The organism is Microbacterium sp. LMI13-1-1.1 (assembly GCF_040815625.1).
Classification (GTDB): Bacteria; Actinomycetota; Actinomycetes; order Actinomycetales; family Microbacteriaceae; genus Microbacterium; species Microbacterium forte.
In genome coordinates this window covers 1-55,102 of record NZ_JBFPNL010000006.1, presented here as the reverse complement: position 1 = coordinate 55,102, position 55,102 = coordinate 1, and the positions used below count along the sequence as shown (strand labels likewise).

Sequence of the window (55,102 nt, the reverse complement as noted above, 5' to 3'; positions counted from 1 at the left end):
ACGAGTTCGGCGAGTGCGCCCCCGGGGTCACCGGCCCCCATCTGGCCGGAGCGCCGGGCGCATTGCACTCGTTGACGTTGAGACCGAAGTGCGTCTCGGCGAACGAGCACGAACGGATGAAGAGGGAGGCCTGAGAGAAATCCTCGGCCGCTTCCGCAGTCATCGTTCAGAATCCAGGATGCTGCTGCTGAGCCCGAGCGTTCAGGATCGCCAGCTGGTTGTTGGCCTCCCACTCGATGTGGGAGGGCACCGGCCCTGCACCGCAGTCGCCGCAGAACTTGGGTCCGAGCATGGTGGTGTGCTGATTCGGACACCCCCACCAACCAGGACCGGCTGTCCACACCGGCACGTTCGCCGGCGGTTCAGGTTCGGGCTGCTGCCCAGGAACGACGATCCTCATGGGGGTCTCCTTCATTTCGGCGCTGAAACGATCGGTCCCCCCTGAGGGGATTCTCCTCCCGCCTGCGTCCGTGGACAAGAGCGATCTAGGGCGCCGCCGGGGCGGGATCCCCGCGCGTGAGAGGTCGCACCGAGACCCTCTATCCGAACCGGCATATCGGGTGTACTGTCACCTGCAATCGCAGCCGCTGGGGACGCATCGACGCCATCCCCGGCGCGCCCAGAAGGGACGACGACGATGGTCGAAGAGGACCCCGCCTCCACCAGCTTGAAGACGCATCGCTACCTGCGCCTATCCCTCGTCTTCGTCGTGTTCGCGCTGTTGACGAGCGTTTTGATCCAGACCGTCGTCACCGCCTGGGACCCGTTGACCCTCGGGTGGAATCTGCTCCCATCGATCAGCCACTACTTCTACACCCCGGCCCGGAACGTCTTCGTGGGATCGCTGATCGCGGCATCCCTGGCCCTCCTGGCCCTGTCCGGTCGGCATCGGGCCGCCACACTGCTCGACGTATCGGCCATCTTCGCTCCGCTGATCGCGCTCATCCCCACCGGCATCGCGCCCGATCAGATCGTGGACGGGCTGACCTGCCGACAGACCGAAGACTGCGTTCCCGTGGAGTACCTCGGGGATCTACGGGTCGGCGTCGCCACCTACGTCATCGTGGTGATCGCGATGGTGATCACGCTGACCGCGATCCGCACGAAGAAGGAGATCCGCACGCAGTCCGCTCGCCTCGTGTCGACCATCGCCGTGGTCACCGCGGTCGTGCTCGCGGCTCTCGCCTTCATACCGGCGTTGAACGCGGACTTCCCGTTCAACTTCTGGCCGTTCCCGCAGAGCATCCACTTCGCCGCGACCCTGCTGTTCTTCGGCACGTTCGCGGCTGTGCCGATCATGCATTCGTTCGGGTCGGTGGATGACAACGAGACGGCCCCCACCCCGCGCCAGCAGGCGATCTACCGGTGGATCACCTGGCTGATGGTCGCGAATCTGGTGATGCTGTTCGCGGGCTTCATCCTCCGCCGATTCCTCGGCGACTTCCCGATCGTGCTCATCGGCGAGGCCATCGCTCTCTGCCTCTTCGCCTGGTTCTGGTGGGTGCAGACGTTCCAGCGCTGGAACGATCCTGATGCGCCCTACCTCACCTGACCACGACCGTTTGCGGCGCCGGCGGGAGCCGGCGCATCGAGCGCCCGCAGCAGCCGCTGCACCGACTCCCGCAGCTCGGCGCGATGCGGCTCGGGGAAGCTGGTCGTGTACTCGACGCCCTCGGGGATCCAGAGCAGCGCGTACATCGCCTCGCGCCAGTCCGAGCCGCCGAAGGGCCAGCGCGTGCGATGATCCCCCTCGGGAGTCGCGCCCTCCGACCACGGCCCGAACATGTCCTGCATCTCGGGGAACGGCAGCTGCATCACGGCATCCGCCTCGATCTTCTGCGGCGACCACGACGCGGCGATGAGCACCCGCTCGTCGATCTCCTCGGTCGAGATCTCGCGTCGTCTGAACAGCACCCTGGTGTGCTCGACCGAGACGATCCGGTCGACGCGGAAGGTCCGCCAGTCATCGCGGTCGAGATCCCAGCACAGCAGGAACCACTTGCGGCCCGAGGGAGCGAGCGCGTGCGGCTCGACCCGACGCACGCTCTCGGCACCCGCTCCGTCGACGTAGCGCATCCGCAGACGCTCGTGGTCTCGGGTCGCGAGAGCGATCTCCCCCAGCACGACGGGCGAGACCACCGGGGCATCGCCGATGCGCGGTGGCTGCACGGCGGCGGCGAGCGCATTGACCCGCTGACGCAGCGCCGACGGCAGCACCTGCTCGAGCTTCGCAAGCGCCGTCAGCGTCACCTCGGCACCGCCCACCAGCTGCTGCGTCGCGGCGACGCGAAGACCGATCGCCATCGTCACCGCCTCGTCATCGGTGAGCAGCAGCGGGGGCACGGCGCTGCCGGCCTCGAGACGGTACCCGCCGGCGGCTCCGGGCGTCGACTCCACGCGGTATCCGAGCTCTCGCAGCCGATCGACGTCGCGGCGCACCGTGCGCTCGGTGACGCCGAGCCTGCTCGCCAGTTCCGTGCCGGGCCAGTGCCTGTGCGTCTGCAGCAGATTGAGCAGGGCGAGGGCTCTGGAGGTGGTGTCGGACATGTCTCAAGATTGACAGAAATTGCGGACAGTATCTGTCCTGGTTGCCTTCTAGCCTGCAGGCATGTCGAACGAATCCATCATCGAAACCGAAGGCCTCACCAAGGTCTTCACCGTCAAGAAGACGTCGGTCGAAGCGGTCACCGACCTCTCCTTCACTGCGGCGCGCGGCGAGCTCGTCGCGTTCCTCGGCCCGAACGGCGCGGGCAAGTCGACGAGCCTGCGGATGCTGACGACGCTCATCCCGCCGACGTCGGGGACCGCCCGCGTCGTCGGCCACGACATCCGCACGGATGCGGCCGGAGTGCGCGCACGCATCGGCTACGTCGGTCAGCTCACGAGCGGCAGCTTCTCGCAGCGGGTGCGCGATGAGCTGCTCAGCCAGGGCGCGTTCTACGGCATGAGCCGGCGCGACAGCACCCGTCGCGCCGATGAGCTGATCGAGTCCCTCGATCTCTCCTCGTTCGCGACCCGCACGGTGCAGCAGCTCAGCGGAGGTCAGAAGCGCCGGCTCGACATCGCGCTCGGTCTCATGCACGCGCCGCCGCTGATCTTCTTGGACGAGCCGTCGACCGGTCTCGACCCGCAGAGCAGGGCCAATCTGTGGGAGCACATCCTCGATCTGCGCACCCAGCACGGCACGACCGTCTTCCTGACCACGCACTATCTCGAAGAGGCCGACCGCTACGCCGAGCGGGTGATGGTCATGGACAGGGGTCGCATCATCGCCGACGACGACGCGGCAGCGCTGAAGGCGACGCTCGCCGGCGACGTGCTCACCTTCGGCTTCGCGAGCGATGCGGATGCCGCGAACGCACGCCCGATCGTCGCTCGCCTCAGCGGGGCCGAGGTGGCGCTCGACGACGACTCGCTGACGCTGGCCGTGCCGGACGGCGACCGACTGCTGCCGGTGATCGTGCGCGAGCTGGATGCCGCCGGCATTCTGGTGCGTCGGGCGACCGGCGTCCCACCCACCCTCGACGACGTCTTCCTCGCTCTGACCGGGCGCACGCTGCGCGAAGCGGGCGAAGGCACCGCCGATGCATCCGAGTCCGATGCCGCAACCGGGGTCGAGAACGACAAGACAGGAGTCCTCTCATGACCACCACGACCGACACCCTCGTGCGCGCGAATCTCATGCGCGACACCAGGAACGTGCTGACCCGCGAGCTCAAGCCGGTGCTGCGCGACCCGTTCACCCTGATCTTCAGCCTGCTGCAGCCGCTCGTGTTCCTCGGCCTGTTCGCTCCGCTCCTCATCGGCGGGTCCGGTCGACCGGCCGGAGAGACCCTCGCCTGGTTCGTGCCCGGCGTGCTCGTGATGATCGTGCTGTTCGGCACCGGCGCCACGGGCTCGAACCTGCAGTACGAGATGATGACCGGCTCGCACGAGCGCACGCTGGTCGCACCGCTCGCGCGCTCATCGCTGCTCGTGGGTCGTGCGCTCAAGGAGATCGCGCCGATCGTGGTGCAGGCTCTGATCATCGTGCTGATCGCGTGGCCGTTCGGGTTCGCGATCAACCTGCCGGGCCTGCTCATCGGGCTCGCGCTGCTCGCGGTCTTCGGCGTCGGACTCGGTTCGCTGTCGTACTCGCTGGCGTTGGCCACCAAAGACCGCGAGTGGCTGTTCTGGGGAGTGCAGCAGTCGTTGATCTTCCCGTTGCTGATCCTGTCGGGCATGCTGCTGCCGCTCGACGACGGCCCCGCCTGGATGCGGGCGGTCGCATCGGTCAACCCGGTCAACTGGGTGGTGCAGGCCGAGCGCGCGCTGTTCGCGGGCAACCTGGGCGATCCGACCGTGCTGTGGGGGTGGGTCTCGGCCCTCGCCGTCGCTGTTGTCGGACTCGTGGTGGGAGTACGGGCGATCCGTCGCAGCAGCTGACGCGACACGTCCGCACCGCCGACCCGATGTCCGGGTGGGCGGTGCGGACGTCGCGCGATCAGCGCTCGAGGGTGGCGACGATCTTTCCCCGGCTGCCCCCTGACGCGAGATCCGCGAGCGCGGCGGGTATCTGCCCGAACGGATAGGTCTTCGCGACGACGGGCCTGAGCGCACCTCCGTCGACGAGGGCCGCGATGCGACTCAGCTGCTCGCCATCCGCGCGCATGAAGAGGAACTCGTAGGTGACTCCGAGCCGCTTCGCCTGACGTCCGATCCGTCGGCTCAGCACGGCGATCGCGAGGCGCACCATCACGCCCAGCCCCATCCGCTTCGCGAACGCCGGGTCGGGCGGCCCCGAGATCCCGACGGCGAGGCCGCCAGGCTTCAGGACCCGCAGCGACTTCTCGAGATTCTCGCCGCCGAGGCTGTCGAGCACGAAGTCGTACTCCGAGAGGATCTTCTCGAAATCCTCCGAGCGGTAGTCGATCACGACGTCGGCGCCCAGCTCGCGGACGAAGTCGGCGTTCGCCGCGCTCGCGGTGGTGGCGACGATCGCGCCGAGATGCTTCGCGAGCTGGATCGCGATCGAGCCCACGCCGCCGGCGCCCGCGTGGATCAGCACCCTCTGCCCCGGTCCGACGTGGCCCCTCTCCACCAGCGCCTGCCACGCCGTGAGAGCCACAAGGGGCAGCGACGCCGCCTCAGCCATCGAGATGCCGTCCGGAATCAGTGCCAGATCCGCTCCCGCCACCGCGATCCGTTCCGCGAACGCCCCCATCCGATTCTGATCCGGCCGGGCGAAGACCCGGTCGCCCGCTCTGAAGGACTCGACCAGGCGGCCGACCCTGATGACCGTGCCCGCCACGTCGTTGCCCATCACGACGGGCAGAGAGTACGGCAGGATCTGCGCGAACTCGCCTGTCCGGATCTTCTCGTCCAGCTGGTTGAGGCCGACGGCCTCGACCGCGACCAGGACGTCTCGCTCCCCCACCTGCGGCTCTTCGACCTCGATGAGTTCCAGCGGCTGCTTGTACTCGGTGAGCACGACTGCGCGCATCGTCTTTCCCCTGTTCGTTCTCGTTCGACCGGGATCAGCCGGCCGCGGCCTGGAGCTGCGGGTAGACCGCCTCGAGCGGTGCGCTGAGCCCGGCCTTGAGCTGCACGGAGATCTCGTCGGCGAGCACCTCGTACTCCCCGCGCTCGGTCGCGTCGAAGATCGCACGCACCAGCTCGGCGGGGTCGGTCTTGGGGTCGGACACGTGCTCTGCCATCGCCGTGTCGACGTAGCCGACGTGCACGCCGACGACGTGCACGCCCGACGGAGCCAGCTCGAGACGGAGCGAGTTGGTGGCCGACCACAGCGCCGCCTTCGTCGCGCTGTAGATGCCGCCGACGGCGAACCAGGCGAGAGCGGAGTGGATGTCGATCACCGTCGCTCCGTCGCGACCCGACAACAGCGGGGCGTAGGCCCTGGTCAGGAAGAGCGGTCCGAGGAAGTTCGTCTCGACGTTGTCGCGGATCTCATCGTCCGTATGCGTGAGGATCCCCGCGGTCGGCACAGAGGCGCCGGCGTTGTTGATGAGCACCGTCACATCAGGTGCCGCCTCGACGACGGCGCGGATCGACTCCGCATCCGTGACGTCGAGTCGCAGGGGCACCACCCGCTCGTCGGCCCACTCGCGCGGCGTCCGCGCCGTGGCGTACGCCTTGGCCGCTCCGCGCGCGAGCGCCTCCTCGACGAAACGGGTGCCGATGCCCCCGTTCGCTCCGGTGATGAGGACGACTGCGCCGTCGAGTGAAGGCATGGAATGCTCCTTGATGTTTGGGACAATGTGGTGTCTGCTGAGTTCGCACGTAAGCGACTGCAGTCATAACTGAGCCCAATCAGTTTATATTCCCGAAAGGACGAGATGTCGACCCCAGCACCGGCCCTCGGGCGCCGCGAGCGCAACAAGCAGCAGAAGCTCGAGCGCATCACCGCGGCCGCGACTGAGCTGTTCGCAGAGCACGGCATCGACGACGTCACCACCCAGCAGATCGCCGAGAAGGCAGATGTCGGCACGGGCACGCTGTTCCTGTACGCCAAGACGAAGGGTGAGCTGCTGCTGCTCGTGCAGAACGCGCACTACGCCGTCGCGCTCGAGACCGGACGTGCGGCCGCCGAGGCGACACCGGACACGCTCGGGGCCGCGATGGCTCTCCTCCGCCCGATCATCGAGTGCAATCGCGCCCAGATCGAGAACGGCCGCACCTACCTCCGCGAGATGGTGTTCGGCAATCCGACCGACTCGCACCATGCCGCGGCTCTGCGCATCGTGGGCGACACCGAGAACGCGCTGGCGGACATCCTGCAGCGCGATCCGAGCATCGACGAGAATCGGGCTGCCGCACTCGCCCGGATCGTGTCGGCGGTGATGTTCGTCACGATGGCGGCGAGCGTCAATGTCGAGGCGAGCATCGATGAGATCGCCCAGGACGTGAGGGCGCAGGTCGACGCCCTGCTCCGCCCCTGAGCCCGATCGCCCGCCGGTGTCTCAGCGCCGGATCGAGTCGTGGAACGGGTTCGGCTCGAGGGTGATGTCGGTCGTCGCGTCGGCCCAGGTGCCGCCGTCGCCGGACGCGCGGCCGCGGCGCAGAGCAGCGAGGAGCGCCGTCGCAGGCACCCCCACGGCGAGAGCAGCAGCGCCGCCGAGCGCGCGGTCCTTCGAGCCGAGCACGCTCGCGCGGTGCCACGCCTCGTGAAGCGCGCCGCCTCGGGCTGCCGGCACGCGCTTCGCCGGCAGAGCACCGGCCCGGCGCAGAGCGACCAGCTGCTCGACGTGGTTCCACCAGGTCGACTCGGCCGCCGGGTGGAAGTAGTTGTCTCGCAGCCACGCGGGGTGCGGATGCCGGAATCGACCGGCCACGACCTCGTTGCGCCCGCCGAGCAGCCCACTGCCGACGAAGACGGTGTTGAGCAGGCTCTTGCTGACGCCGAACGAATCGAGCGCGATCACAGGCACACCGAGTGCCACGGCTTCGACGGCCGCGGTCGAGCTGACGGTCACGAGTCCGGCCGCCGTCGAGAGCGCGGCAGCCATCGAGGAGTAGGAGACCACGAGGTTGTCGGGACGCCGGGCAGGCAGCAGCTCGAGATACGGATCGCGCTCGAGGTGGGTCTCGGACTCCCCCGGGCGCGAGCGCAGCTTGACGACGACTCGACGATTCGGGTCGGCCTCGGCTGCCCTGACGAGGGTGGCGGCGATCTCGGCGCGTTCGTCCCGTCCGACCGGCACCAGGGCCTGCGCCGCGAACACGATGTCGGTCGCCGGCATCCGCACGGCGCTCGGAGTCGGAGGGCGATCGGCGATGAGGGTTCCTGCCGGGTGGCCTGAGTCTGCGCCGAGCACCCGGGCTCGGTCAGCGGCGAGCATCCGCGATCGCGATCGGGCGAACGGCAGTGTGGCCAGCGCCGTCGGCACCTGCACGCCGATCCGGTGGCCCAGCTCGGCGAACGCGCGTTCCTCACGATGGGAGTGCACCACGAGCAGGTCGGCATGGCGGCGGTACTCGAGGGCGCCCCGCTGGGCGGGGATCGCCATACCCGGCAGACCCGCGACGACCACCGGGCGGTGCGAGAGCGTGTCGACCAGGCGTCCCATCAGGCGCACGAACGGCCCGCGCCCGGCGAGCAGGACGACGTCGGGACGCTGTCCCTCGAGCCACGCGGCAGCCTGCGCGAAGCCGATGCGGGTGACGTCGTCCGACAGCATCCCGGTGCCGGCCAGCGCCGTGCGCTGCTGATCGACGCTCGCGGCCAGCGGTGTCTGCACCAGCAGCAGATGCGGACGGATGCCGGACACACTGCCGAGCAGCGACGCCGACCACTTCACGAAGGAGTCGGCGTCGGCGATCGCGACGACCCGCAGTGCGCCCGACCTGCTCGTGCCCGGTCCGCTCATGCGGAGATGCGCCGCAGCTTCGCCATGGGCGCTCGCTCGCTGTCGAACACGCGCTTGACTCCGTCGCCCAGAGCCATCTCGATCACACGGATGTCGCGCACGAGGTGCTCGAGGCCGGTGGGCTCGAGGGATGCCGCATGGTCGGAGCCCCACATCGTGCGGTCGAGCGTGATGTGGCGTTCGACGGCGACCGCGCCGATCGCGACGGCGGCGAGAGAGATCTGCAGACCGCGCTCGTGGCCGGAGTAGCCGACCGGCACTCCGGGGTAGCGGTCGCGCAGCGTGGCGATCGCGCGGAGGTTGGCCTCCTCGGGCTCGAGCGGATAGGTGGACGTGGCGTGCATGAGCACGACGCGGTCGGTGCCGAGCGTGGACAGGGCGCGGTCGATCTGCTCGATCGTCGACATGCCGGTCGAGAGGATGACCGGCTTGCCGGTCTCGCGCAGCGCGAGGAGCAGCTCGGTGTCGGTGAGGCTGGCCGAGGCGACCTTGTGAGCCACGACGTTGAGGTCTTCGAGGAACTCGACGCTGGGCACGTCCCAGGGGGACGCGAACCAGTCGAGTCCGAGCATCGTGGCGTGGTCGCCGATGGCGATGTACTCGTCGCGGCCGAACTCGACGCGGCGACGGTAGTCGAGGTAGCTCATGGTGCCCCAGGGCGTCTCGCGCGGGACATCGCGCATGTGCTCGGGGGTGGAGATCTCGGGAGTGCGCTTCTGGAACTTCACCGCGTCGGCTCCCGCCTTCGCCGCGACGTCGATCAGACGCTTGGCGATGTCGACGTCGCCGTTGTGGTTGAGGCCGATCTCCGCGATGACATAGGCGGGGTGGCCGCCGCCGATCACGCGTGAGCCGATGCTGACAGTCATGGTTCCTCCGGTCGTCGAAATGGCCTTCTCCCCTGAGTACGCGCCGAGAATGAACGCCACACGACAGGAGGGTTACCGGCACCGGTCAGGCGGGCAACACCCGTTCGATCAGCTCGCGGACGGCACCATGTCCGCCGGCGCGGCTCAGCACGACACGGGCCGCCTCGAGCACGAGCGGATGCGCGTCGGCCACCGCGACCGGCCAGCCGACGATGCGCAGGGCCGGGAGATCGTTGACGTCGTTGCCGAGGTACGCGATGTCGGCGAGCGGGATGCCGACCTCCTCCGCCCACCCTCGCAGCGCCGACTCCTTGTCGTCGATGCCGTGCAGCACCGGCACGCGGAGTTTCTCTGCCCGAGCGCGCACGACGGCGTTGACCTCGGTCGAGAGGATGAGCATCGGGATGCCGGCGCGCCGCAGCAGCGACACCCCCATGCCGTCCTCGCGGCTCACCCGTACGCGTTCGACGCCGTCGGCGTCGACGGTCGCGGTGTCGTCGGTGTGCACCCCGTCGAAATCGGTGACGATCGCTCGCACCGGCACCCGCTCAGGGCTCTCGTGGAGGGCGGCGAGCGCGCGGGCGATGCGCAGCTGCTGTTCGTCGTCGATCTCGATCGCCGTCCACTCGGGCACCTCGACGATGCGGATGCGGCCGAAGAAGCGATGCCTCGCCTCGCGGAAGCCGTCGGCGCGGAACACGTAGAACGCCCCCGTCTCGAGGAAGTGCGGCTCGCGATCCTGACGCCGCGGGCGATGCGCGGCATCGTGGTTGAGTGCGACGGCCGCGCCGGCATCCGCTCGCCCTTCGGCGCTCGATTCTCCTCGGCCACGGCGCGACCACAGGAATCCATAGGTCTCGTGCGCGGCGAACACGCTGTCTGCCCTGCGCTCGCGCACCTCGCGCACCGCACTCGACAGGGCGTCCTGGGCGATGAACGGCGAGGTCGCCTGCAGGAACGCGACCACCTCGGCCGGCTCCCCCTCGCCTTCGAGCACGTCGAGCGCATGCAGGATCGCGGACTCCGATGAGGCCGTGTCGCCGGAGATGTCCGCCGGTCGCCGCACGACTCTCGCCCCGGCTGCCTCGCTCACCGCGGCGATCTCATCGTCATCGGTCGAGACGACCACGAGGTCGATGCCGTCGGTCTCCGACGCGGTGCGCACGGCCCGTTCGATGAGCGACACCCCGCCGACGCGTCGCAGGTTCTTGCGCGGCACGCCCTTAGACCCGCCTCGCGCCGGGATGATCGCGACGACCCTGCCCGCTTCGGCCTTCTGCTGTTCCGCGCTCATGTCGCTCGTCCCTCGCCGTCGTCGCCCGTCATCGCTGTCATCGCTGTCATCCTGCTCATCGCCCTCTGAGCACCCGCCATGCGCGAGCGAGTCTGCGCCGCGCTGCGAGCACTGTGAGCCTCGCCTGTTCGACCCGGCCGATGCCGCCGACCGGGCGCAGCGCTCGACGCACGGCCGTCTCGCGCGGGGCTCCCGGGAGGCGCAGCTCGGCCAGCCTCTCGGGGGCGAAGTACCGATCTCGATCAGAGGGACGGATGCCGCTGAGCAGCTGCTCGGCCCGACCGCGGAGGTGCCCGGCGACGACGGGCTGCATGGCATAGCCGACCGCGTCGATCAGCAGCTGCATGCGCTCAGGGTCGCGATACGGGGAGTCTGCTCGGGTGAGCGCATCGACGATCGTCGCCGGCACTCGGTTGCTGTTCTCATACGGAGTCAGCCGCGCCAGCACGGTGTCTGCCCCGACCGCATCGATCTCGCGGCCGAACAGCGCCTGCACGGTCGGCAGCGCGGTCGAGAACCCGGCGATGACGGCTGTCGCGTCGATGCGTTCGGCCAGCATCTCTGCGGCGAGCGCGCCGCGGTACTCGCGGAAGTCGACGCCGTGCACCCGCGCCCGGTCGCGCAGAGCGTCGCTCAGTCGAGGCGGGGCGGCGGGGTGCGGTTTGAAGACGATGTGCTGCGGTCGCCGGCTCGCCGCGCGGTCGATCATCTCCTTCTGCAGCGCGATCTCCTCGCCCTCGGTGACCAGTCCGAGAGCCGAGAGGTACTGCCCGAGCACGAGCACGGTCGACTCACTGTCGAGAGCGCTGTCGAGCTCGGCCGTGTCGTCGACCGCCACGGCCGTTTCGGCGAGCACCGCGCGGAACAGGTCGGGTGAGACCGGCACGGGCGTCGCGGTGGGTGCACCCACCAGCGGTGTCAGTCCCGGCACCACGTCGGCGTGCACGACGCGACCGATCCGAGCAGTCACCGTGTGCGGCATCCGCACCCGCATCGGCGAGTACGTCATCAGCCCGTCGCCGATGATCGTGAGTCGCGCGTGCGGGAAGAGCAGCATCAGGGTGCGCGCCGGGGCGACCTGCGGGCTCTGCACGAGCAGTTCGAGGTCGCCGGGGTCGATGCCCCACGCCCGGATCAGCAGGCGGCGCAGCAGCGGCAGGTCCGAAGCATGAGGCTTCCACGAGCTCGGATGCAGAGGGCCGAGCAGCGCGTCGAGATCTTCGATGCGGTCGAACCTGTCGCGGAGGCTCGCCAGCGCGGGGTCGGCGGCGATGCTCACCGATGTCTCGGGCACTCGCGACGACACGAACGGAACGAGGATGCGCTCACCGTGGTCGCCGAGCAGTCCGCCGTCGAGCGCTGCGGCTGCGGTGGCCAGCCCGTAGGCGCTGTGCATCGCGAAGAGCTGCGTCATGCGGCGATCCCGACCGTGCGCAGCAGCGGGGCCAGCACGCGGCGCCGGGGTCCGTCGAGACGCGACAGCACCGCCGATGCCTCTCGCTCAGGCAGACGACCGAGCAATCCGCGCAGGCCGGCACGCATCTCGCCGCGCAGCGACGGGGTCATCCTCCTCGACCGCACGAGGTGGCGCGACGAGAGCGCCATCACGCTCCACACCGCCTTCGGCAGAAACCGGTCGGACTCGGCATCCGCCTCGACGATGTCGAGCACCTCGCCCATCGCGCGCACGAAGTCGAGCTGTCGCCGGTCGCGCACCTGGGTGAGCGATGTCGACACCCCGCGGCGGTAGAGCAGGGCCGGGGCGTCGACCACCGCGAACGAGCGGGCCTGCAGGTGCAGCCGCCAGATCCACGGTCGATCCTCGGCGGTGAAGAGGCCCGGTGTGAAACCGGCGAGCCCCTGGTCGATCAGGCGTCGGTGCATGATCCCGGCCCAGGCGAACGGGTAGTCGACCATGGTCGGCTCGTCGTCGGGCAGGATCGCCTCACGAGGCGAACCGACGGTCTCCCGCCACGGGTACGGCGCCGGCACGAGGGCGCGCACGCCGGCCTTCACCGTGACGTGGTCGGTGCGGAGGAAGTCGCAGCCCAGCTCGTTCAGCCGCCGGGCCAGCACCGAAAGTCGCTGGGGCTGCATCCAGTCGTCTCCGTCGAGGTAGCAGAACGCATCGCCCTCGACATGCTCGAGCCCCTGGTTGCGGGCACTCGCGAGCCCCTTGGGCCGAGGGTTGACGATGACCTCGGCGTGCGGGAACCGCTCGGCGTATCGCCTCATGAGCGTGCCGGTGTCATCGCGCGAGCCGTCGTCGATGGCCACGAGCTTGAGCGAGGCGGGGTCGTCGAACTGCCGTGTCAGCGTCTCGAGCGTCGTGCCGATGTAGGCGCCTGCGTCCTTCGCGGGCAGGATGACGGTGACGAGCGGTGTGCGCACAGAACTCCCCCGGGTCGACGGTCTCGGAATGCTCGCAGGCGCTCCTTGCCGGTCGGGGGCCGGCGGGTGAACGCACGGTGACGCGATATCGGCCGACGCACCGGTGTCCTCTGCCGGATTCGCACCTGGCCCGACGATCGGCGACGATGGGTGCATGCTCTGGCCGTTCGGAACCACCTGGCGCCCGGTGCGCCAGAAGCGCCGCGCCACGGTCGACCTGCGGTGGCTGAGCGCTCGCACCTGGACGCGTCGCTGGTATCCGCAGGGCATCGATCTCGGTCTGTGGCACGGGCGCCGCACACTCGCCGTCAGCTGGTTCCGTCAGCGGCTCGACGGTCACCACCTGGCGTCCCGCGTCGCGTTCGTCGACCTCGAGCGCTCTCGCCATCTCGACGTGCTGCTCGCCATCGACGAGGGCGGAGAGCTGCAGCCCGCCCCGATCCATGCCGGCGGCCTCGCGTGGTTCGACGATCGGCTGTTCGTCGCGGCGACCGGTCGCGGCATCTGGGAGTTCGACCTCGCCGACATCCGCCGGGTGCGGGGTGCCGAGGCGCGACGCATCGCCGGTGCGAGCGGTCGAGGCCTGCGCGCCTCCGCACTCGTCGCGGTGCGCACCCGCGTGCACCCGATCGAGCTGCGGTGCTCATACCTGGGTCGCGTGTTCGACGACGACGGCACGCCCCTGCGGCGAGTGCTCATCGGCGAGTACACGAAAGACGACGCGGGGCGGATCGCGGAGTTCACGGTGCCCGACGCCGATGTCGACGACTTCCGCGAAAAGAGCCGCTCCACCCCCGGCATCACGCAGATGCAGGGAGCGGCACGCTGGGGCGACCGGCACTTCGTCTCGCAGTCCGACGGCATGCGCCCCGGCGCGCTGTGGACCGGCAGCCGGGACGCCCTGGTTCGCGATCGGGTGCCGCTGCCCGTCGGCTGCGAGGATCTCGCTCTCGACCTCGACGCGAAGCTGCTGTGGTCGCTCGGCGAGCACCCGTGGAAGCGCGTCGTACGCGGCATTCCCTTCCAGTCGCTCGGTCTCGACGGCTGACAGCAGACCCCTCAGCTCGCGAACGTAGACTGTGCGGGTGAAGAACCGTGCACCTTTCCTCGTCTACACCGTGCTGCGTCTGCTGGCCTTCCTCGTGCCGCTGGCGATCATGTGGTTCTTCTTCCCGATCTTCCGCGAGTACTGGTGGCTCGCCGCGATCTTCGCCGCACTCATCGGCATGAGCATCTCGATGCTGTTCCTGCGCCGACCTCTCACCGATGCCTCAGCGCGGATCGTCGAGCGTCGCGGAGGCCGCAGCTCCGCCGAGCAGGACGATGCGGATGCCGAGGACGAGGCGATCGACAAAACCGGGCGCTTCTGACGCGTAGCGCCGGACGCTCACGCGGGAGCGCGAGCGGGTTCATCGGCCGGACGGTGCGACGAACATCTCCTCGACGACCGCGACGATCGACTCACGATCGTGACTCTCGAGTGTCGCGCACCGGTCGATGATGACGGCGACGGCCATCGGATCCGCGCGCAGGTGGTCCATCGGCCACAGCAGAGTCGACTCGGCGGTAGTGAGGACGATCGCCCGGCCGGCGGAGAAGGCCGTGACGAGCGAACCCCACGGCACCGTCGCGCTCGCGCCGATGGAGCGGACCGCGGTCACCCCGTCGCGATCCAGCCGGAGGTCGACGCGACGAACACTCCGCGCGATGAGCCGCACTGCATAAACTGCCCCCCCGACGAGCACGAGAGCGAAGGCCCCGAACCACATCGGCAGGTCGAGACCGGGCGCACTGAGTACCGCGATGAAACAGGCCGCCGCGGCAAGGAGAGCGGCGAGGAAGGCGACCCCGAGGGCGACTGGTCCTCGATAAGAGGGGAAGGTCACACCCTCGGAATCCGCATCCGCGATCACGTGGCCCTCACCCCATGACGGAGTGCGTGCGTCGAGCATTCGCTCGAAGACACCCGCAGCCACCATGGCGGCGACGAAGCCATACAGAGCCGGATGGCCGGAAACGACCACGAACCCCAACCCCACGATCAGCAGCACGCCCAGCCCGATCACAGCCCAGGTCGGCGCCTGGGAAGGAGGCGCCGATGGCAGCTCCTGGCGTCGCACCCGCGCGACGAAGCCGTCGATCCGCCGTGATCCCTGCATGCCTAACGCTCCGCTCTCGCGGTCAATTGAACCACTGCCCGATGTCGATGCTCGTCTCCACGAACCAGTCGCCGATCTGCTCCCCGACATCGCCGACGATGATGAAGCCGTCTTCTGAGAACTCGTAGATCCCCTGGCGCCAGGATGCCGGGGTGGACTCCCAGATCGCTCCTACAGCCGCGGATCCTGCCGAGGCTGCGCCGATGACGATCGCCGCCGATCCCCATATCGGCAAGGTCGCGCCTGCCAGCACGGCACCCGCGATGCCTGCACCGCCCAGACCACCCACCCACTGGACGACGACGTCGACCGGCTCCTCGCCGTCAGCGATCGCCCAGACACCGAGTCCGACGTCCACGGCGGGCCCGCCCACTGTGTCGAGAACGTGCCGCAGCGTCTTGGTCATCTCCGCGATGGAGTCGAGGTTCTTGGACACTCCACGAAGGTGTTCCGGCGTCCCGTTCTCGATCGCTTCGAGCAGCTTCGCCCGCAGTGCCGGATCGCCGGCTGCGTAGGATCTCCTGGACATCTCGGCGGCGGCGTACGCGAACCCCTCCGCCTGTGACGTGAGGTACGCGACCTTCTGCTCCCACGAGACGTCGAGATACTTGTTGGTCGCCGAGAAGCCGATTCCGACCGTCTCCCGAATCCCCTCGTTCAGTTCCTGAGCCTGGGACTTCTCGGGCATCGTGCCCGCGTACTCGACCAGATTCGCCAGGATCCACGCCTTGTGGTCAGCGTGCCAGAGCACGACATCGTTCTGGATGCGATCGTAGGTGCGCAGACGTCTCTGATGCGTGCGCCATTCACCCCAGGACTCGTCGTGGTCGTTCTGGGGCACCGGCCCCGCCCATGAGGGCTCGTGCATCGTGGTGCCGGTGACCACTATGCCCGCATCGGCAGCAGAGGCCAGGAATCCCTCGAAGTGCTCCTGCATGCGTTCGACTCGACCGGCGAACACATGGAGGATCTCGGCGAATGGCCCGGCATACTCGGATATCTCGCGAGACGCGGACACCAGGTCTCCCGCCGTATCGCTGAACGCAGCTCCCGCCCGTCCCTGCCAGTACGAGGTGGAGGTCGTTGCGATCAGGCCGTCGATCACGTCGGCCTCGGACGCCGCACTCTCGACTTGATGGCGCAGCCACTCCGCCGCGGCACGAATCGCGGACGGGCTCCCGCCGACCTCGATCGCACAGGAACCGGCCATCAGGAGTTGTCCTCGAGCCGCGACGAGATACGGCTGAGCGCGTCGGCGACCACTTCCTCGTCATCGATGATCTTCGACGCGATGTCCTCCAGGAGCCCGGCCACGTCAGCATGCACCCCCGCATGCAGCGCCGACCAGTGGCTGATCCGGCCGAGGACATCCCCGATAGGCTGCGACCCCTCCCCCGCATCGACCGTGCCGGGGAAGCTGCTGGAGGCAGCTCCGAGCAACTCGGCCGCCTCCTGCAGCTGCGAGGCGGCGAACCGGATCTCTGTGGTATCGGCTTCGATCTTGGTCACGGTTCACCACCCGCCGTGCTGCAGGCGCGGGTCCGGGTCCATCAGGATCCGCGTGATGTCCATCGCGGTTGCCTGAGCCTCGAGCTCGAGCGTCCGCACGAGCATCCACTGCTGGTCGACTCCCCAGACCTTCTGCAGGCGATCCAGCGCGGAATACGCACTCACCGCGAGCTGCCCGGTGCGCAGACGCAGCAACGCGATGCCGGTGCGGCCCTCATCGTCGCGCGTATTCACCGGAACATAGACGACAGGCGGCACGGGCCGCTCCGATACAGCTTCCATGGTCTTCTTCCCCCCGGTCACAAACCGCGTCCAGCATAGGGGGGGTCGAGAGACCTTGTCGGAAGCAGGAGAGACGTATCAGCCGGCGAGCGCCCAGAAGAATGCGCCGGCGTAGAGGAGTGCGGTCAGCGATGTCAGGGCCAGTGCCGTGACCAGCTCTTTCGCCTGGCGGTAGGTCCAGACGATGAGGATGGCCGGGAGTCCGGCGAGCAGCGCGAGCAGACCGATCCACGCGATCGGGTACAGCAGCGCGATCAGCACGAGGATGCCGAAGGGCACGATCACGAACAGAGTGAACAGCACCTGGGTCGCCCGCTTGCCGATCAGCACCGTCAGGGTGCGCTTGCCGACCACGCGATCCTGGTCGATGTCGCGCAGGTTGTTGGCGAGCAGCACAGCACAGGCGAAGAGACCGGCGGCGATCGCTCCGAGCCACGCCTGCTGCGGCAGCTCGAAGACCTGCACCCACGTGGTGCCGAGGGTCGCGACGAGTCCGAAGAAGATGAAGACGAACACCTCGCCGAGCGCGTTGTATCCATAGGGTCGCTTGCCGCCGGTGTAGAACCAGGCGGCGATGATGCAGGCCGCACCGATCGCCAGCATCCACCACTGCTCGGTGCGGATGACGATCGCGACGCCGACCGCCGCGGCGAGCGCGAAGAACACGAGAGCCGCGACGAGCACGGTGCGCGGCTTCACCCGACCGGATGCCGTCAGGCGAGCCGGCCCCACGCGCACGGCGTCCGTGCCGCGGATGCCGTCGCTGTAGTCGTTCGCGAAGTTGACGCCGATCTGCAGCAGCACGGCAACCGCGAGGCACGCCAGGGCGATCACCCAGTGGAACTCCGGACCGGTGCTGCGTGCGGCGCCGGTGCCGATGACGACCGGGGCGACGGCGAGCGGCAGCGTGCGCAGACGGGCGGCGCCGATCCAGTCGCCCAACGTCACGGGCCCGGCGTCGATGACGGCCTGGCTCGCGGGGTTGCCGCTCGCCCGCTTCGCGGGATTGCCGCTCACACGGGTCTGGTTCTTCTTGCGCTTCGAGGATGCTGCCACGCAGGGAATCCTACTGGGGCCGCCGATGGACGACGCGCGGACGATGCCGCGGGCTCAGCCCCGGCGGAAGGTCAGATGCGTGACTCCCGACTCGGCGACCTCGGACTCGACGTCGTAGCCGTTCTCGATCCCGCGCAGACCGTCCCAGATGCGCTCGCCTCGGCCGAGCACGAGCGGGTTCACGGCGAGGTGCACCCGATCGACCAGTCCCGCCCCGAGGAACTGCCGCACCACGTCGATACCGCCGCCGATGCGCACATCGCCCCCGTTCGCGGCGTCCAGAGCACGCGGCAGCACCTCTTCCGGGCTCCCGTCGACGAAGTGGAAGACGGTGCCGTTCGCGAACTCGATCGAGTCGCGCGCGGTATGGGTGAGAACGAAGACCGGCACCTCGAACGGCGGTTCATCGCCCCACCAGCCGCGCCACTGCGGGTCGTCCGGGAACTGGTGCAGACCGAACATCCCGGCGCCCATGATCTCGGCGCCGATCCCCTCGAAGTAGGCGTGGGCGTACTTCTCGTCGACTCCGGTCGTGCCTGCTCCTGAGTCGTCACCGAGCACGCGGCTGCGGAACGTCCGCGTCGCGGCGTAGGCAGCGACCAGACGCGGCCAGTCGTCGCCGAAGGGGTTCTCCGGTGTCTGGTCGGTGGTGGTCGCGAATCCGTCGAGGGAGACGTTGAGATCGACGCGGACGGCCATGATTCTCTCTCTTCTGTCGTGTGCCGGGAGACGCAGGTCAGGGGTTCGGGTTGCTGTCTTTGCCGTCGAGCCAGAGGGTGTCGGACGCGTCACCGTGCGCTCCGCCCTTGCCGACGTGCTTGTCGCTGATCTTCGGGCCTTTGAGGATCACGTGCACCATCGCCTGCGCATGACCGTGGCCCAGGCCGTAGTCCTGCTTGAGCCAGTTGAGGACCACGGTCGACTTGGTCGACTCGTCGAACCCCTGCTCCTTGGCGAGTGCGATGAACTGGCGAGGCGTGAGGCCGGTCTGGGTCTCGACCTTGTCGAGGTATGCCTGGAAGGACATGGATGCTCCTGGGAGTCAGCGCTGGCGTGGGATCCTCTGCGACGAGAGATCTGTCACAGTATGGCCGGTGCGACGCCGTTCTTCCAGAGTGCGATCAGGTGATCGAAACCGGGATCAGGCGTCGGGGGCGACCGAGATGATCGGCCGGTGCTCGTAGTAGGTCTGCAGCACGACCGTCGTGCGGGTGCTGACGTTCGCCGCGAGGCGGATGTCGCGCACGAGCTCTTCCAGCGCACGCGGCGATGCGACCCGGACGAACAGCATGTAGCTGGCGTCGCCGGCGATCGAATGGCACGCCTCGATCGCGTCGAGGTGCTCGAGAAGCTCGGGGGCGTTGTCGGGCTGGGCCGGGTCGAGAGGGGTGATCTCGATGAACGCCGAGAGAGGGGTGCCGACCAGCTCGGGGTCGAGGATCGCGCGGTAGCCGGTGATGACGCCTCTGGTCTCCAGGCGACGGAGTCGCGACTGGACGGCCGAGACGGAGAGCCCGACGGCGTCGGAGAGCTGAGACAGCGTCGCACGCCCGTCTCGTGAGATCTCGGCCAGGATCGCGCGGTCGACGGAGTCATCCATGGATGTAATATTATCGTCAGGATTCCGTATATGCCGGAATCTTTCCGTGAAAGTCTCCGATCGGAGGTCCCGATGTCCATCATTTCCGCCAACAGCTCCGCTGCACAGGCCATCGTCGGCGAACCCGAGGTCGTCGAAGACGCATCGACCGCGGAATCCTCCGCAGCGTGGGCGCAGCTCAAGGACGCGGCGATCGCGATCCGCGAGATGCAGATCAAGGACGGCTCGATCCCGGATGCTGCGCACCACGCCGCAGCCCGCGATCTCGTCGGGGCGGTCACCGCCGGCATCCGCGCCCTCGCCCCGGCCTTCCCGCACGACGCCGAGTACCTCGCCGCGTCGATCGTCGATTTCGACCGCTGGGTCTCCGAGGGATTCGGCGTGCCGGACTTCTTGGATTCGCTCATGGCCTTCCAGCCTCAGCAGCACCGGGTCGACGGCATCCGTCATCTGGTCGTCTTCCCGATGTACACGCAGAACGGCTCGAGCGATCGCCTCGTCGAGGCGCTCATCGTCGAGACCATCTGGCCCGAGTTCATCGCGGCCCTCGAGGCCGGCGACTACGGCAACAAGCTGTTCGTCTCGCTGCGGCTCGTCGACTTCACGCCCGGGTACGACACGAACTCGGCCGTGCTGTTCCCCGAGACCGTCGCGATGCGCGAGATCCCCTCGTTCACGTGGGGCGCGATCTTCCAGGACCGTGAAGCAGCCCGCTACCGTCGGGTCACCCGCGCGGCCGCCGAGATCACCAAGCTCGAGCTTCCCGAGCGTGCCGCCGCGATGCTCGACGACCAGGCGCTGACCGAGCGCGCGTTCGTGATGTGGGACATCATCCACGACCGCACCCACATGCGCGGCGACCTGCCGTTCGACCCGTTCATGATCAAGCAGCGGATGCCGTTCTTCCTCTACTCGCTCGAGGAACTGCGGTGCGACCTGACCGCGTTCCGCGAGTCGGTGAACATCGAGCGGTCCCTGCGTGCGCGCGCCGAGGCCGGCGAGAGCCTCTCCGACTCCGAGCACGAGATGCTCGACCACGCGGACCTCGTGCAGTACGCCGTGATCTTCGACCGGATCTTCCGCTTCGCGATCACGGGATCGCGTGTGCGCAACTACGACGGTCTCGGTGGACAGCTGCTGTTCGCCTGGCTGCACCAGCGCGGCGTGCTGCACTGGACCGACACCGCCCTCGCGTTCGACTGGGCTGCCGTGCCCGATGCGGTCGTCGCCCTCGGCGATGCGATCGACGAGCTCTACTGGCGCTCGATCGATCGCCCGAAGACGGCTCACTGGCTGGCCGCCTACGATCTCGTCCGTTCCGTGCTCACCCCGAACCCCGCCTCGCGTTGGGCCCGCGGCCTTCCGGACGAGATCCTCGCCGGCGCCCCGAAGGGTTTCACCGACGCGGTGCTGGACGACGAGTTCCCCCTGTCCATGTTCTTCGAAGCCCTCGACAAGAAGATGAAGCCGGTCATCGAGTCGACCGTCGGCATCCGGGGCACTGACGACTGACTCGCGCATTTCTGGGGTCCGGTCGCGGGGGCGATCGGACGCAGCGTCTGCGGCCATTCCTGCCCGGGGTGGCCGCAGGACTGTTTCTTCACGAGAGTTGAGCACATGAGCGTCACCGACAGAACCGTCCTTCTCGCCGGAGCCACCAGCCCTTCGGGGCTCGCGCTCGCTCGGGCACTCGTCGACGCCGGGGTGGAGGTGATCGCCACCGGTCGCTCCGCCGAGCGGCTGCAGTCGCTGCGGTCGATCGGAGCCCGGGTCGAGGTGGCTGACGCGACCTCACTGGAGGCGATGACGGAGCTGGCCTCACGGCTCGACACGGTTGACGCGGTGATCCCGCTGGTCGGCGGCTGGCGCGGCGGCGGCGGGCTCGCCGGGCAGTCCGATGACGACTTCCGCGCCCTCCTGCCGGCGCTCGATGCGGTGCGCGCGACCAGCCGGGCGTTCGACGGTGCACTGCGTGCGTCGGATGCCGGACGTTTCGCGATCGTCTCGTCCACCGCCGTGGGGCGCCCTCTGGCGGGCGGTGCGAACTACGCGGCCGTCAAGGCGGCGAGCGAGGCGTGGACACGCGCCGTGGCTCAGGGCTTCGCCAAGGCGGCCAGGGATGCCGGGGAGCCGCTGCGCGCGGCATCCGTGGTGTTCCGGGCGAAGGCGCTCGACCCTGAGTCGCTCGCACCACGGGTGCTTGCGCTGTGGGACGGCGACGCCGCCGATCTCAACGACCAGATTTTCACGCTCGCCTGACCCGGTCGACCGCGGCTAGCGACGCGCCTCGGGCACTTCGGGCGGCAGCCCCCGCAGCGGCGGCGGGGAATCTGCGATGCGGTCGTCGACGCTGCGATTCGCGACCGCGTCTGCCCCTGCAGCGTCGCTGGCATTGCCGTCCTCCACAGCACCCTCGCCGTTCGGATCCTGCTCCGGGGCGTTCGCATAGAGCTCGGTGAGCTTGCGATACGACTTCGTGAAGAACGCGAGTGTGGCAGCCACCACCATGATGATGCCCGCGAACAGGCAGATCAGCGCGATGCCCCGAGCATCCCCCGTGCCGAGCAGCCACTCCCACTGCTGCTGCCCCTCGGACGTCTTCATGTACGGGATGATCAGGAACTCGGCGATCGGCGCGATCAGGAACGCCGTGATGGGGGCGGCTGCGGCCTCCATCGCGGCGGCGACGCCGAACACGCGTCCCTGCCGGTCGTAGCGGACCACCTTCTGGATGATCGTCTGCTCTGCCGCCTCGACAGGAGGCACGAGAGCCATGTAGATCCACATGCCGATCACATAGAGCGGCCACCACTCGCGCAGCATGAACACCGAGCCGAGGATGCCCATCGCGATCACGACCAGCAGCAGCGTGCGCATCGGCTTCGCGCCGAGGCCGAACTTCGCCACGAGCCCACCGCCGATCAGGAACCCGGTCGACGCGAACGCGAGAGCGAACCCCCACATCTGGGCGTCGAAGAGGGTGAGACCGTAGGGGTCCATCAGCGCCATGTACACGCCGCCGATGAGGTTGTTGAAGGTCGAGAAGATGATCAGCGCGAACAGCCCGGGCGCCAGCCTGATGGCCGCCACGCTGCCGCGGAAGTCGAGTGCGCTCTTGGCGTCGGGGTCGGGGTGCGGTGCCCCCTCGGGGATGCGGATGAAGAGCAGGTGCACGAACGTCAGCACCATCGCGCCGATCGCGATCGCCAGAGTCCACCCCATGCCGAGGAAGCCGATCGAGAGCCCCGAGAACACGCTCGTCACGAGGAAGGCCAGCCCCTGCACCGTGCCGACCAGGCCGTTGGCGTTGGCCCGCCGATCTTCGGGCACCAGCAGCGTGACCGTCGTCGAGAGCGCGATGTTGCGCAGCTGCTCGATGACCCCGCCGAACAGGATGATCGCCGAGAACAGCCAGAACCAGGGCCCGCCGAGGTCGAGCAGCGCCGATTCGGGCTGCCAGACGTAGAGCACCCCGGCGATCAGGAACGCGACCGCCGAGATGACGCTCGAGAGCAGCATCACCGTGTGCTTGCGGTTGCGATCGACGATCGTGCCGAAGATCATCGCGAAGAAGGCGACGAACAGCATGTAGGCGCCGCCGATGATGCCGGTCGCGAGCACCGACTGCGTCTCGATGTACACCCAGAACGTCAGCGCGAACCACAGGAAGCTCGTCGTCACGTTCGCGATGAGCGTGTTGACGAGGACGTTCGCGAAGGCCGTCTTCGCTGTGGTGCGCTCCATGATTAGAGGGTAGGCGGGGCCTCGGACATTCGGTAGAGCGGTTCCGCAGCGCGGCGTCTGCGTCCGGCATCCGGCAATAGGCTTGTGCGGTGAGTATTCAGCATGACCCCGCCGTTCGGGGCTTCGCCAGCGACAACTATTCCGGCGTCCACCCCGAGGTCCTCGCGGCCATCGCAGCGGCGAACGGCGGCCACCAGGTCGCATACGGCGAGGACGCCTACACGGCGCGTCTGCAGGAGGTGTTCCGCTCCCACTTCGGAGAGGGCGTCGACGCCTTCCCGGTGTTCAACGGCACCGGCGCGAACGTCACCGGCCTGCAGTCGATGCTGCCGCGCTGGGGCGCCGTCATCGCGGCGTCCAGCGCCCACATCAACGTCGACGAGGGCGGTGCCCCCGAGCGGATCGGCGGGTTCAAGATCCTCGCCGTGCCGACGGACGACGGCAAGCTCACGCCCGAGCTCGTGGACCGCGAGGCCTGGGGCTGGGGCGACGAGCACCGAGCGCAGCCGCTCGTGGTCTCGATCACGCAGTCGACCGAGCTCGGCACCCTGTACTCCGTCGACGAGATCCGCGCGCTCGCCGACCACGCGCACGAACGCGGCATGATGCTGCACCTCGACGGCGCACGCATCTCGAACGCGGCCGCGGCCCTCGACGTGCCGTTGCGCGCCTTCACGCGCGACGCCGGTGTCGACGTGCTCAGCTTCGGGGGCACGAAGAACGGAGCCATGCTCGGCGAGGCCATCGTGGTGCTGAACCCCGAGGCGTCGACGGGTCTGCAGTACTCCCGCAAGTTCAACATGCAGCTCTCGTCGAAGATGCGGTTCGTCTCGGCGCAGCTCATCGCGCTGCTCGAGGGCGACCTGTGGCTGCGCAACGCCCAGCACGCGAACGCCATGGCCCAGCGCCTGCGCGGCGCGATCGAGGCCGGCATCGCCGCCGGCGAGATCACCGGAGTGTCGTTCACGCAGCCCACCCAGTCGAACGGCGTCTTCGCGACCCTTCCCGACGGCATCGCCGACCGGCTGCGCGAGAAGTTCCGCTTCTACGACTGGGATGCCGCGCGCAACGAGGTCCGCTGGATGTGCGGGTTCGACACCGAGGAGTCCGACGTCGACGAGTTCGTCGCAGAGCTCGCGCGCCTCACCACGCGCTGAGAATTCGGTCGCGGCGCCCGCGACCGACGCGAGAGACCCACCATCAGAAGTCGTGACGGTGGGTCTCTCGCGGATGCGGTGACTGCGCCGCTAGCGGAGCAGACCGAGATTGGCGAGCGCCAGACGGATCAGCGTGCCGCGCCCACCCTCCATCTCGGCGGCGACCGTGTCCGACGCCGCCGCCTCCGGCGAGAACCACGTGACCTCGAGCGCGTCCTGTCGCGGCTCGCACGTGCCGGTGACCGGCACCACGAACGCGAGCGAGACGGCGTGCTGACGGTCATCGTGGTAGGCGCTGACCCCCGGGATCGGGAAGTACTCGGCGACCGTGAACGGCAGTGGCTGGGGCGGGAGCAGCGGGAACGCCATCGGGCCCAGGTCGTTCTCGACGTGGCGGAACAGCGCATCGCGGATCGTCTCGCCGAACCGGACTCGACCCGAGACGATCGTGCGCGTCATCTCACCCATGGGGGTCGACCGCAGCAGGATGCCGATCTCGGTCACCTGGCCTGAACCGTCGGTGCGCACCGGGATCGCCTCGACGTAGAGCATCGGCAGGTGGCGTCTCGCCTCTGCGAGCTCGTATTCGCTCAACCACCCCGGATTGGAGTCGCGCGAGGGCTGTGCGGAGCCGAAACCCTCGAGGCCGTCGTCGGGCTCGGGATCGGGATCAGGTGTGCGGACGGACATGTCTCCTTTCTACCAGCCGCTTCCTCGCCCGAACACCGACTTGCGGCCACGACCGGCATACGATCCGACGATGAGCGCCTGCGCGTGTCAGAGGGCGCTGGCAGGATGGACGGGTGAGCGAACAACTGACGATCGACGGGCTCCTCACGCGCTGGTCGACCGAAGACCGCGCGGGCATGCCGCTGCTGGTGCTGCTGCACGGATACGGCGCCGACGAGCACGACCTGTTCGGCTTGGTGCCGTACCTGCCCGAGGGCATCGCTGTGGCATCCGTCGCCGCCCCGCTCGCACCCCCGTGGCCGATGCCGGGGCGCTCCTGGTATGCCATCGAGGGCCTCGACGGCCGCAGCGCCGCGTCGGTGACGCTGGCGGCAGAGGCATTCCTGCGCTGGCTCGACGATGCTCGGGAGGATGCTCCTGCGGTGGCTCTCCTCGGCTTCTCGCAGGGCGCCGCCGTCGCGCTCCAGGCCATGCGCCTCGCCCCGCAGAGCATCGACACCGTGGTGGCGCTCAGCGGCTACGCCGCGGCCGGCGAGCTTCCGGGTGACGAAGCGCTGACCGAGTCGCGACCGCACGTCTTCTGGGGCCGAGGCACGAACGACCAGGTGATCCCCGAGGCGCTGGTCGCCCACACCGCAGAGTGGCTGCCCTCGCACTCCGAGCTGTCAGGGCGGGTCTACACCGGACTCACGCACAGCATCTCGGAGGAAGAGCTCCGCGACGTGCACGTCTTCCTCACGAAATGGCTGGAGCGGGCCGCCAAGGCCTGATCGAGCCTGTCCGCAAATGCGACACGCCCGGGGTTGCGAAAGTCCGACACGCCCGGGTATCGTCGTGGAGTCCTGTCCGCCGTGTCTGGAAGTCCTTTGATCTGATCCGTCGCCTCCGCGCTCACCTTTCCGCGCGCTGACCCGACGATCGCCGACTCCACGGCAGACCACGCCCGCTGTCCTCCGACAGCGCCCCGCTCAGACGGGCCCTCGGGCGACCGGTGTCAGTGCACCCTCGCACTCGACAGGAGACACCATGTCAGTACCCACCCTCCACGCGTCGGTCACCCTCGACCGACTCACCTTCACCTGGCCGGACGGCACCACCGCGCTCGACTCGGTCTCGGGATCGTTCGGCTCCGGTCGCACCGGGCTGGTCGGCCGCAACGGCGCCGGCAAGTCGACGCTGCTCCGCCTCATGGCAGGGGAGCTGAGTCCCACGACCGGATCCCTCACCACGACAGGCGAGGTCGCGTACCTGCCGCAGCAGCTCACGCTCGACGTCGACCGCCGGGTGTCCGAGCTGCTCGGAGTCGCCGAAGCCCTCGATGCCGTCCGAGCGATCAGCGCGGGTGATGTCGACCAGGCGCACTTCGACGCGGTCGGCGACGACTGGGACATCGAGGCACGAGCCGAGCAGTCCCTGGCCGAGGCGGGCCTCGCCCCCGAGTTCCTCGACCGACGTGTCGGCGAGCTGTCGGGCGGTGAGGCGGTGCTGGTCGCGATCGCCGGCATCCGTCTGCGGCGTGCACCGATCACCCTGTTCGATGAGCCGACCAACAACCTCGATCGGGACGCCCGCGCGAAGCTGGCAGCCATGGTCAGATCGTGGAAGGGCACGCTCATCGTGGTCAGCCACGACCTCTCGCTGCTCGAGCTGATGGACGACACCGCCGAGCTCTACGCCCAGACGCTGAGCGTGTTCGGGGGCCCGTACTCCGAATGGCGAGCCTGGCTGGATGCCGAGCAGGAGGCCGCCAGGCAGGCAGAGGTCACGGCGAAGCAGGAGTTCCGCAAGGAGAAGCGTCAGCGCATCGAGGCCGAGGTCAAGCTCGCGCACCGATCGCGCACGGCGAAGAAGGCGGAGATCGAGAAGCGCGTGCCGAAGATCATCGCGCACGGTCGCAAGATGGCCGCCGAGGTGTCGGCAGGAAAGCTGCGCACCGAGGTCGGCGCGAAGGAGGATGCCGCTCGCACCGCGCTCGATGAGGCGGGGCGGCGTCTGCGCTCGGATGCGTCGATGAAGATCGAGCTTCCCGACCCGCAGGTGTCGCGCTCGCGGCGCATCGCCATGATCGGCGACGGCGAGCGGTCGTGGATCATCCAGGGCCCCGACCGCGTCGCCCTGATCGGGCGCAACGGCGCCGGAAAGACGACGCTGCTCGAGCGGTTGGTGGCCGGAGCCGGCGGCGGCGTCGGCGTCGGCGAGTCACCGATGCCGACGATCGGTCCGGATGACGGCTCTACCGCCCACTCAGAGGAATCCCTGCTGAATACTGAACGGCCGCGGCTGGTCGCGACGGCGCTCACCGACCGCATCGGCTACCTGCCGCAGCGGATGGACGGGCTCGACGAGAACCGGTCGGTGTTCGAGAACATCGCGGATGCCGCGTCGCAGGTGCCCGAGAAGGAGCTGCGCAACCGTCTCGCCAGGTTCCTCATCCGAGGAGCCACGGCCGAGCGCCCTGTCGCCGCCCTGTCTGGCGGCGAACGCTTCAGGGTGGCGCTGGCCAGGCTGCTGCTCTCGGATCCCGCACCGCACCTCGTGGTGCTCGACGAGCCCACGAACAACCTCGACATCGACACCGTCGACCAGCTCGTCGAGGCGCTGCGGGCCTACCGCGGGGCGGTGCTGGTCGTGAGTCACGACGACGCGTTCCTCGCCCGTCTCGACCTGGGACTCACGCTCGAGATCGACGCCGAGGGCGCGCTGCACGAGGCGCTCTGACGAGGTGGCGCCCGCCGGCGGGCGGGCGCCACCTCGGATCACGCCTACCGCATGGTCGTCTCTGGGGACAACGGCCGCCCCGATGTCGGTGGCACGGGTGATGATGGACTGATGGGTGACGTGCTCGACCGCTTCACTCCTGCCACGCAAGACTGGTTCAGGGGTGCGTTTCCCGAACCCACTCCTGCGCAGGCAGGTGCGTGGAATGCCATCTCAGCCGGCAAGCACGCGCTCGTGGTGGCTCCGACCGGGTCGGGCAAGACCCTCTCGGCCTTCCTCTGGGCGATCGACAGCGTGTTCCGCGAGCGCACCGAGCAGCCCGCCAGGGCCAGAGACGGCTCGCGCACGCGCATCCTCTACATCTCGCCGCTGAAGGCTCTCGGCGTCGATGTCGAGCGCAACCTGCGCTCTCCGCTCATCGGCATCGGGCAGTCGGCCAGGCGCCTCGGCGTCGAAGCCCCCTCCGTGACGGTCGGCGTGCGCTCGGGCGACACGACGTCGAGCGACCGCCGCAAGCTGGTCTCCGATCCTCCGGACATCCTCATCACCACCCCCGAGTCTCTCTACCTCATGCTCACCAGCCGCGCCGGCGAGACTCTGCGCGACGTGCACACGGTGATCATCGACGAGGTGCACGCGGTCGCCGCGACCAAACGCGGAGCACACCTCGCGGTGAGCCTCGAGCGTCTCGATGCGCTGCGCCGCACTCATGGCCATGACGAGCCGGCCCAGCGCATCGGACTGTCGGCGACCGTGCGCCCTATCGACGAGGTCGCACGGTTCCTCGGCGGCGCCGCCCCCGTCGAGATCGTCGCCCCGCCCGCATCGAAGACGTTCGAGCTGGGCGTCATCGTCCCCATGGACGACATGACCAATCCGCCGCCGCCTCCCGGGGCGCCGAAGGATGCCGGCGATGCCGCCGATGCGGAATACACCGAGGTCACCGGCTCCGTCTGGCCGCACGTGGAGGAGGCGATCGTCGACCGCATCCTGCAGAACAAGTCGACCATCGTGTTCTCGAACTCGCGAAGGCTGGCCGAGCGGCTCACCGGGCGACTGAACGAGATCTACTCCGAGCGCATCGGCGTCGCCCTGCCCGAGGCATCGGTGCCGGCGGCCATGATGGCGCAGGCGGGTGCGACAGCCGGCGCCGACCCCGTGCTCGCCAAGGCGCACCACGGCTCGGTCTCGAAAGAGCAGCGGGCCCAGGTCGAGGAGGAGCTGAAATCCGGCGTCCTTCGCTGCGTCGTCGCGACGAGCAGCCTCGAGCTCGGCATCGACATGGGCGCGGTCGACCTGGTGATCCAGGTCGAGGCGCCGCCCTCGGCAGCCTCCGGGCTGCAGCGAGTCGGTCGAGCCGGCCACCAGGTCGGCGAGATCAGCCGTGCGGCGCTGTTCCCCAAGCACCGGGGCGACGTACTGCACACCGCGATCGTCACCGAGCGGATGCTGGCCGGCAAGATCGAGGCGATCCAGGTGCCGCGCAACCCGCTCGACATCCTCGCGCAGCAGACGGTCGCGGCGAGCGCCCTCGGCGAGATCAGCGTCGAGGAATGGTTCGAGACCGTGCGTCGCTCGGCGCCGTTCCAGTCCCTGCCGAGGTCGGCCTACGAGGCGACGCTCGACCTGCTCGCCGGACGCTACCCCTCCGACGAGTTCGCCGAGCTGCGCCCTCGCCTGGTGTGGGACAGAGACGCCGGCACGCTGACCGGGCGTCCCGGCGCGCAGCGCATCGCCGTCACCAGCGGCGGCACGATCCCCGACCGCGGACTCTTCGGCGTCTTCGTCGCCGGCGAGTCGACCGGTGCCCGCGTCGGCGAGCTCGATGAGGAGATGGTCTACGAGTCACGCGTCGGCGATGTGTTCACGCTCGGCACGACGAGCTGGCGCATCGCCGAGATCACGCATGACCGCGTCAACGTGATTCCCGCATACGGTCAGCCGGGCAAGGTGCCGTTCTGGCACGGCGATGGAATCGGCCGCCCGTTCGAGCTCGGCGAGGCGCTCGGCAGGTTCTCCCGCGAGGTGTCGGCTGCCACTCCCGAGAAGGCCGCTCAGCGCCTTATCGACGCCGGTCTCGACGAGCAGGCCAGGATGAACCTGATGGCGCACCTCACCGAGCAGCGCGAGGCGACAGGCACCCTGCCGACCGACCGCACCCTCACGGTCGAGCGCGGGCGCGACGAGGTCGGCGACTGGCGGGTCATCCTTCACTCCCCCTACGGCATGAAGGTCCATGCGCCGTGGGCTCTGGCGATCAACGCCCGGATCCGCGAGCGCCTCGGAGTCGAGGGCTCGGCGGTCGCGAGCGACGACGGCATCATCGTGCGCATTCCGGATGCCGAGGCCGAGCCTCCCGGCGCCGAGCTCTTCGTGTTCGACCCCGACGAGCTCGAGCAGCTGGTCACGCAGGAGGTCGGGGGATCCGCGCTGTTCGCCTCCCGCTTCCGCGAGTGCGCCGCCCGCGCCTTGCTGATGCCGCGGATGAACCCGAACAAGCGCACTCCGCTGTGGCAGCAGCGACAGCGCTCGGCGCAGCTGCTCGAAGTCGCCCGCCGGCATCCGACATTCCCGGTGATCCTGGAGACCCTGCGCGAGGTGCTGCAGGATGTCTACGACCTGCCGTCGCTGCGCACGCTCGCGGTGTCGATCGCCGACCGACGCATCAGACTCGTCGAGACCCAGCCGTCTCAGCCGTCGCCGTTCGCGCGCGACCTGCTCTTCGGCTACGTCGGCGCATTCATGTACGAGGGCGATTCGCCGCTGGCCGAGCGTCGGGCGGCCGCTCTCTCGGTCGACCCGGCGCTGCTCGGCGAGCTGCTCGGCACGGTCGAGCTCCGCGAGCTGCTCGACCCCGACGTCATCGCGCAGTTCGAGCGCGAGGCGCAGCGCCTCGATCCCGAGCGCCGTGCGCGAGGTCTCGAGGGCGTCGCCGACCTGCTGCGGATGCTGGGTCCGATGGATGCGGTCGAGATCGACGCGCGACTCGACCCCGAGACCGGTTCGGCCTCCGACCACCTCGCCGCGCTGATCGACGCGCGCCGCGCGATCCCGGTCACCGTCGCCGGAACCACGCGCGTCGCCGCGATCGAAGACGCCGGCCGCCTGCGCGATGCGCTCGGCGCGGCGCTGCCCACCGGCATCCCCGTCGCGTTCCTCGAACCCCTCGCCGATCCGCTCGGCGATCTCGTCGCACGGTACGCCCGCACGCACGGCCCCTTCACGACGGATGCCATCGCTACGCGCTTCGGCCTCGGCGCCGCGGTCGCGCGACACACGCTGCAGAGGCTGGAGCACTCGGGTCGACTGACCAGCGGCTACTTCCTGCCCGAGGCCTCCGGAACGGGCAACGAGACCGAGTGGTGCGACACCGAGGTGCTGCGCCGACTGCGGATGCGGTCGCTCGCCGCGATCCGAGGCAGCGTCGAACCGGTGTCGCCCGAGGCGTATGCGCGCTTCCTGCCCGACTGGCAGCACCTCGGCCGTCCGCTCGAAGGACTCGACGGCGTGCTCGCCGTGATCGAGCAGTTCGCCGGGGTGCCCATTCCCGCGAGCGCCTGGGAGTCGCTCGTGCTGCCCTCTCGAGTGCGGGACTACTCCCCCGCCCTGCTCGACGAGCTCACGGCCGCGGGAGAGGTCATCTGGTCGGGTCACGGCACGCTGCCCGGGCGTGACGGCTGGGTCTCGCTGCACCCTGTCGATCTCGCGCCCTTCACACTCCCCGAACCCGACGACGAGATCGCCACCGATTCGCTCGAGGCCCGGGTGCTCGCCGCACTCGAGGCAGGCGGGGCGTACTTCGCCGCCCAGCTGAAAGAGATGGCCGGCGCCGAGAACGAGCAGTCCGTGCTCGAGGCGCTGTGGTCGCTGACCTGGGCGGGGCGTGTGACGAACGACACCTTCGCCCCGATCCGGTCGCTGCTGGCCGGGGGGTCGCAGGCTCACCGCGTGACGCGACGCGCCCCGCGCACCCGCACCTACCGGGGCATGTCGCTCGCGCGCACCGCGGCGCGCCCCTCATCGATCGGCGGACGCTGGTCGCTGCTCCCCTCGGTCGACACGGATGCCGCTCGGCGGGCGACCGTCACAGCCGGCCTGCTGCTCGACCGCTACGGCGTGGTCACCCGTGGCGCCGTGCAGGCCGAGGGCGTGCCGGGCGGCTTCGCCCAGACATACCGGGTGCTCGCGGGATTCGAAGAGGCCGGGCACTGCCGACGCGGTTACGTGATCGAAAGGCTGGGTGCCGCGCAGTTCGCGGCATCCGCCACCGTCGACCGCCTGCGCACGTTCGCGGGGCTCGCCGACCCGCCCCCGCGCAAGGCCGTGACGCTCGCCGCGACCGACCCCGCCAATCCCTACGGCGCAGCGCTCGGGTGGCCCAAGCGCGACGAGGTGTCGCATCGTCCTGGGCGCAAGGCCGGCGGCCTGGTGGTGCTCGTCGACGGTTCACTCGTGCTCTACCTCGAACGCGGCGGGCGCACGGTGCTGTGCTTCACCGACGACTCCGAGGTGCTGCGCGCCGCGGGATCCGACCTCGCCGCGACGGCGCGCGCCCGGCGCCTCGACACCCTCACGGTCGAGAAGGTCAACGGCGAAGGCGTCTACGGCACCGAGCTCGCCCTCGCGTTGCAGGAGGCGGGGTTCGTCGCCACGCCCCGCGGCTACACGCTGCGCAAGGTGATCTGAGCGCCGCCATGACCGCTGCTTCTAGGCTGGACGCATGATCGGGGAGTTCGTCTACGGCATCCGCACGCTGCTGCGCGGCTTCGGCACCTGGCGACGCCGCCCCGGCCTGATGGCCCTCGGACTCGTGCCAGGACTCATCGCGGCGCTGGTGCTGCTCGCAGGTCTGGTGCCGCTCGCGCTGTCGCTCGGGCCGATCTCCGACGCCGTGACACCCTTCGCCGACGGCTGGATCCCCGAGTGGCGATCGGTCTTCCGGGCCGCTGTCGGCATCGTGATCTTCGCCGCGGCGCTCGCCCTGGCCAGTGCCGTGTTCAGCGCCCTCGCCCTGGCCATCGGCGACCCGTTCTACCAGCGCATCTGGCGGGCCGTCGAGGCTGACCTCGGCGACGCGCCGCCTTCCGACGGCGGCGGATTCTGGATGGCGGTCGGTGAGGGACTGCGGTTGGTGCTCCTCGGCATCCTCATCGCGATCTTCGTGCTGGTGCTCGGCTTCGTCCCTCTCGTGGGCGGCTTCCTCGCAGCGGTCGGAGGCGTCGTACTGTCGGGCCGCGTGCTCGCACGCGAGCTCACGCAGCGAGCCTTCGACGCCCGCGAACTCACTCCCGCCGACCGTGCAGTGCTGTTCCGCGGCAATCGCGCGCGGGTGCTCGGCTTCGGCGTCGCGACGCAACTCTGCTTCCTGATCCCCGGAGGTGCGGTGGCCGTCATGCCCGCCGCCGTGGCAGGCGCCACGACTCTCGCGCGCACCATGCTCGAGCGCACACCCCTGGCGCAGCAGACCTCGCCTCCGCTCGCGACCCTGCAGCCGGCACAGCCCGCACCGCCCCTGCAGCCGGCACCGCCCGCACCGCCCGCACCGCCCGCGCCGCCCGCGCCGGGCAGCGTCTCCGCGCCGCTTCCGCCGCCGCCCGCCGGTTCAGGGCACGTCTGATGCCCGAGGGCGATACCGTCTTCCGTACGGCGAAACGTCTCGACGAGGCCCTGGTCGGCGCCGAGGTGGCGCGCTTCGACCTGCGCGTCCCGCGCTTCGCGACTCTCGATCTGACGGGTCAGCCGATCCTCTCCTCGATCGCTCGCGGCAAGCACCTGCTGCTGCGCATCGGCGACAGCACACTGCATTCCCATCTGCGCATGGACGGGGCCTGGCTGGTCTATCGCGCAGGCGAGAAGTGGCGGCATCCGGCGTTCAAGGTGCGCGCGATCGTCGGCACCGCGCAGCGCGAGGCGGTGGGCATCGACCTGGCCGAGATCGAGGTGGTGCCGACGCGGGAAGAGGACGAGCTCGTGGGATACCTCGGGCCCGATCCCCTCGGCCCCGACTGGGACGCCGTCGAGGCCGCCAGACGCGTGAGCGCCGACTCCCGCAGCATCCACGTCGCCCTTCTCGACCAGCGCAACGTCGCGGGGTTCGGCAACGAGTACGCCGCCGAACTCCTGTTCCTGCGCGGGATCCTGCCGACCACCCCCGCCCCGGAGGTCGACGTGCCCGCGCTGCTCGACCTCGGCGTGCGCACGATCCGAGTGAACCGCGATCGTCGTCACCGGACCTTCACCGGAGTCGATCGGCCCGGTCAGGGAACGTGGGTCTACGGCCGTGCCGGCAAGCCATGCCGTCGCTGCGGAACGCTCATCAAGCGCGGCGAACTGGGCGCGGATCCGACCCGTGAACGCATCACCTTCTGGTGTCCCGTGTGTCAGCGATGACCCGCATCCATGCTCGGGAATGAATCCGGCACACCCGTGGTTATTGATATATCCGGAGCACTCCGGAACACGGGGAGGAATCGTGGGCAAGAACTACGTCGACATCGAGAACGACCAGGGCGCGACGCTGCGGTATCGCAAGCACGCCAACGGTCGCGGTCTCGTCGCGCATGGCGCGAAGGTCCATCCGAAGGCGCATGTTGAAGCGGGCGCCTACATCGAACCCGGCGCGCGTATCGGCGCGGGGGCGACCATCGCCCGCGGCGCGTGGATCGAACCGGATGCCGTGATCGGCGAGGGTGCGCACGTCGACGCTCACGCACACATCGGCCAGGGCGCTGCCGTCGGAGACGGCGCGCACATCGGGGTCCGCACCGAAGTCGGAGCAGGTGCTCGCATCGTCCGCGGCGCGCGCATCGGCGACGATGAGACGGTCGCCGCCGGCCTGACGGTCGCCACCGACCCGAAGGGGCTGTGGCTCGCGGCCTGATCACAGCCGCGATCCCAGACCGTCTCGCCGCGTGCGCCGGGTACCCTGGAGCACATGGCGACTCAGGGACGACGACCGGCAGGACGTGCCGGCAAAGGCTCGCCCGTGCGACGCAACAGGGCGGCACCGGCGCAGCGGTTCCCGCCGCCCAAGCCGCCGAAGAAGACCGCCAAGGTCGTGTTCGATGCGCCGGAACGCGAGTCCGAGGAGCCGCGCACGTTCCGACTCGGAGTCGTGCCCGGCGCCACACCAGGCAAGTGGATCGACGCCTGGAAGCAGCGGATGCCGCACGTGCCCCTCGAACTCGTGCCGGTGGAGGTCGCCGATCAGGGCGCGGCGCTCGACGACCTCGACGCCGCGCTGGTGCGTCTGCCGCTGACCGACGAGACCCTGCACGTCATCACGCTGTACGACGAGGTGCCGGTCGTGGTCGCCTCGATCGATTCGCACCTGCTCGCGGCCGACGAACTGACCATCGCCGACCTCGCAGGTGAGATCGTGATGGTCCCCACTGACGATCCACTGGGTGCGATCGACATCCCGGGTGCCCTCGCCCCGACGTTCGCGCCGCTGACCGTCGCAGAAGCCATCACGACCGCTGCCGCCGGAACCGGGATCGTGATCCTGCCCATGTCTCTCGCACGCGTGCACCACCGCAAGGATGTCCGCCATCGACGCCTCGTCGACGGCCCGACGTCGACGGTCGCCCTGGTCTGGCGCCGTGACCACACCACCCCTGACGTCGAGACGTTCATCGGGATCGTGCGGGGTCGCACCTCCAACTCGTCACGGTGATGCGAGCGTGACGTCCCGATGACAGCGATGACGGCGACCCCCTCCGGTCGTCGTTAGACTCTCGTGGTGGTCTCGCTTCTCTACGTCTGTGTGCGCCCCGAGCTCGGGGCGGCGGATGCCGAGCACGCCTCGTTCCGACGGGCGCTCGGCGTCGACGTCGTCGACCGCCTCGACCTGCTCACCGAGCCCCTCGACCCTGCGCGCCTCGCGCGATACGACGGCGTCGTGGTCGGCGGCTCTCCCTTCAACGTGAGCGACGCCGAGAAGTCTGCAGTGCAGCTGCGTGTCGAAGCAGATCTCGAGCGCATCGCTCGGCGGGCCATCGACGGCCGGATCGCGGCGTTCTTCACCTGCTTCAGCATCGGTGTGGTGACGCGGATGCTCGGCGGCGAGATCACGGTGGACACTCCCGAATCGGCCAGCGCCACCGTGATCGAGACGACCGAGGCCGGCGCAGCGGATCCGGTGTTCGGCCCGAGCTCGCCCGCCCTCACCGTCTTCACCGCCCATAAGGAGAGCGCTGCTGCTCTGCCGCAGGGTGCGGTCCTTCTCGCCACGAACGACACCTGCCCGGTACAGGCGTATCGCGTCGGGACTCACCTCTACACGGCGCAGTTCCACCCTGAGCCGACCCCGAGGGACTTCGCCGACCGGATGACGTTCTACCGCACCACCGGGTACTTCGACCCCGACGAGTTCGACGAGGTGCAGGGGCAGGTGCTCGCAGCATCGGTCACCGAGGGCGCCGCTCTGCTGCGCCGTTTCGCGCAGACGTTCGCCGCAGCCTGACTCCGAGCAGGCGAGCAGGCGAGCAGGGCTCAGCCGCGCAGCAGCTCCACACGTTCGCGGAGGTATGCCTCGAGCGGCATCCACCCGCCGGCAGTGCTCCACCGCACCGACGGCGCGGCGTCGATCATCGCGAGCGGCCCCGATGCCCCACCCGCATCCACGGCGTCGAGGTCGATCACCGACCACCCGACGTGCACGACGTCGCCCTCGTCGAATCCGCCCCGCAGAGCCAGCGCGCGACGCTCGGCGCGCTCTCTTGCGGACTCGGCCGTATAGCCGCGGCGGCCGGGGTCGGCAGCGCGCAGCACCTCGGCGGTCGCCAGGGCCTGCGTCTCGGTCAACAGCAGCACTCCGATGTGCCAGGCCGCGCCCACGCGAACGATGCGGCGTCCGCGCCACCGGGATTCCCGCTCCTCGCCGAGTCCCTCCTGCGGCAGGCCCGAGAGCGCACGCACGGCGTCGGCTATCAGCGCGGATGCCGTGGTCACAGCTCCCCCTGGGGTCGCGCGCGAACCAGCTCGGGGTCGACCAGTCGCGCCGCGTCACCGCGGATCAGCATGCCGAACAGCGGGAAGAGCAGCACCGACAGCATCCCCGCGCCGACGAGTGCTGCGGCCGTGCCGGTGTCGATCATCTTGTGGTCCACCCCGATGGCCGTCACGGCGACGATGATGGGCAGCCCTGTGGCGGCCAGCAGCCCGAGCGCCGTGCGGTCTCTGACGCTCGCGCCGGGTGGGGCGGAGAGCTGCGCAGTGGTGCCCCGGAGCACGAGCAGCGCCACGAGGAAGAGGGGCAGCATCAGCATCGCCGAGGACGAACCGGTGAGCGCCTGGAGGTCGAAGTTCACGCCGGTGTAGAGGAAGAAGATCGGCACGAAGAGCCCGAACGCGATGGCCTCGAGTTTCGTCTCCATCGCCGCTGCGTCCTTCTCGGGCGCACGCGCCATGATGATGCGCCACACGGCTCCCGCGACGAAGGCGCCGAGCAGCATGTCGAGGTCGAGCATGACGCTGAGACCGACCAGCGCCGCGATGAGCAGCAGCACGAAGCGCACGCCGAACTGATCGGAGGTGTGCAGCGTGGCGCGCACGAAGGCATGCAGGCGCCCATGCTGCATCCGCTGGGCCATCCACACGGCGAGCCCCGCCAGAGCCACGAAGGCGAGCAGCACGGCGGTGGCGAGCGGCGTGGTGCGGGTGCTGAGGAAGAGCGAGATCGCGATCAACGGCAGGAACTCTCCCACGGCGCCGATCACGGTGACCGCACGACCGAACGGAGTGTCCGTCTCCCTCGCATCCCGCAGGATCGGCATCAGGGTGCCGAGTGCGGTGGAGCTGAGCGCGATGGCGATCACGACCATCCCCTCGCCGGGTGCGAGGAAGAAGCCGATCGCGATCCCGAGCACGACGCTGATGCTCCAGCCGATCGAGGCCCGCACGAGCGGGCGCCCGGAGACGGCGCGGAAATCGATCTCGGATCCGGCCATGAAGAAGAGCATCGCGAGCCCGAAATCGCTGAGCTTCTCGAGGATGGGCGTCGGCTCGACCCAGCCGAGCACGGCGGGCCCCGCGAGAATCCCGAGCACGAGCTCGAACACGATGATCGGCACTCGGATGACGGGTCGGATGCCGCGCGCCAGCAGCGGCGCTGCCACCGCGAGCAGCGGGATCAGCACCAGTCCGAGATCGCCCGCGTCCACGCTCCCAGAGTAGCGACCCGGGGCGACGATTCGCCCGGTGGTCGCATCCACGGCAGAATCGATGCACACCCCCGAGGAGCCCCCATGTCTCAGCCCGACACCGCCCGCCTGCTGATCGCCTGCGACGATCAGCCCGGCATCGTCGCCGCCGTCGCCGGAGTGCTCTCCGCCCACGGAGCGAACATCATCTCCCTCGACCAGCATTCCACCGACTCCGAGGGTGGTCGGTTCTTCCAGCGCACCGTGATCCACCTCCCCGGTCTCTCGGCCGCGCGCACCGCGCTCGAGGCCGACCTCGCCCCGATCGCCGAGCGCTTCGGCATGGAGTGGTCACTGCACGACACCGCCCGCCGCAAGCGCGTCGCGATCTTCGTGTCGAAGTACGATCACTGCCTGATGGAGCTGCTGTGGCGCACGCAGCGCGGACAGCTCGACATCGACGTGACGATGGTCGTCTCGAACCACCCCGACCTCGCCGAGTCGGTGCGCTCGTTCGGAGTGCCGTTCGTGCACATCCCCTCGGGCGACAAGCAGGCGATGGAGCAGCGCCAGCTCGAGATGCTCCGAGGCAACGTCGATCTCGTCGTCCTCGCCCGCTACATGCAGATCCTGAGCGATGACTTCATCACGGGTCTCGGTGCCCCCGTCATCAACATCCACCACTCGTTCCTGCCCGCCTTCATCGGGGCCAACCCGTATGCCAGGGCGAAGGATCGCGGCGTCAAGCTGATCGGGGCGACCGCCCACTACGCGACGGCCGACCTCGACGAGGGGCCGATCATCGAGCAGGACGTCACGCGGGTCACGCACTCGGAGTCCGCGGCCGAGCTGCAGCGCCGCGGCGCCGATGTCGAGCGCCTCGTGCTCGCGCGCGCCGTGCAGTGGCATGCCGAGGACCGTGTGATCGTGCACGGCCGCTCGACCGTCATCCTCTGAGTCAGGGCTTCTGCGGCACCCCGGCGACCAGCTCGGCGAAGGCCTCCGCCGCAGTGGAACAGCGGGCGAGCGGCGCGCCCTGCCCCATCCAGAGGGACTGCAGCTCGCCGAGGTTCTGCTCGCCTGCCGCAGCCCGGAATCGCCCTGTGAGCCAGTTCTGCATCGGGAACGGGGCGATGGAGCCGCTCGCTTCGATCGCCCGCACCGCGCGGTTGCGAGCACCGCGGGCGAGGCGTCCGCTCATCGCCCGTGTGAGAACGGTGCCGTCGGCGGGTGTCGCGCGGATGGCGTCACGATGCGCCTGGTTCGCGGCGGACTCGACTGTCGCCAGGAAGGCCGTGCCGACCTGCACGGCCGATGCACCGAGCGCGAAAGCGGCCGCGACACCGCGCCGATCGGCGATGCCGCCGGCCGCGATCACCGGCACATCGACGGCATCCACGACCTGCGGCACGAGCGAGAAGGTGCCGACGAGCGACTCCTCGGGCGGTCGCAGGAACGACACGCGATGACCTCCGGCCTCGAAGCCGGTCGCGATGACGGCGTCGACCCCGGCCTCGGCGAGGGCTGCGGCTTCGGCGACCGTCGTCGCTGTCGCCACCACGCGGATGCCTCGGCGATGCGCCTGTTCGATGAGGTCGCCGGAGGGGATGCCGAACACCGTGCTGAGCACGGGCGGCGCGGACTCCCAGATCGCGTCGAGCTGCTCGTCGAGCGGGGGCACGTACCGCTCGGGTCGTGCCGGCACTTCGAGGCCGACCGCGTCGTAGAACGGCTGCAGCGCCTGCGCGAACACGGTGTGCTGCGGGTTCGGCGCGACCTCGTCGCCCGTCGGCAGCCAGATGTTCACGGCGAACGGGCGCGAGGTCGCCTCCCGCAGCGACGCGACGGTCGAGCGGATGCGGTCGCCGTCGTAGCCGTACAGCCCGTAGCCGCCGAGCCCACCCGCCTCGCTGACGGCCGCGGCGAGCGCGACGGACGAGAGCCCGCCGAACGGGCCGAGCAGGACGGGGTGTTCGATGCCGAGCAGCGCACGCAGATCAGTCATACATCGAGGCTATCTCCGCTCTCCTGGCCGGAGGTGAGCGCGGATCACCGATCCCCTGCTCGGATGCCGGTGATAATCTCGGCGGGAGGGATCAGAGAGGCGCACATGAGCGAGTGGTTCGGGCAGATGCTCGGCTTCGTCGCGGCCGCGCTCGGGATCGTCGCGGTGCCCGATGCCGCAGCCCTCGGTGTCGCGATCGCGCTGATCGCCCTGACGACGCTCACGATCGCCGTCGCTCTGAGCCTGGCACCGCCCTCGCCGAGCACCGCTCCGCATCCGCTGAGGGCGATCGACGTCTCGACGCTGCTCGCGCAGAGCGATCCTGATGCCGCCGGTCACCCGCGCCCTCGTGCGCCGGGAGTCGCCGTTCCCGCGTAGTCCGTCCTCGTACGGGACTGCGCGGCTTTCGCCGACCCTTCCCGACACACGAACGGACTTCCATGGACATCTTCGCCTTCCCACCCCTGACCTTTCTGCTCGATGCGGCGTACGGCGCCCTCGCCGGGCTCTCCTCGCTGCTCGAACCACTCGCCGGAGCATCCGCCGCAGCCCTCGCAGTGGTGCTCGTGACGCTTCTCGTCCGCGCACTGCTGATTCCCGTGGGTGTCTCGCAGGCCAAGGCCGAGCAGACCAGGGCGCGCCTCGCGCCCCGGCTGCGCGAGCTGCAGCGCCGGCACAAGAAGAACCCCGAACGCCTGCAGAAGGAGATGCTCGAGCTCTATCGCTCCGAGAACACGTCTCCGTTCGCCGGCATGCTGCCTGTTCTCGCGCAGGCACCGGTCGTCGGCATCCTGTACACGCTGTTCATCCGCCCCGACATCGCGGGGCACGCCAACGACCTGCTCACGCACGACCTGTTCGGTGCGCCGCTGGGAACGAGCCTCGTCTCGGCCGTCTTCGGCGGCACGGCGACACCCGAGACGCTGCTGGTGTTCGGCGCCCTGATCGCCGTGATGATCGCGGTGGCCGAGATCACGCGGCGGGTCTTCCGGCCGGCGCCGGTCGACGATGATTCGCCGCTGAACTCGCCGACGATGCAGAGAGTGACGAGCGCTCTGCACTATCTGACAGCAGTGTTCGCCGTGTTCGTGCCGTTGGCGGCCGCGCTCTACCTCACGGTCACCGTCGTCTGGACTCTGGTGCAGCGCATGCTGCTGCGGCGTCGCTATCCCCTGCCCGTGCCGGCCGGGGTCAGCGTCTGACGTTCGGCACTCACTCCGGCAGCGGGATCGGCGCCGTGAACGGCCCGGTCTCGTCGCCGCGGCCCTCATCGTCCGCGCCGGTGTCGTCTCGTGCGGCGGCGTCGGCGCGGCGGCGCTGTCGCCGCACGCCGAGCGTCGTGCCGACGCTCGCTGCGACGACGAGGGCGATCGCGAGCATCCTCAGCGGGGTGGCGGACTGGCCGAGGATCAGCCACCCGGCGAGTGTCGCGAACGCGGGTTCGAGGCTCAGCAGCACTCCGAACACGCGCTGCGGCAGGCGACGGAGCGCCGCGAGCTCGAAGCTGTAGGGGATCACCGACGACAGCACGGCCGTGACCGCGGCGAGCAGCAGCAGCTGCATGTCGCCCGAGACGGTGACGGCCGCCGGCACTCCGACCGGGATCAGCAGCACCGCCGCCACGACGAGCCCGACCGCGAGCCCGCTCGTACCGGGGATGACGGCGCCGACTCGGGCGCTCATGCGGATGTACATGGCCCAGAAGGCCGCGGCGATCAGGATGAAGACGACACCGAGAGGGTCGAGCGGGTCGGCGCCGATCAGTCCGTCGACGCCGAGCAGCACCATGCCGAGCAGCGCGACGCCCACCCAGGCGGCGTCGGCGAGGCGTCGGGTCAGCGCAGCCGACAGCACCAGTGGCCCGAGGAACTCGATCGCGACGGCGGGGCCGAGCGGGATCCGGTCGATGGCCGCGTAGAAGAAGCCGTTCATCGCCGCCAGCGAGACTCCGAACAGCACGGCAGCCAGCCACTGCACTCTCGTCCAGCGCACCGGCCGCGGGCGCACGATGACCACCAGCAGCAGCGCCGCGATCGCGACGCGCAGAGAGGTCACGCCCCACGGGCCGAGCACCGGGAACAGCTGTGCCGCGACAGCGGCCCCGAACGGCAACGACAGGCAGGAGCAGACGACCAGTGCGACGCCCACGAGCGGGCGGGACGACGCGGACTGCTTCACCCCGCCAGCCTACGGCGCAGGGAGGCTGCGGCGAACGCGGGCGATCAGAGGTGCTTGCCGCCGGTGACGGCGAGCACCGCGCCGGACGTGTACGACGACTCCGCCGCGGCGAGGTAGACGTATGCGCCGGCGAGCTCGGCCGGCTGTCCCGCCCGGCCGAGAGGCGTGTCGGAGCCGAAGGTCTTCACCCGCTCATCGCTCCATCCGGTGGCCGGGATGAGCGGCGTCCAGATGGGTCCGGGGGCGACCGCGTTCACGCGGATGCCTCGTTCTCCCGCCTCTTCGGCGAGCGCCTTGACGAATGCGACCTGTGCCGCCTTCGTCATCGCGTAGTCGATGAGGTTGGGCGAGGGCTCGAACGCCTGCACGGACGCCGTCACGATGATGCTCGACCCCGGCTCCAGATGCGGATACGCGGCCCTGGCCGAGTACAGCAGTCCGAACAGGTTCGTCTCGAACACGCGGCGCAGCTTGTCGGTCTCGAGATTCTCGAAGCCGTCGATGTCGTGCTGGTAGGCGGCGTTGAGCACCAGGATGTCCAGCCCGCCGAGGCCGCTCCTCGTCTCGGAGACCACCTCCGTCGCGAAGGCCTCGTCCCGCAGATCCCCGGCGAGGCTGAGCCCCTGCCTGCCTTCGGCGCGGATGAGCTCGATCGTGTCGTCGGCATCCGACTGCTCCTCCGGCATGTGCACGATCGCCACGTCCGCGCCCTCCCGGGCGAAGGCGATGGCGACGGCCCGACCGATTCCGGAGTCGCCACCCGTGATCAGGGCTCGACGGCCCTCGAGCCGCGCGTGACCGACGTATGACTGCTCACCGTGGTCGGGAACCGGCCGCATCTGATCGGTCAGCCCCGGCTGGTCCTGCTGCTGCCCCGGGAACTCCTCCTGGCGATGCTGGCTGCGGGGGTCGGGCATGCTGTCGGCCATGGTGTCTCCTCTTCCTCGCGACTCGCGACTCGCGACTCGCGACTCGCGACCACTGTTCGTTGCGCGAGTCGGGCGTCAACCGAGCCTCGTGGCCTCTCGACGCCCTCGGCAGGGGGTTGACAATCGGCACGACGATCCGGGGCCGGGGCGCGGAGGCGGAGCGGGCTCCTCGACGCGCTCAGGCCGCGGGAGCGGACGGCTCGTCGTCGCCCGTGGAGACGGAGGCCTCCTGCGGCTCGGGAACCAGGTACAGACCGCTCGGAGCGTTGGCCGTGAAGGCGAGCGCTTCGATCCAGGCCCGGTTGACCGACGGCTGCCGGCTGCCGAAGTACTTGAAGACGAGCGAGCTGCCCGGCTGAACCCACACGGTCGTGCGGCCGCCTCCGACGCTGGCGTCTTCACGCCAGCTGAAGGGGAAGGGCTCCGCGCGGCGCAGCTTGGCGGTCATCACGAGCTGCAGATGGGTGAGGGCGCGATCCTCGATCTCGGTCTTCACACTGCCCTCGTAGATGAACTTGCCCATGCCGCGTCTCCTCAGGTGTCCGGGTCTTCGCCTTGCAGTTTATGGGAATCTCCAGCCCGGCTGCGTCGATGAAACCGCCGCCGAAGTCAACCCCCTGCGCTCGGATTCCTCCCCCGCATATCCTGTGAGGGACCGCGAGGAGACCCACCATGAACGCACGACACATCGACGACCGTTCCGACGAGGGCTACACCCCCACGACCACTCACGCCGAGTTCGGCGAAGGCAACCCCCGTCTGCGGGTGACCCGCGACGGCGAGCGCACGGAGTTCGCCCTCGAGGTCGACGTGGTGCGCATCGGCTCGGCCGCCGACAACGAGCTGCGGCTCGAAGGCGCCGACCCCGTGCACGCGACGATCACGCACGACGACCGCGACGAGTACGTGCTCGAACTGCACGGCGAGGGCGAGATGAACAGCAACCCCGACGCCACCGCCACGCACCCCGGCGACCGGTCGCAGACACTGCGCACGGGCGCGCGCTTCACTGTCGGAGAGTGGGAGCTCGTCTACGCACGCGACGAGTTCGCCGACCACGGTCGTCCCTTCGGCGGACGCCTCGGCGGCGAGTACTCCGACCAGCCGCTGCAGCCCCCGCGGCCCGACTACTCCGACGAGGCGAACATCGAGACGGACGCGCCGACGCACGCCGACTCCGCTGAGGAGAAGTGACGGCGGAGCAGCCGTCGCTGGATCGCCTGAGCGAGGTCGCCGCTGAGCGCGGGCTGCGCATCTGCGTCGTCGAGTCTCTGACCTCGGGGCGCCTGGCGAGCACGATCGGCGCGGGTGACGACGCGGGCGACTGGTTCGCCGGCGGCATCGTCGCCTACCTCACCGATGTCAAAGAGAGCCTGCTCGGCCTCACGCCGGGAACCGACCCGTGCTCGGCCGAGTGCGCCGAGCAACTCGCCGAGAGCGCGCGACGGCTCTTCGACGCCGACGTCTGCATCTCCACCACGGGCGTCGGGGGCCCGGAGCCCGAGGGCGGGCACGACCCCGGAACCGTCTTCATCGGGTGGGCGACCGACGACGGAGTCGGCCATCGGATGCTGGCGCTCACCGGCGATCCGCACGAGGTGCTCGACGAGACGGTCGACACCGCGATCCGACTGCTCGCCTTCCATGCCGAGGGCATCAGGCCCGCCGGTCCTCGGCGCTCAGGCGCGGCGTCGACTGAGCTGAACGGGCAAGCCGACTGAGAGCCCTGCGCTCTCCACCGTGCACTCTCCGCCGGATCCGCCGAGGGTCACCGCCCAGGCACGAGTCCGATGCGCAGCGGCGCACCGGGAGCGGATGCCGCGGCTATCGCCTCGTCGATGGCTGCGAGCTGCCGCACCTCGCCGACCGCATCCGCGAACGGGTAGGCGCGTCCTCGTCCGGCGAGGAATCCGACGGCCTCGGCCAGCTCGGCTCCGGTGTAGTTGTGCACCCCGGTGACGGTCACCAGTCGACGCACGATGCTCTCGGCGTCGAGCGGCACGGGCTCGGCAGGGAAGACGCTTCCGACGAGCACGACCGTGCCCCCGGTGCCCACGCCGGCGACCGCGTCTGACACGGCATGCCCCGAGGCCTCGATCACGATGTCCGGGTCACGATCGATCCGGCCGGCACCGAACCGTGCGGCGAGCGCGAGCCGTGCGGGTGCGGGGTCGAGCACCTCGACCGTCGCGCCGTGCTCCACGGCGATCGCGGCAGCCGAGAGCCCGACGAGTCCGGCTCCGTGGATGCGCACGGCCGCGCCCTCGAGGTCATGGTCGCGCGCTGCCCTGGCCACGGCGGCCCAGGCGGTCGCGGTCGCGCACGATGCCGGCGCGAGCACCGAGGCCGGCAGCGACTCGGGCACCCGCACGATCGCGGTGCCCGCTCGCACCTGGACGTGCGTGCCGAAGGCTCCGCTGAGATCGCCGTGCACTCCGATGCGATCATGGCCGTATTTGCCCAGCGTGCGGCACTTCTGCGGCAGGCCCCGCGTGCACCGGTCGCAGGTGCCGCACGAGATCGTGACCGACCAGACCACACGATCGCCGATGCGCACCGGGGTGCCGTCGACCGCGACAGCCCCGGCATCGCCCATGGCGATCACGCGTCCGACGCTCTCATGGCCGAGCACCAGGGGCACCGGAGCCGATCGCCGCCCCTGCACGGTGTGCACGTCGGACCCGCAGATGGTCGACATCTCGACCGCGACCAGCACGTCGTTCTCGCCGAGAGCGACACCGGGCACCGCGATGGTCTCGTGCGGGTGGCCTTCGCCGATCCACACCATCGCTGTGGCTGCGGGGCGCAGAGCGACGTCGCGGCGATGGCCGGGAGGTCGGACAAGCAGAGTTCCCATGAGGGCCACTCAGGCGGTGGGCACGAGCGGAAGCAGCCCGCGCTCGGCCAGCGCACTGTGGAGATGCGTGACGTCTGCGAGCACGGCGTCGGCACCGGCGACTTCGAGGGCACTCGAGTCGTGGGCGCCCGTGAGCACGCCGGCGACGAAGCCGGCACCGGCGCGTCGCCCTGATTCGACATCGCTGACGGTGTCTCCCGCGACCGCGACCGACGCGACCGACGAGGTCTGCGTGCGGATCAGCGCGGTGAGCACGAGGTCGGGCGCAGGGCGACCTCGTCCGGCATCGACGGGCGAGAGCGCCAGGTCGACGAGGCCGATCCATCCGAGACCGTCGATCAGCGCGTCGCGGGTGACCGGAGCGAACCCGGTCGTGAGCACGACGGTCAGACCCGCATCCTTCAGGCTCCGGATAGCATCCGCCGCCCCGGGGATCTCGGCGACCCCCTGTTCCGCCACGATCTCGGCATAGGCACCCTCGAACTCCGCCGTCGCCCGTTCGGCTGCGGCCCTGTCGCCGCCCGCGAGATGCGTGAAGACGTCGATCTTGGACTGGCCCATGGTCGCGCGCACATGGGCCAGCGCGTCGTCCCACGGCATCCGATCTGCGACTCCGGTGCGCTCGGCGGCGCGCTGGAACGCGGTCTCGACGACGCCGTCGTCGAGCACGGTCGTGCCTGCCATGTCGAGCACGACGAGTTCGAGTGCCGGAGGTGCGGAGAGGTGCGTGGTCATGAGGTTCCTTCCATTGCGGGTGCCCACCCGAAGGCGGCGGTGAGATTCTCTTCGGCGAGCCCCAGACCCGTGGTCATTCCGATGCCGGTGGTCGCGGCGAGCACCAGCACCCCCTCCTCGACCCTGTCGATGAGGAATTCGTGCTGCGCCTTGGCGTAGACGCCCTGCCAGCGCTCGAGCACCCGCGGTGCGGGCATGTCGAACAGCGCCTCCGCCTCGGCGAGGAACGCGGCGAACGCCGCCTCCGGCTGGAACGGCTCGGGCGCACTCGACGTGGTGTGAGAGTCGCCGATGATGAGCGTGCCGTCCGGCAGCTGCGTGTACATCTGGTTGAGGTCGAGTGCCGCGAGGTCGGGGCGCTCGGAGTGCAGTCGCTCACGGAGGGCACCGGCCGCCGCACCGTCGGCGAAGCGTCCGTACCGCACGAGCGACCAGCCGGTCAGCAGCGGGGCAGCGAGCGGATGCGGCAGCGTCACCGCCGCTCGCATCATGTCGAGCGCGCACCGCTCGACACCGGCGCGTGCGGCCACCTCGGGCAGCAGCTGGTCGACGTCGTGATTGACCGCGACGACCACCGCGCCGGCCGTGATGGCGCCTCTCGTCGTCTCGACGCGTCGCCCGGCGACCGAGGTCACCGCTGTGCGGAAGCGGAAGTCGACTCCCTGCACGGCGAGGTGTCGCACGATCGCTGCCGCGGCGGTGCGCGGATCGGTCTGCAGGTCGGTTTCGATGTGCGCCCCGCCGACGAGCCCCTCGGCACGGAGCGGGGCGAGACGTAGCAGCTCGTCCGTCTCCAGCATCCGGATGCCGCCGTCGGCCGCCGCCTGCTCGAGCACCGCGATCTCGTCTGCGTGACGGGCGGCGACCAGCGTGCCGGATTCGCGCAGCCAGAAGTCCGCGTCGTGAGCGAGGCGCAGCCACAGGTCGCGAGACAGGTCGGCATAGCGGCGAGCCTCGCCGGTCTGCGCGCCGATGCAGAGATGGCCGAAGTTGCGGATCGTCGCCCCGACCGGGGCATCCGCCCTGTCGACGACGATCACCGTGAGGCCCCGCCGAACAGCGGCGTAGGCCGCGCCGAGGCCGATGATCCCCGAACCCACGACGACGAGATCCGCGCTGTGCTGAGTGCCTTTGCGCTGAGTCGCGCTGTGCTGAGTGCCGTTCATCGGAACACCTTCCGCATCCACATCGCGAGTCCTTCGACGACGAGCACCGTGACGAGGATCATCAGCACGATCGCGGTGACCGTCTCGTAGCGAGAGCCCTGGCTGGCGTTGAGCAGGTAGTAGCCCACTCCGCCGCCGCCGACGATGCCGAGGATCGTCGCCGCACGGATGTTCGTGTCGAGCATGTAGAAGCTGTGTCCGATGAGCGCCTGCATCCCCTGCGGCACTGTCGCCGAGGTGTAGGTCTGCAGACGAGTGGCGCCGACCGCGCGAAGCGCTCGCTCGGGGCCTCGGTCGACCTCCTCGAGGGAGTCGGCGATCAGTTTGCCGAGCAGTCCGATGCCGCCGATGGCGAGTGCGATGACTCCCGCCTGCGCACCGAGCCCGGTGATCACGACGAGCACGATCGCGAGGATCAGCTCGGGGATGCCGCGGATGCCGACGAGCAGGAATCGTGCGACGCCGCGCGCGCCAGGGCCGGGTGCGACGTTGCTGGCCGCGAGCGAGCCGAGGATCAGAGAAGGCAGCAGGGTGAGCACGGTCGCTGCGAGTGCGATCGCGATCGTGTCGCGCATGGCGGCGATCATCGCCGACGCCTCGTAGCTGCCGAAGGACGGCGGCCAGAACTTCGCGGCGACCTCGGGGAGCTTGGCCCAGAAGGTGAAGAAGTCGAGCCAGTTGATCTGGCTGACGACGACGCTGCCGATCACGACGAGCACCGCGACGATGATGCCGCTCGTGTTGCGCACGCGCTCTGCCGTCCACGGTCGTCGCACCGCGGTCTGAGGGCTTGCCGCCCATGCAGGTCGTGCGGTCCCCGTCGAACTCGCGCTCGACGAGCCGCGCAGTCGAGGGTGGATGATGCGGTCGATCCACGACCGGGTCTGCCTCTGCTGTCCGAGCATCGCCCCGCGCACCAGGCTCGAGACGATCTCCATCGCGACGCACAGGATGAAGATGACCAGCGCGATGCCCAGGCCTTTGCCGTAGTTCAGCGACTTGAACGCGTACGACATCTCGAGCCCGAGGCCCGCCACACCCACGTAGCCGAGCACGACGCTGCCGCGCAGGTTGATGTCGTTGCGATGCAGCACCGTCGCGACCCAACTCGGCAATACCTGGGGAAGGATCCCCGAGGCGAACTCCTGCATCTTCGATCCGCCGGCGGCGCGGATCGCAAGCCGGGGACCCTCGTCGATCTGCTCGATCGCATCGGCGAACATCTTCGAGATCATGCCGATCGAGTGGATGCCGATGGCGAGGATGCCGGGGAGGGTGCCGAGCGAGAACATGAGCACGAACGCCATGGCGAGCACGACGTCCGGCAGCGCGCGGGTGAGCACTCCCACGAATCGGGCCGCGGCCCGCCATCCGTTGCCCGGGGTCGTATTCGAGGCTGCGAGGTAGGCGATCGGCACCGAGAGCACGGCGGCGAGCAGCGTGCCGACGAGCACGAGCCCCACAGTGAGGGCGATCAGCCATGCGAGGTCGGCCGGCTCGGGGAACGAGAGTCCGCCGACGCGGGCCACGAAGTTCTCGGCATTGCCCCAGCTCTGCACCATCGCCGGGATCGAGATGCCGACCTCTTCGACCGCGAGGATGCCGAGCACCAGGAGAGCCACCAGGGTGAGCCCGGCGGCGATGCGCTCGGCCGAGAGCGGGCGTCGGGGTGCGCGGTCGGAGACGGTGGCATGCCCTGGGGCCGCGGACGACGAGGGTGCGTCCGAGAGCACGGTCATGAGACCCGGGCCGTGTCGATGTCGGCGATGTCGACCGCGATCTCGGTGAGCTCGTTCTGAACGGCGCGAATCTCAGCCGTGGTCGTGGCGACGCGGCCGTAGATCTCCATGACCTCGGCCTTGGTGAGGTCGCCGGTCGGTGTGTCGAGCACGATCTCACCGTGGCGCAGGCCGACGATGCGGTCGGCCCACGAGATCGCGAGGTCGACCTGGTGCAGGCTGCAGACGACGGTGAGGCCCTCGTCGGCGGCGATCTCGCGGATCAGCGCCATGACCTGATCGCTCGACTCGGGGTCGAGCGAGGCGACGGGCTCGTCGGCGAGAAGGATGTCGGGCTTCTGCATCAGGGCGCGGGCGATGGCGACGCGCTGCTGCTGGCCGCCCGAGAGGGTGTCGCTGCGCTGATAGGCGCGATCGAGGAGTCCGACGCGGTCGAGGTGTTCGAGGGCGCGCAGCTTCGCCGCCTTCGAATAGCCCCAGAGCCCGAGGCGCGGTCCGCGGACCTCCGACAGCGATCCGGTGAGCACGTTCTCGAGCACGGTGAGCGAGGGCACGAGCTCGAACTGCTGGAAGATGAATCCCACCCGACTGCGCAGGCGGCGGAGCGCCTTGCCCTTCAGAGTCGGCACCGGGGAACCGAGCACCTCGATGTCGCCCGAGGTCGGGACCTCGAGCCCGTCGACGTGTCGCAGGAGCGTGGACTTGCCCGAGCCCGAGAGGCCCAGCAGCACGACGATCTCGCCGCGAGACACCTGCAGCGACGCGTTCTTGAGCGCCGTCGTCGTGCCGAAGGTCTTCGTCACGCCGTTCAGGCGGATGAGGGCATCGGATGCCGTGTTCATGTCAGTTCTCCTCGTGAATCTCTGAAGCTCGTCGGTAGAGGTGGCGAGCGAGACGAAGCGCATCGACCTCAGCGCGTCTCGTCTCGCTCGCCGTGACCTCCCGCTCGACGAGCGGGAGCGAAGCGGATGTCAGGGTGTCAGCCCTGGCACTGCTCCGCTTCGGTCTCCTTGCAGATGTCGCGGATCAGGTCGTAGTACGCGTCGTCGACCGGCTTCGTGGCGAAGAAGACGCTGCGGAAGGAGTCGGTGTCGGCGCTGTCGATGCCGGCGGCGATGATGTCGTCGATCGTGATCTCCGAGAGGCCGTCGATGAGCTTCTGGGCGACGTCGTCGGGAAGCGTCGACGAGTAGACGAGCGGGGCACCGGGCACCATGGTCTCGTCGATGACCTTGACGGCATCCGACTTCTCGACCTCGGAGTCCTCGGCGAAGCCGACCTCGCACTCGACCCCCTCGCCGACCTTCTGCACGCTCACGTCGTGCTTGCCCGCGAAGACCGGAGTGATGTCGGTCTTCGGGTCGATGCCCGCCTCGATGAGGTTGTACGAGGGGAAGAGGTATCCGGACGTGGACGACGGGTCGACGAAGCAGACCTTCTTGCCCGCGAAGTCGTCGATGCTCGAGATGTCGCTGTCAGCGGGGACGATCGCCTGTGAGAAGTAGCCGGGCTCCTGGCCCTCCTCCGTGACGATCGACGAGATCGGGGTGAGCTTCGCACCGTTGTTGGTGGCGGTGACGTAGGTGAATCCCGAGAAGGAGGCGACGTCGACCTTGCCGGCGACAGCGGCCTCGATGAGCGCGGCGTAGTCGGTGGACTCGTGGTACTCGACCGACTTGCCGGTGATCTCGGCGATGTAGTCCATGAGCGGCTGGTAGTTCGTCTCGGTGTCGACCGAGTCGGGCACGACGCCGAAGACGAGCGTGTTCTCGTCGACCGCGAAGCCGCTCGCGGTCGACGATGCGTCGGCATCGGACGCGCCGGTGGCCTCGGCGGTGCCGGAACAGGCGGCGAGGCCGAGCGCGAGGATCGCGGCGCCGGCGAGTACGGGGAGAGCGCGGAGCTTCATGAGGACCTTTCGGAGTGGGAGGGGGTGATCCACGAGCAACTCTGACAGGGCGCGGGCCGAGATATATACCTAACTTGCAAGAGTTCAAGGTTCGTTCACCCGGGCTTTCCTGGGATGAACACAGACAGAATGCTCGACCTCCCTGTGATGTCACCAAGTAGTATGCCTATGTGGCCGAAGCTGTATACACCCAGATCGCAGACGACCTGCGCGCCCAGATCGCGGCCGGCTCTCTGCGCCCCGGGGATGACGTGCCCACCGAGTCGGAACTCGCCGAACGCTGGCGCACGTCTCGTGGTCCCATCCGGAACGCCCTGGCCGCACTGCGCAGCGAGGGCCTGATCGAGACCGGAAGAGGCCGCCCCGCTCGGGTCGTCTCCCGCAAGGCGAGCCAGGCCGTCGACGTGTCGGTGCCGTTCACCCGCTGGGCTCGCGATCTCGGCGTGACCCCCGGTGCCCAGACGCAGGAGCTGAGTCTTCGCCGGGCAGGCGACCGCGCCGAGCTTCTCGGGGTCTCCCCCGAGGACACGATCGTCGGCGTCGTGCGACTCCGACTGCTCGATGGGCGGCCGACGATGCTCGAGCGCCTCTTCTACACCGAGGCCGTCGGGCGCCGGCTGTTCGACGTCGACACCGACGAGATCTCGATCACCGAATACCTGGGGTCAGTCGGACACCCGATCGTCGGACTCGAGCACCAGATCGACGCGGTGGCGGCCGATGACCAGGATGCCGCGCTGCTGCGGGTGCCGCAGGGAACGCCGATCCTCCGGCTCAGCCGTATCTCCCGCGATGCGAGCGGACGCGTCTTCGAAGCGTCCGAGGACCGCTATCTCAGCGAGGTGGTGCGGTTCACCGTCGCAGCGTCGGGAATATCGACGGACGGGCACTACATGCGTGCAGTGGGCGGCTAGGAGCCGGCAGGTCGGTTTCGATTCCTCGAGGGAAGAAGCCGATCGCGAGCGCGCTGGGGATCAGATTCCAGAGATCGCGCTCGCGATCACAGCGCTGGGGATGCGCTATTTCTGGGGTATACCCAATGTAAGCTCCCGGCTACACCATGGAACACGGTCTATAGTCGAGACCTACCCTGGACTTTCGTCTAGTCCTTGAGCGTGCATCCGCGGAATTCCGCGGGTTTTCCCCCAGAGTATCGGAATGCTGGACGAGGATTTTGACCGCGTTCCGCCTCCGAGATGCCGGAATACTGGTTCGGTCAGACGATCGGCAGGAGAGCTGACACGACCCAGCGTCCGTCCGCTTCTCCGGCACTGAACTCACCGCTGGCGCCGAGGACGCGCTCGGCCATGCGCCCGACGCCGGTGCGGCTCGACGAGAGCTCGCGACGCGGCGTGACAGAGAGAGGGCTGCTCACCGTCAGCTTTGCGGAGTCGTCATCGATGTCGAATCGGATCAGGACTTCGCCCTCGCCTGCGTACTTGAGGACGTTGGTGGCCGACTCGCGCAGGATGCGCGCGAGGATGATCTCGGCCGCGCGTGGGATGCGCTCGTCAGAGGGGTCGCCGTCGACGATCACGGCATGACCCGCGGATTCGAACTCCTGCTGGGCTTCGTCGACGGACGCCGCCAGATCACCCGAGGGCATGCCCTCGGACCGGGGTCCGTCGTCTGCGAGGTCGATCACGAAGCGGAGATCGGTCATCGCCTTGCGTGCGGCGATGCGGATCGCCTCCTGCGATTCGCTGCTGGTGCGATCGTCGTCGAGCATCTGCACGTGCAGCGCCACCACCGTGAGGTGGTGCGCGATGCTGTCGTGCAACTCGCCGGCGATCCAACGTCGCTCAGCGAGTACTGCCTGCCGTTCCTGCTCGGCCTTCTCAGCCAGCTGCACCTCGAGCGTCCGCCCTCGGGCGAACGCGATGCGAAGTGCGAAGCCGACGGCTCCGGATACTGCGGCGCCGACCAGGAAGATCGCGATATTGAAGGCATCCCTCGAGTCGCCAGTGACGACCAGTGCGGATGCGAGGAGGAAAACTCCGGCATAGGACAGGACCAAGGAGGTCCATCCCAGACGCACGATCAGGCCTGCCGCGAAAGCGGCGGTCGTGAGCACCTGGGCTTCGATGCCGGGGATGAAGGAGAGTGCGAACACCACGCCGAGGGCGTATGTCGCGATCAGTGGCGACCAGAGATACAGGGCCAAGACCGCGGTGGATGCGATCCCGAGTGCCGCCGTCAGAGGATCCAATCCCGGAGGAAGGAACAGTCCGACGATGTCGAAGGTGACGATCGTTCCGACGACCGCCAATACGGCGATCCGTTCGATCGTGCTGAGCTTCTCGCCCTTTCCGAGTCGGGTGACGTCAGAGCGGTCGCCCGAGGAAAGACTTGAAGCCATACTTCAGTATCTCCTTTCCGCCAGATATATTAACGGTAGAAGCCGAAAAAGAGTCCAACCTGGTTCCAGAATGACATAGAGATTCACCTCCTTTATTGCACTTTTGACTAGCGATGTACTCATCTTCTCGGTGATCTTCTCGCACCACATCTGCCGCACGTCTAGACGTCGATAGCCAAAGGTCTAAGACATCGCGCCGCAGGTACACCCCGGTTAGGCTTCCTCCATGTCCCAAATCCGAGTCGTGATCGTCGATGATGATCCCCTGGTGCGCTCAGCGCTCTCTCACTTCGTCTCACGAGACCCGGAGATCACGGTGGTCGCGGAGGCGGAGTCCGGCCTCGAGGGCATTGAAGTCGTGGAGCGCGAGCATCCTGATGTCGTGATGATGGACGTGCAGATGCCGGAGATGAACGGCATCGAGGCGACTGCGGTCATCAGTGAGCGGTGGCCCGAGGTCAAGATCCTGGCGGTGACGACGCTCGATGGCAGCGACACCGTGCTTCCGATGCTCAGTGCCGGTGCATCGGGGTATCTGCTCAAGGACTCCAGCGCGGCGAGCATTCTCGAGGGCGTGCGTGAGGTGTACAGCGGAGCGAGCTCTCTGTCACCGCGCATCGCCTCGTTGCTGATCAAGCATGTGCGCGATACGGAGCCGGTGGGCGGCGACGACTCGCTCGAGGCGCTCACCGACCGCGAGCAAGAGGTGCTGCAGCGTCTCGCCCAGGGGATGTCGAACGCTGAGATCGCGCGCACGCTGATCGTGTCGGAGGGAACGGTGAAAGCGCACCTCGGCCGCATCATGTCGAAGTGGCACGTTCGCGACAGAGTGCAGATCCTGGTCACGGCGGCGCACGCCGGCCTGGTCGACTTCCGCTGACGCGGAGACTGTCGAGGCTGGCGTCTGCTCACGCGGGGCCTGCTCACGCTGGCGTCTGCTCACAGGGCCTGCTGAAGCCGGATCACGTCGGCTGGATCCCACCGAAGTCGAACCAGATCCCAGAGCGTGCAAGGCGACCGCGACCGTCGCAGGTCACCCCGTTCGGGCGAGGTGCTTCCGGGGCAGGTCGGCGGGGAGGCTGAGTCGTGGGGTGCGCCAGCGCTGGTCGGGGTCCCACCACGCCGGGCCGCGCACCTGCGGGAGGCCGTCATTCATCCGGATCTCCCACCCCGAGGTGCCGAGGGACCGGTGATGCCACCAGCACAACGGCACACCGTTATCCGTATGCGTCGGGCCGCCCCGGGCGT

The 55,102-nt window shown here is 69.1% G+C and carries 57 protein-coding genes and 1 pseudogene (1 of these 58 cut by a window edge); 24 read left to right on the top strand and 34 right to left on the bottom strand.

Translation table 11 applies throughout. The annotated features are described in order from the left end of the window. On the bottom strand, window positions 1-163 hold the 5' end (the start) of the coding sequence (locus MRBLMI13_RS13600; RefSeq protein WP_367823783.1) for a hypothetical protein. Its footprint begins 209 nt before the window's first position; the window shows 163 of its 372 coding nt (coding positions 1-163); it begins with the start codon at window positions 161-163; its stop codon lies off the left edge, out of view. Window positions 164-166: 3 nt separating this feature from the next. Next, the gene (locus MRBLMI13_RS13595) at window positions 167-400 is read right to left on the bottom strand and encodes a hypothetical protein (RefSeq protein WP_157549983.1); all 234 of its coding nucleotides are present in this window, start codon (window positions 398-400) and stop codon (window positions 167-169) included. A gap of 237 nt (window positions 401-637) precedes the next feature. Here MRBLMI13_RS13595 and MRBLMI13_RS13590 point away from each other — a divergent pair, with 237 nt between their 5' ends. Beyond that, window positions 638-1,552 (top strand): hypothetical protein, encoded by a 915-nt coding sequence (locus tag MRBLMI13_RS13590; protein ID WP_367823785.1) that lies wholly within the window; start codon window positions 638-640, stop codon window positions 1,550-1,552. Here the strand turns inward: MRBLMI13_RS13590 and MRBLMI13_RS13585 are convergent. Continuing rightward, on the bottom strand, window positions 1,540-2,547 hold the full coding sequence (locus tag MRBLMI13_RS13585; protein WP_367823787.1) for a helix-turn-helix transcriptional regulator: 1,008 nt from the start codon (window positions 2,545-2,547) through the stop codon (window positions 1,540-1,542). The two genes, MRBLMI13_RS13590 and MRBLMI13_RS13585, sit on opposite strands and share 13 nt — an antisense overlap. A 61-nt stretch (window positions 2,548-2,608) precedes the next feature. On the opposite strand from MRBLMI13_RS13585, the gene MRBLMI13_RS13580 reads away from it, so the two are divergent. Together MRBLMI13_RS13580 and MRBLMI13_RS13575 are read left to right on the top strand one after the other, a co-directional pair. Further along, window positions 2,609-3,646 carry an ATP-binding cassette domain-containing protein gene (locus tag MRBLMI13_RS13580; protein WP_367823789.1) on the top strand — a complete coding sequence of 346 codons (1,038 nt, stop codon included), beginning with the start codon at window positions 2,609-2,611 and terminating at the stop codon, window positions 3,644-3,646. Next, complete coding sequence (locus MRBLMI13_RS13575) at window positions 3,643-4,425, top strand: ABC transporter permease (RefSeq protein WP_367823791.1); 783 nt, start codon at window positions 3,643-3,645, stop codon at window positions 4,423-4,425. The genes MRBLMI13_RS13580 and MRBLMI13_RS13575 overlap by 4 nt, the downstream gene beginning before the upstream one ends. Before the next feature lie 58 nt (window positions 4,426-4,483). Here the strand turns inward: MRBLMI13_RS13575 and MRBLMI13_RS13570 are convergent, their stop codons facing one another. Beyond that, window positions 4,484-5,482, bottom strand: coding sequence for an NADP-dependent oxidoreductase (locus tag MRBLMI13_RS13570; protein WP_367823793.1), 999 nt, complete (start codon window positions 5,480-5,482; stop codon window positions 4,484-4,486). Between the two features lie 34 nt (window positions 5,483-5,516). Next, entirely contained in the window at window positions 5,517-6,230 is a 714-nt protein-coding gene (locus MRBLMI13_RS13565) for an SDR family oxidoreductase (RefSeq protein WP_367823797.1), read from the bottom strand. Between the two features lie 105 nt (window positions 6,231-6,335). On the opposite strand from MRBLMI13_RS13565, the gene MRBLMI13_RS13560 reads away from it, so the two are divergent. Next, window positions 6,336-6,938 carry a TetR/AcrR family transcriptional regulator gene (locus MRBLMI13_RS13560; protein WP_367823799.1) on the top strand — a complete coding sequence of 201 codons (603 nt, stop codon included), beginning with the start codon at window positions 6,336-6,338 and terminating at the stop codon, window positions 6,936-6,938. A gap of 21 nt (window positions 6,939-6,959) precedes the next feature. Here MRBLMI13_RS13560 and MRBLMI13_RS13555 read toward each other — a convergent pair whose 3' ends face one another. The 5 genes from MRBLMI13_RS13555 to MRBLMI13_RS13535 all read right to left on the bottom strand — a co-directional run bounded on the left by MRBLMI13_RS13555 (window position 6,960) and on the right by MRBLMI13_RS13535 (window position 12,920). Further along, window positions 6,960-8,366, bottom strand: a complete 1,407-nt coding sequence (locus MRBLMI13_RS13555) for a DUF6716 putative glycosyltransferase (RefSeq protein WP_367823801.1) — start codon at window positions 8,364-8,366, stop codon at window positions 6,960-6,962. After that, entirely contained in the window at window positions 8,363-9,235 is an 873-nt protein-coding gene (locus tag MRBLMI13_RS13550; RefSeq protein ID WP_367823803.1) for an N-acetylneuraminate synthase family protein, read from the bottom strand. Before MRBLMI13_RS13550 ends, MRBLMI13_RS13555 begins: the two co-directional genes overlap by 4 nt. Window positions 9,236-9,320: 85 nt before the next feature. After that, window positions 9,321-10,529 (bottom strand): cytidylyltransferase domain-containing protein, encoded by a 1,209-nt coding sequence (locus MRBLMI13_RS13545; RefSeq protein WP_367823805.1) that lies wholly within the window; start codon window positions 10,527-10,529, stop codon window positions 9,321-9,323. 55 nt (window positions 10,530-10,584) lie between these two features. After that, the gene (locus MRBLMI13_RS13540) at window positions 10,585-11,943 is read right to left on the bottom strand and encodes a polysialyltransferase family glycosyltransferase (RefSeq protein ID WP_367823807.1); all 1,359 of its coding nucleotides are present in this window, start codon (window positions 11,941-11,943) and stop codon (window positions 10,585-10,587) included. Further along, complete coding sequence (locus tag MRBLMI13_RS13535) at window positions 11,940-12,920, bottom strand: glycosyltransferase family 2 protein (protein WP_367823809.1); 981 nt, start codon at window positions 12,918-12,920, stop codon at window positions 11,940-11,942. The genes MRBLMI13_RS13540 and MRBLMI13_RS13535 overlap by 4 nt, the downstream gene beginning before the upstream one ends. Before the next feature lie 154 nt (window positions 12,921-13,074). On the opposite strand from MRBLMI13_RS13535, the gene MRBLMI13_RS13530 reads away from it, so the two are divergent. Both MRBLMI13_RS13530 and MRBLMI13_RS13525 read left to right on the top strand, forming a co-directional pair. After that, window positions 13,075-13,968 (top strand): hypothetical protein, encoded by an 894-nt coding sequence (locus MRBLMI13_RS13530; protein WP_367823811.1) that lies wholly within the window; start codon window positions 13,075-13,077, stop codon window positions 13,966-13,968. 37 nt (window positions 13,969-14,005) lie between these two features. Then, window positions 14,006-14,290 carry a DUF4229 domain-containing protein gene (locus MRBLMI13_RS13525; protein WP_367823813.1) on the top strand — a complete coding sequence of 95 codons (285 nt, stop codon included), beginning with the start codon at window positions 14,006-14,008 and terminating at the stop codon, window positions 14,288-14,290. Window positions 14,291-14,329: 39 nt separating this feature from the next. Here the strand turns inward: MRBLMI13_RS13525 and MRBLMI13_RS13520 are convergent, their stop codons facing one another. The 8 genes from MRBLMI13_RS13520 to MRBLMI13_RS13485 all read right to left on the bottom strand — a co-directional run bounded on the left by MRBLMI13_RS13520 (window position 14,330) and on the right by MRBLMI13_RS13485 (window position 19,526). After that, entirely contained in the window at window positions 14,330-15,079 is a 750-nt protein-coding gene (locus MRBLMI13_RS13520) for a hypothetical protein (protein ID WP_367823815.1), read from the bottom strand. A 22-nt stretch (window positions 15,080-15,101) separates the two neighbouring features. Next, window positions 15,102-16,289 (bottom strand): hypothetical protein, encoded by a 1,188-nt coding sequence (locus MRBLMI13_RS13515; protein WP_367823817.1) that lies wholly within the window; start codon window positions 16,287-16,289, stop codon window positions 15,102-15,104. Further along, entirely contained in the window at window positions 16,289-16,588 is a 300-nt protein-coding gene (locus MRBLMI13_RS13510; protein ID WP_367823819.1) for a hypothetical protein, read from the bottom strand. The genes MRBLMI13_RS13515 and MRBLMI13_RS13510 overlap by 1 nt, the downstream gene beginning before the upstream one ends. A gap of 3 nt (window positions 16,589-16,591) precedes the next feature. Further along, a complete protein-coding gene (locus tag MRBLMI13_RS13505) occupies window positions 16,592-16,870 on the bottom strand; it encodes an SAV_915 family protein (protein WP_367823821.1) in 279 nt (92 codons plus the stop codon). Between the two features lie 78 nt (window positions 16,871-16,948). Then, the gene (locus tag MRBLMI13_RS13500) at window positions 16,949-17,926 is read right to left on the bottom strand and encodes a 1,4-dihydroxy-2-naphthoate polyprenyltransferase (RefSeq protein ID WP_042538638.1); all 978 of its coding nucleotides are present in this window, start codon (window positions 17,924-17,926) and stop codon (window positions 16,949-16,951) included. A gap of 54 nt (window positions 17,927-17,980) precedes the next feature. Next, window positions 17,981-18,628 (bottom strand): dihydrofolate reductase family protein, encoded by a 648-nt coding sequence (locus MRBLMI13_RS13495; protein WP_197065981.1) that lies wholly within the window; start codon window positions 18,626-18,628, stop codon window positions 17,981-17,983. 34 nt (window positions 18,629-18,662) lie between these two features. Further along, window positions 18,663-18,953 carry a DUF4287 domain-containing protein gene (locus MRBLMI13_RS13490; protein WP_042538633.1) on the bottom strand — a complete coding sequence of 97 codons (291 nt, stop codon included), beginning with the start codon at window positions 18,951-18,953 and terminating at the stop codon, window positions 18,663-18,665. Between the two features lie 114 nt (window positions 18,954-19,067). Next, complete coding sequence (locus MRBLMI13_RS13485) at window positions 19,068-19,526, bottom strand: Lrp/AsnC family transcriptional regulator (protein ID WP_079113436.1); 459 nt, start codon at window positions 19,524-19,526, stop codon at window positions 19,068-19,070. Window positions 19,527-19,598: 72 nt separating this feature from the next. On the opposite strand from MRBLMI13_RS13485, the gene MRBLMI13_RS13480 reads away from it, so the two are divergent. Both MRBLMI13_RS13480 and MRBLMI13_RS13475 read left to right on the top strand, forming a co-directional pair. Then, window positions 19,599-21,038, top strand: coding sequence for a DUF6421 family protein (locus MRBLMI13_RS13480; protein ID WP_309691050.1), 1,440 nt, complete (start codon window positions 19,599-19,601; stop codon window positions 21,036-21,038). A gap of 105 nt (window positions 21,039-21,143) precedes the next feature. Beyond that, complete coding sequence (locus MRBLMI13_RS13475; RefSeq protein ID WP_367823824.1) at window positions 21,144-21,785, top strand: SDR family NAD(P)-dependent oxidoreductase; 642 nt, start codon at window positions 21,144-21,146, stop codon at window positions 21,783-21,785. 15 nt (window positions 21,786-21,800) lie between these two features. Here the strand turns inward: MRBLMI13_RS13475 and MRBLMI13_RS13470 are convergent, their stop codons facing one another. Further along, the gene (locus MRBLMI13_RS13470; RefSeq protein ID WP_367823826.1) at window positions 21,801-23,270 is read right to left on the bottom strand and encodes an MFS transporter; all 1,470 of its coding nucleotides are present in this window, start codon (window positions 23,268-23,270) and stop codon (window positions 21,801-21,803) included. Between the two features lie 89 nt (window positions 23,271-23,359). Between MRBLMI13_RS13470 and MRBLMI13_RS13465 the strand changes: the two genes are divergently transcribed. Further along, on the top strand, window positions 23,360-24,427 hold the full coding sequence (locus MRBLMI13_RS13465; protein ID WP_367823828.1) for a threonine aldolase family protein: 1,068 nt from the start codon (window positions 23,360-23,362) through the stop codon (window positions 24,425-24,427). A 90-nt stretch (window positions 24,428-24,517) separates the two neighbouring features. On the opposite strand, the gene MRBLMI13_RS13460 is transcribed toward MRBLMI13_RS13465, so the two are convergent. Further along, the gene (locus MRBLMI13_RS13460) at window positions 24,518-25,117 is read right to left on the bottom strand and encodes an NUDIX hydrolase family protein (RefSeq protein ID WP_042538622.1); all 600 of its coding nucleotides are present in this window, start codon (window positions 25,115-25,117) and stop codon (window positions 24,518-24,520) included. Window positions 25,118-25,230: 113 nt separating this feature from the next. On the opposite strand from MRBLMI13_RS13460, the gene MRBLMI13_RS13455 reads away from it, so the two are divergent. The 8 genes from MRBLMI13_RS13455 (at window position 25,231) to MRBLMI13_RS13420 (ending at window position 36,299) form a co-directional block, all read left to right on the top strand. Next, window positions 25,231-25,887, top strand: coding sequence for an alpha/beta hydrolase (locus MRBLMI13_RS13455; RefSeq protein ID WP_367823830.1), 657 nt, complete (start codon window positions 25,231-25,233; stop codon window positions 25,885-25,887). Between the two features lie 256 nt (window positions 25,888-26,143). Further along, a complete protein-coding gene (locus MRBLMI13_RS13450) occupies window positions 26,144-27,835 on the top strand; it encodes an ABC-F family ATP-binding cassette domain-containing protein (RefSeq protein WP_367823832.1) in 1,692 nt (563 codons plus the stop codon). 111 nt (window positions 27,836-27,946) lie between these two features. Beyond that, complete coding sequence (locus MRBLMI13_RS13445) at window positions 27,947-32,521, top strand: ATP-dependent helicase (RefSeq protein WP_042538618.1); 4,575 nt, start codon at window positions 27,947-27,949, stop codon at window positions 32,519-32,521. A gap of 34 nt (window positions 32,522-32,555) precedes the next feature. After that, window positions 32,556-33,452 (top strand): EI24 domain-containing protein, encoded by an 897-nt coding sequence (locus MRBLMI13_RS13440; RefSeq protein ID WP_367823834.1) that lies wholly within the window; start codon window positions 32,556-32,558, stop codon window positions 33,450-33,452. Then, window positions 33,452-34,225: a DNA-formamidopyrimidine glycosylase family protein gene (locus tag MRBLMI13_RS13435; protein ID WP_367823836.1), complete on the top strand. Its 774-nt coding sequence runs from the start codon at window positions 33,452-33,454 to the stop codon at window positions 34,223-34,225. The genes MRBLMI13_RS13440 and MRBLMI13_RS13435 overlap by 1 nt, the downstream gene beginning before the upstream one ends. A gap of 82 nt (window positions 34,226-34,307) precedes the next feature. After that, window positions 34,308-34,715, top strand: a complete 408-nt coding sequence (locus MRBLMI13_RS13430; protein ID WP_042540126.1) for a DapH/DapD/GlmU-related protein — start codon at window positions 34,308-34,310, stop codon at window positions 34,713-34,715. A 54-nt stretch (window positions 34,716-34,769) separates the two neighbouring features. After that, window positions 34,770-35,510 (top strand): LysR substrate-binding domain-containing protein, encoded by a 741-nt coding sequence (locus MRBLMI13_RS13425; protein WP_367823838.1) that lies wholly within the window; start codon window positions 34,770-34,772, stop codon window positions 35,508-35,510. A 66-nt stretch (window positions 35,511-35,576) separates the two neighbouring features. Next, complete coding sequence (locus tag MRBLMI13_RS13420; RefSeq protein WP_367823840.1) at window positions 35,577-36,299, top strand: glutamine amidotransferase-related protein; 723 nt, start codon at window positions 35,577-35,579, stop codon at window positions 36,297-36,299. Between the two features lie 29 nt (window positions 36,300-36,328). On the opposite strand, the gene MRBLMI13_RS13415 is transcribed toward MRBLMI13_RS13420, so the two are convergent. Both MRBLMI13_RS13415 and MRBLMI13_RS13410 read right to left on the bottom strand, forming a co-directional pair. Beyond that, a complete protein-coding gene (locus MRBLMI13_RS13415) occupies window positions 36,329-36,787 on the bottom strand; it encodes a glutaminase (RefSeq protein WP_079113442.1) in 459 nt (152 codons plus the stop codon). Continuing rightward, entirely contained in the window at window positions 36,784-37,998 is a 1,215-nt protein-coding gene (locus tag MRBLMI13_RS13410) for a cation:proton antiporter (protein ID WP_367823842.1), read from the bottom strand. The genes MRBLMI13_RS13415 and MRBLMI13_RS13410 overlap by 4 nt, the downstream gene beginning before the upstream one ends. 84 nt (window positions 37,999-38,082) lie before the next feature. On the opposite strand from MRBLMI13_RS13410, the gene purU reads away from it, so the two are divergent. Beyond that, entirely contained in the window at window positions 38,083-38,934 is an 852-nt protein-coding gene (purU, locus tag MRBLMI13_RS13405) for a formyltetrahydrofolate deformylase (RefSeq protein ID WP_042540119.1), read from the top strand. Window position 38,935: 1 nt separating this feature from the next. Here purU and MRBLMI13_RS13400 read toward each other — a convergent pair whose 3' ends face one another. Continuing rightward, window positions 38,936-39,982 (bottom strand): NAD(P)H-dependent flavin oxidoreductase, encoded by a 1,047-nt coding sequence (locus MRBLMI13_RS13400; protein ID WP_367823844.1) that lies wholly within the window; start codon window positions 39,980-39,982, stop codon window positions 38,936-38,938. 105 nt (window positions 39,983-40,087) lie between these two features. On the opposite strand from MRBLMI13_RS13400, the gene MRBLMI13_RS13395 reads away from it, so the two are divergent. Both MRBLMI13_RS13395 and MRBLMI13_RS13390 read left to right on the top strand, forming a co-directional pair. Next, on the top strand, window positions 40,088-40,360 hold the full coding sequence (locus tag MRBLMI13_RS13395) for a DUF6412 domain-containing protein (RefSeq protein WP_042540176.1): 273 nt from the start codon (window positions 40,088-40,090) through the stop codon (window positions 40,358-40,360). Between the two features lie 62 nt (window positions 40,361-40,422). After that, entirely contained in the window at window positions 40,423-41,184 is a 762-nt protein-coding gene (locus MRBLMI13_RS13390) for a YidC/Oxa1 family membrane protein insertase (RefSeq protein ID WP_079113445.1), read from the top strand. 10 nt (window positions 41,185-41,194) lie between these two features. Here the strand turns inward: MRBLMI13_RS13390 and MRBLMI13_RS13385 are convergent, their stop codons facing one another. The 3 genes from MRBLMI13_RS13385 to MRBLMI13_RS13375 form a co-directional block, all read right to left on the bottom strand. Beyond that, window positions 41,195-42,160 carry an EamA family transporter gene (locus tag MRBLMI13_RS13385; protein WP_367823847.1) on the bottom strand — a complete coding sequence of 322 codons (966 nt, stop codon included), beginning with the start codon at window positions 42,158-42,160 and terminating at the stop codon, window positions 41,195-41,197. Window positions 42,161-42,204: 44 nt separating this feature from the next. Next, on the bottom strand, window positions 42,205-43,089 hold the full coding sequence (locus MRBLMI13_RS13380) for an SDR family oxidoreductase (RefSeq protein WP_367823849.1): 885 nt from the start codon (window positions 43,087-43,089) through the stop codon (window positions 42,205-42,207). 178 nt (window positions 43,090-43,267) lie between these two features. Then, entirely contained in the window at window positions 43,268-43,612 is a 345-nt protein-coding gene (locus MRBLMI13_RS13375) for an ATP-dependent DNA ligase (protein ID WP_367823851.1), read from the bottom strand. A gap of 149 nt (window positions 43,613-43,761) precedes the next feature. Here MRBLMI13_RS13375 and MRBLMI13_RS13370 point away from each other — a divergent pair, with 149 nt between their 5' ends. Continuing rightward, on the top strand, window positions 43,762-44,283 hold the full coding sequence (locus tag MRBLMI13_RS13370; RefSeq protein ID WP_367823853.1) for an FHA domain-containing protein: 522 nt from the start codon (window positions 43,762-43,764) through the stop codon (window positions 44,281-44,283). After that, entirely contained in the window at window positions 44,280-44,810 is a 531-nt protein-coding gene (locus tag MRBLMI13_RS13365) for a CinA family protein (RefSeq protein ID WP_367823855.1), read from the top strand. The genes MRBLMI13_RS13370 and MRBLMI13_RS13365 overlap by 4 nt, the downstream gene beginning before the upstream one ends. Window positions 44,811-44,857: 47 nt before the next feature. Here MRBLMI13_RS13365 and MRBLMI13_RS13360 read toward each other — a convergent pair whose 3' ends face one another. The 6 genes from MRBLMI13_RS13360 to MRBLMI13_RS13335 all read right to left on the bottom strand — a co-directional run bounded on the left by MRBLMI13_RS13360 (window position 44,858) and on the right by MRBLMI13_RS13335 (window position 51,495). Then, complete coding sequence (locus MRBLMI13_RS13360; RefSeq protein WP_042540105.1) at window positions 44,858-45,946, bottom strand: alcohol dehydrogenase catalytic domain-containing protein; 1,089 nt, start codon at window positions 45,944-45,946, stop codon at window positions 44,858-44,860. Between the two features lie 9 nt (window positions 45,947-45,955). Further along, the gene (locus MRBLMI13_RS13355) at window positions 45,956-46,681 is read right to left on the bottom strand and encodes an HAD family hydrolase (RefSeq protein ID WP_367823857.1); all 726 of its coding nucleotides are present in this window, start codon (window positions 46,679-46,681) and stop codon (window positions 45,956-45,958) included. Beyond that, window positions 46,678-47,847, bottom strand: coding sequence for a TIGR03364 family FAD-dependent oxidoreductase (locus MRBLMI13_RS13350; protein ID WP_367823859.1), 1,170 nt, complete (start codon window positions 47,845-47,847; stop codon window positions 46,678-46,680). Before MRBLMI13_RS13350 ends, MRBLMI13_RS13355 begins: the two co-directional genes overlap by 4 nt. Further along, on the bottom strand, window positions 47,844-49,586 hold the full coding sequence (gene phnE, locus MRBLMI13_RS13345) for a phosphonate ABC transporter, permease protein PhnE (protein WP_367823861.1): 1,743 nt from the start codon (window positions 49,584-49,586) through the stop codon (window positions 47,844-47,846). Before phnE ends, MRBLMI13_RS13350 begins: the two co-directional genes overlap by 4 nt. Then, entirely contained in the window at window positions 49,583-50,428 is an 846-nt protein-coding gene (phnC, locus tag MRBLMI13_RS13340) for a phosphonate ABC transporter ATP-binding protein (RefSeq protein ID WP_079114046.1), read from the bottom strand. Before phnC ends, phnE begins: the two co-directional genes overlap by 4 nt. Window positions 50,429-50,565: 137 nt before the next feature. Then, window positions 50,566-51,495 (bottom strand): phosphate/phosphite/phosphonate ABC transporter substrate-binding protein, encoded by a 930-nt coding sequence (locus MRBLMI13_RS13335; protein ID WP_367823863.1) that lies wholly within the window; start codon window positions 51,493-51,495, stop codon window positions 50,566-50,568. A 170-nt stretch (window positions 51,496-51,665) separates the two neighbouring features. Here MRBLMI13_RS13335 and MRBLMI13_RS13330 point away from each other — a divergent pair, with 170 nt between their 5' ends. Then, a complete protein-coding gene (locus tag MRBLMI13_RS13330; RefSeq protein ID WP_367823865.1) occupies window positions 51,666-52,409 on the top strand; it encodes a GntR family transcriptional regulator in 744 nt (247 codons plus the stop codon). Between the two features lie 302 nt (window positions 52,410-52,711). Here the strand turns inward: MRBLMI13_RS13330 and MRBLMI13_RS13325 are convergent, their stop codons facing one another. Then, window positions 52,712-53,854 (bottom strand): sensor histidine kinase, encoded by a 1,143-nt coding sequence (locus MRBLMI13_RS13325; RefSeq protein WP_367823867.1) that lies wholly within the window; start codon window positions 53,852-53,854, stop codon window positions 52,712-52,714. A 226-nt stretch (window positions 53,855-54,080) separates the two neighbouring features. Here MRBLMI13_RS13325 and MRBLMI13_RS13320 point away from each other — a divergent pair, with 226 nt between their 5' ends. Further along, on the top strand, window positions 54,081-54,734 hold the full coding sequence (locus MRBLMI13_RS13320; RefSeq protein ID WP_228385565.1) for a response regulator: 654 nt from the start codon (window positions 54,081-54,083) through the stop codon (window positions 54,732-54,734). Window positions 54,735-54,887: 153 nt separating this feature from the next. Here MRBLMI13_RS13320 and MRBLMI13_RS13315 read toward each other — a convergent pair. Continuing rightward, window positions 54,888-55,102, bottom strand: a pseudogene (locus MRBLMI13_RS13315) (hypothetical protein); the annotation flags it as partial.

Bases quoted from the DNA above. Each gene is read 5' to 3' on its own strand.
- MRBLMI13_RS13595 (WP_157549983.1), bottom strand. From the start codon at position 400: ATGAGGATCGTCGTTCCTGGGCAGCAGCCCGAACCTGAACCGCCGGCG.
- MRBLMI13_RS13590 (WP_367823785.1), top strand. From the start codon at position 638: ATGGTCGAAGAGGACCCCGCCTCCACCAGCTTGAAGACGCATCGCTAC.
- MRBLMI13_RS13585 (WP_367823787.1), bottom strand. From the start codon at position 2,547: ATGTCCGACACCACCTCCAGAGCCCTCGCCCTGCTCAATCTGCTGCAG.
- MRBLMI13_RS13580 (WP_367823789.1), top strand. From the start codon at position 2,609: ATGTCGAACGAATCCATCATCGAAACCGAAGGCCTCACCAAGGTCTTC.
- MRBLMI13_RS13575 (WP_367823791.1), top strand. From the start codon at position 3,643: ATGACCACCACGACCGACACCCTCGTGCGCGCGAATCTCATGCGCGAC.
- MRBLMI13_RS13570 (WP_367823793.1), bottom strand. From the start codon at position 5,482: ATGCGCGCAGTCGTGCTCACCGAGTACAAGCAGCCGCTGGAACTCATC.
- MRBLMI13_RS13565 (WP_367823797.1), bottom strand. From the start codon at position 6,230: ATGCCTTCACTCGACGGCGCAGTCGTCCTCATCACCGGAGCGAACGGG.
- MRBLMI13_RS13560 (WP_367823799.1), top strand. From the start codon at position 6,336: ATGTCGACCCCAGCACCGGCCCTCGGGCGCCGCGAGCGCAACAAGCAG.
- MRBLMI13_RS13555 (WP_367823801.1), bottom strand. From the start codon at position 8,366: ATGAGCGGACCGGGCACGAGCAGGTCGGGCGCACTGCGGGTCGTCGCG.
- MRBLMI13_RS13550 (WP_367823803.1), bottom strand. From the start codon at position 9,235: ATGACTGTCAGCATCGGCTCACGCGTGATCGGCGGCGGCCACCCCGCC.
- MRBLMI13_RS13545 (WP_367823805.1), bottom strand. From the start codon at position 10,529: ATGAGCGCGGAACAGCAGAAGGCCGAAGCGGGCAGGGTCGTCGCGATC.
- MRBLMI13_RS13540 (WP_367823807.1), bottom strand. From the start codon at position 11,943: ATGACGCAGCTCTTCGCGATGCACAGCGCCTACGGGCTGGCCACCGCA.
- MRBLMI13_RS13530 (WP_367823811.1), top strand. From the start codon at position 13,075: ATGCTCTGGCCGTTCGGAACCACCTGGCGCCCGGTGCGCCAGAAGCGC.
- MRBLMI13_RS13520 (WP_367823815.1), bottom strand. From the start codon at position 15,079: ATGCAGGGATCACGGCGGATCGACGGCTTCGTCGCGCGGGTGCGACGC.
- MRBLMI13_RS13515 (WP_367823817.1), bottom strand. From the start codon at position 16,289: ATGGCCGGTTCCTGTGCGATCGAGGTCGGCGGGAGCCCGTCCGCGATT.
- MRBLMI13_RS13505 (WP_367823821.1), bottom strand. From the start codon at position 16,870: ATGGAAGCTGTATCGGAGCGGCCCGTGCCGCCTGTCGTCTATGTTCCG.
- MRBLMI13_RS13490 (WP_042538633.1), bottom strand. From the start codon at position 18,953: ATGTCCTTCCAGGCATACCTCGACAAGGTCGAGACCCAGACCGGCCTC.
- MRBLMI13_RS13485 (WP_079113436.1), bottom strand. From the start codon at position 19,526: ATGGATGACTCCGTCGACCGCGCGATCCTGGCCGAGATCTCACGAGAC.
- MRBLMI13_RS13480 (WP_309691050.1), top strand. From the start codon at position 19,599: ATGTCCATCATTTCCGCCAACAGCTCCGCTGCACAGGCCATCGTCGGC.
- MRBLMI13_RS13475 (WP_367823824.1), top strand. From the start codon at position 21,144: ATGAGCGTCACCGACAGAACCGTCCTTCTCGCCGGAGCCACCAGCCCT.
- MRBLMI13_RS13470 (WP_367823826.1), bottom strand. From the start codon at position 23,270: ATGGAGCGCACCACAGCGAAGACGGCCTTCGCGAACGTCCTCGTCAAC.
- MRBLMI13_RS13460 (WP_042538622.1), bottom strand. From the start codon at position 25,117: ATGTCCGTCCGCACACCTGATCCCGATCCCGAGCCCGACGACGGCCTC.
- MRBLMI13_RS13450 (WP_367823832.1), top strand. From the start codon at position 26,144: ATGTCAGTACCCACCCTCCACGCGTCGGTCACCCTCGACCGACTCACC.
- MRBLMI13_RS13445 (WP_042538618.1), top strand. From the start codon at position 27,947: ATGGGTGACGTGCTCGACCGCTTCACTCCTGCCACGCAAGACTGGTTC.
- MRBLMI13_RS13440 (WP_367823834.1), top strand. From the start codon at position 32,556: ATGATCGGGGAGTTCGTCTACGGCATCCGCACGCTGCTGCGCGGCTTC.
- MRBLMI13_RS13435 (WP_367823836.1), top strand. From the start codon at position 33,452: ATGCCCGAGGGCGATACCGTCTTCCGTACGGCGAAACGTCTCGACGAG.
- MRBLMI13_RS13425 (WP_367823838.1), top strand. From the start codon at position 34,770: ATGGCGACTCAGGGACGACGACCGGCAGGACGTGCCGGCAAAGGCTCG.
- purU (WP_042540119.1), top strand. From the start codon at position 38,083: ATGTCTCAGCCCGACACCGCCCGCCTGCTGATCGCCTGCGACGATCAG.
- MRBLMI13_RS13400 (WP_367823844.1), bottom strand. From the start codon at position 39,982: ATGACTGATCTGCGTGCGCTGCTCGGCATCGAACACCCCGTCCTGCTC.
- MRBLMI13_RS13395 (WP_042540176.1), top strand. From the start codon at position 40,088: ATGAGCGAGTGGTTCGGGCAGATGCTCGGCTTCGTCGCGGCCGCGCTC.
- MRBLMI13_RS13390 (WP_079113445.1), top strand. From the start codon at position 40,423: ATGGACATCTTCGCCTTCCCACCCCTGACCTTTCTGCTCGATGCGGCG.
- MRBLMI13_RS13380 (WP_367823849.1), bottom strand. From the start codon at position 43,089: ATGGCCGACAGCATGCCCGACCCCCGCAGCCAGCATCGCCAGGAGGAG.
- MRBLMI13_RS13375 (WP_367823851.1), bottom strand. From the start codon at position 43,612: ATGGGCAAGTTCATCTACGAGGGCAGTGTGAAGACCGAGATCGAGGAT.
- MRBLMI13_RS13370 (WP_367823853.1), top strand. From the start codon at position 43,762: ATGAACGCACGACACATCGACGACCGTTCCGACGAGGGCTACACCCCC.
- MRBLMI13_RS13360 (WP_042540105.1), bottom strand. From the start codon at position 45,946: ATGGGAACTCTGCTTGTCCGACCTCCCGGCCATCGCCGCGACGTCGCT.
- MRBLMI13_RS13355 (WP_367823857.1), bottom strand. From the start codon at position 46,681: ATGACCACGCACCTCTCCGCACCTCCGGCACTCGAACTCGTCGTGCTC.
- MRBLMI13_RS13350 (WP_367823859.1), bottom strand. From the start codon at position 47,847: ATGAACGGCACTCAGCACAGCGCGACTCAGCGCAAAGGCACTCAGCAC.
- phnE (WP_367823861.1), bottom strand. From the start codon at position 49,586: ATGACCGTGCTCTCGGACGCACCCTCGTCGTCCGCGGCCCCAGGGCAT.
- phnC (WP_079114046.1), bottom strand. From the start codon at position 50,428: ATGAACACGGCATCCGATGCCCTCATCCGCCTGAACGGCGTGACGAAG.
- MRBLMI13_RS13335 (WP_367823863.1), bottom strand. From the start codon at position 51,495: ATGAAGCTCCGCGCTCTCCCCGTACTCGCCGGCGCCGCGATCCTCGCG.
- MRBLMI13_RS13325 (WP_367823867.1), bottom strand. From the start codon at position 53,854: ATGGCTTCAAGTCTTTCCTCGGGCGACCGCTCTGACGTCACCCGACTC.
- MRBLMI13_RS13320 (WP_228385565.1), top strand. From the start codon at position 54,081: ATGTCCCAAATCCGAGTCGTGATCGTCGATGATGATCCCCTGGTGCGC.